This is a genomic window from Ruminococcus sp. (assembly GCF_016283395.1).
This window is the reverse complement of record NZ_JAEEMU010000057.1, coordinates 1-46,912: the sequence shown is the minus strand read 5'-3', so window position 1 is coordinate 46,912 and position 46,912 is coordinate 1. Positions and strand designations below refer to the sequence as shown.

40 protein-coding genes, 1 rRNA gene and 1 pseudogene are annotated in these 46,912 nt (G+C 43.3%); 32 read left to right on the top strand and 10 right to left on the bottom strand.

The window, feature by feature from the left end:
- The first annotated feature begins 84 nt into the window (after positions 1-84).
- Both rrf and QZZ41_RS14800 read left to right on the top strand, forming a co-directional pair.
- Positions 85-201: ribosomal RNA gene (gene rrf / locus QZZ41_RS14805) — 5S ribosomal RNA — on the top strand.
- A gap of 116 nt (positions 202-317) precedes the next feature.
- A complete protein-coding gene (locus tag QZZ41_RS14800; protein WP_295073870.1) occupies positions 318-1,877 on the top strand; it encodes a DUF6056 family protein in 1,560 nt (519 codons plus the stop codon).
- A gap of 36 nt (positions 1,878-1,913) precedes the next feature.
- Here QZZ41_RS14800 and QZZ41_RS14795 read toward each other — a convergent pair whose 3' ends face one another.
- The 7 genes from QZZ41_RS14795 to alr all read right to left on the bottom strand — a co-directional run bounded on the left by QZZ41_RS14795 (position 1,914) and on the right by alr (position 7,200).
- Positions 1,914-2,510 carry a dipicolinate synthase subunit B gene (locus tag QZZ41_RS14795; protein ID WP_295066542.1) on the bottom strand — a complete coding sequence of 199 codons (597 nt, stop codon included), beginning with the start codon at positions 2,508-2,510 and terminating at the stop codon, positions 1,914-1,916.
- A complete protein-coding gene (locus QZZ41_RS14790; RefSeq protein WP_295073867.1) occupies positions 2,503-3,366 on the bottom strand; it encodes a dipicolinate synthase subunit DpsA in 864 nt (287 codons plus the stop codon). The genes QZZ41_RS14795 and QZZ41_RS14790 overlap by 8 nt, the downstream gene beginning before the upstream one ends.
- A gap of 142 nt (positions 3,367-3,508) precedes the next feature.
- A complete protein-coding gene (locus QZZ41_RS14785) occupies positions 3,509-4,576 on the bottom strand; it encodes a branched-chain amino acid aminotransferase (protein ID WP_295073864.1) in 1,068 nt (355 codons plus the stop codon).
- 33 nt (positions 4,577-4,609) lie between these two features.
- Positions 4,610-4,741, bottom strand: a complete 132-nt coding sequence (locus QZZ41_RS14780) for a hypothetical protein (protein ID WP_295073861.1) — start codon at positions 4,739-4,741, stop codon at positions 4,610-4,612.
- Positions 4,742-4,871: 130 nt separating this feature from the next.
- The gene (locus QZZ41_RS14775) at positions 4,872-5,486 is read right to left on the bottom strand and encodes a TIGR04100 family radical SAM protein (RefSeq protein ID WP_295073858.1); all 615 of its coding nucleotides are present in this window, start codon (positions 5,484-5,486) and stop codon (positions 4,872-4,874) included.
- Position 5,487: 1 nt separating this feature from the next.
- The gene (locus tag QZZ41_RS14770; protein ID WP_295073855.1) at positions 5,488-6,006 is read right to left on the bottom strand and encodes a lipoprotein; all 519 of its coding nucleotides are present in this window, start codon (positions 6,004-6,006) and stop codon (positions 5,488-5,490) included.
- A 57-nt stretch (positions 6,007-6,063) separates the two neighbouring features.
- Positions 6,064-7,200: an alanine racemase gene (alr, locus tag QZZ41_RS14765; RefSeq protein WP_295073852.1), complete on the bottom strand. Its 1,137-nt coding sequence runs from the start codon at positions 7,198-7,200 to the stop codon at positions 6,064-6,066.
- A gap of 127 nt (positions 7,201-7,327) precedes the next feature.
- On the opposite strand from alr, the gene QZZ41_RS14760 reads away from it, so the two are divergent.
- The 7 genes from QZZ41_RS14760 (at position 7,328) to QZZ41_RS14730 (ending at position 14,257) form a co-directional block, all read left to right on the top strand.
- Positions 7,328-8,029, top strand: a complete 702-nt coding sequence (locus QZZ41_RS14760) for an SLOG family protein (protein ID WP_295073849.1) — start codon at positions 7,328-7,330, stop codon at positions 8,027-8,029.
- A gap of 332 nt (positions 8,030-8,361) precedes the next feature.
- Positions 8,362-9,240 (top strand): LCP family protein, encoded by an 879-nt coding sequence (locus QZZ41_RS14755; RefSeq protein WP_295073845.1) that lies wholly within the window; start codon positions 8,362-8,364, stop codon positions 9,238-9,240.
- A gap of 1 nt (position 9,241) precedes the next feature.
- Positions 9,242-10,006, top strand: a complete 765-nt coding sequence (locus QZZ41_RS14750) for a TatD family hydrolase (RefSeq protein WP_295073843.1) — start codon at positions 9,242-9,244, stop codon at positions 10,004-10,006.
- A 19-nt stretch (positions 10,007-10,025) separates the two neighbouring features.
- On the top strand, positions 10,026-10,775 hold the full coding sequence (locus QZZ41_RS14745) for a protein phosphatase 2C domain-containing protein (RefSeq protein WP_295073840.1): 750 nt from the start codon (positions 10,026-10,028) through the stop codon (positions 10,773-10,775).
- 203 nt (positions 10,776-10,978) lie between these two features.
- The gene (locus QZZ41_RS14740) at positions 10,979-11,587 is read left to right on the top strand and encodes a hypothetical protein (protein WP_295073837.1); all 609 of its coding nucleotides are present in this window, start codon (positions 10,979-10,981) and stop codon (positions 11,585-11,587) included.
- 283 nt (positions 11,588-11,870) lie between these two features.
- The gene (gene serC, locus QZZ41_RS14735) at positions 11,871-12,956 is read left to right on the top strand and encodes a 3-phosphoserine/phosphohydroxythreonine transaminase (RefSeq protein WP_295073834.1); all 1,086 of its coding nucleotides are present in this window, start codon (positions 11,871-11,873) and stop codon (positions 12,954-12,956) included.
- Positions 12,957-13,096: 140 nt separating this feature from the next.
- Positions 13,097-14,257, top strand: coding sequence for a phosphoglycerate dehydrogenase (locus tag QZZ41_RS14730; protein WP_295073831.1), 1,161 nt, complete (start codon positions 13,097-13,099; stop codon positions 14,255-14,257).
- Positions 14,258-14,306: 49 nt separating this feature from the next.
- On the opposite strand, the gene QZZ41_RS14725 is transcribed toward QZZ41_RS14730, so the two are convergent.
- Both QZZ41_RS14725 and QZZ41_RS14720 read right to left on the bottom strand, forming a co-directional pair.
- Complete coding sequence (locus QZZ41_RS14725) at positions 14,307-15,041, bottom strand: hypothetical protein (protein WP_295073828.1); 735 nt, start codon at positions 15,039-15,041, stop codon at positions 14,307-14,309.
- The gene (locus tag QZZ41_RS14720; RefSeq protein ID WP_295073826.1) at positions 15,041-16,636 is read right to left on the bottom strand and encodes an MBL fold metallo-hydrolase RNA specificity domain-containing protein; all 1,596 of its coding nucleotides are present in this window, start codon (positions 16,634-16,636) and stop codon (positions 15,041-15,043) included. The genes QZZ41_RS14725 and QZZ41_RS14720 overlap by 1 nt, the downstream gene beginning before the upstream one ends.
- A gap of 468 nt (positions 16,637-17,104) precedes the next feature.
- Between QZZ41_RS14720 and QZZ41_RS14715 the strand changes: the two genes are divergently transcribed.
- From QZZ41_RS14715 to QZZ41_RS14665, 11 genes are all read left to right on the top strand, one after another.
- Positions 17,105-17,563: a DUF2975 domain-containing protein gene (locus QZZ41_RS14715; RefSeq protein ID WP_295073823.1), complete on the top strand. Its 459-nt coding sequence runs from the start codon at positions 17,105-17,107 to the stop codon at positions 17,561-17,563.
- Positions 17,564-17,574: 11 nt separating this feature from the next.
- Positions 17,575-17,787: a helix-turn-helix transcriptional regulator gene (locus QZZ41_RS14710; protein WP_072952515.1), complete on the top strand. Its 213-nt coding sequence runs from the start codon at positions 17,575-17,577 to the stop codon at positions 17,785-17,787.
- Between the two features lie 70 nt (positions 17,788-17,857).
- The gene (locus tag QZZ41_RS14705) at positions 17,858-18,373 is read left to right on the top strand and encodes an RNA polymerase sigma factor (RefSeq protein WP_295073820.1); all 516 of its coding nucleotides are present in this window, start codon (positions 17,858-17,860) and stop codon (positions 18,371-18,373) included.
- Positions 18,343-20,166, top strand: coding sequence for a hypothetical protein (locus tag QZZ41_RS14700; protein ID WP_295073818.1), 1,824 nt, complete (start codon positions 18,343-18,345; stop codon positions 20,164-20,166). Before QZZ41_RS14705 ends, QZZ41_RS14700 begins: the two co-directional genes overlap by 31 nt.
- A 167-nt stretch (positions 20,167-20,333) precedes the next feature.
- A complete protein-coding gene (locus QZZ41_RS14695; protein WP_295073815.1) occupies positions 20,334-21,656 on the top strand; it encodes a triacylglycerol lipase in 1,323 nt (440 codons plus the stop codon).
- Positions 21,657-21,731: 75 nt separating this feature from the next.
- A complete protein-coding gene (locus tag QZZ41_RS14690) occupies positions 21,732-22,904 on the top strand; it encodes a dockerin type I domain-containing protein (RefSeq protein WP_295073812.1) in 1,173 nt (390 codons plus the stop codon).
- Positions 22,905-23,162: 258 nt separating this feature from the next.
- Positions 23,163-24,050 carry a dockerin type I domain-containing protein gene (locus tag QZZ41_RS14685; RefSeq protein ID WP_295073809.1) on the top strand — a complete coding sequence of 296 codons (888 nt, stop codon included), beginning with the start codon at positions 23,163-23,165 and terminating at the stop codon, positions 24,048-24,050.
- A gap of 170 nt (positions 24,051-24,220) precedes the next feature.
- Entirely contained in the window at positions 24,221-25,756 is a 1,536-nt protein-coding gene (locus QZZ41_RS14680; protein ID WP_295073806.1) for a zinc ribbon domain-containing protein, read from the top strand.
- 418 nt (positions 25,757-26,174) lie between these two features.
- Entirely contained in the window at positions 26,175-26,936 is a 762-nt protein-coding gene (locus QZZ41_RS14675) for a hypothetical protein (protein ID WP_295073803.1), read from the top strand.
- Between the two features lie 124 nt (positions 26,937-27,060).
- On the top strand, positions 27,061-27,693 hold the full coding sequence (locus QZZ41_RS14670) for a hypothetical protein (protein ID WP_295073800.1): 633 nt from the start codon (positions 27,061-27,063) through the stop codon (positions 27,691-27,693).
- Positions 27,694-27,712: 19 nt separating this feature from the next.
- Positions 27,713-28,402: a PepSY domain-containing protein gene (locus tag QZZ41_RS14665; RefSeq protein WP_295073797.1), complete on the top strand. Its 690-nt coding sequence runs from the start codon at positions 27,713-27,715 to the stop codon at positions 28,400-28,402.
- A gap of 69 nt (positions 28,403-28,471) precedes the next feature.
- On the opposite strand, the gene QZZ41_RS14660 is transcribed toward QZZ41_RS14665, so the two are convergent.
- Positions 28,472-28,702 carry an HPr family phosphocarrier protein gene (locus tag QZZ41_RS14660; protein ID WP_019680953.1) on the bottom strand — a complete coding sequence of 77 codons (231 nt, stop codon included), beginning with the start codon at positions 28,700-28,702 and terminating at the stop codon, positions 28,472-28,474.
- A gap of 277 nt (positions 28,703-28,979) precedes the next feature.
- Between QZZ41_RS14660 and mtaB the strand changes: the two genes are divergently transcribed.
- From mtaB to QZZ41_RS14600, 12 genes and pseudogenes are all read left to right on the top strand, one after another.
- Positions 28,980-30,290, top strand: a complete 1,311-nt coding sequence (gene mtaB, locus QZZ41_RS14655) for a tRNA (N(6)-L-threonylcarbamoyladenosine(37)-C(2))-methylthiotransferase MtaB (protein ID WP_295073792.1) — start codon at positions 28,980-28,982, stop codon at positions 30,288-30,290.
- Between the two features lie 212 nt (positions 30,291-30,502).
- Positions 30,503-34,207, top strand: coding sequence for a phosphoribosylformylglycinamidine synthase (locus QZZ41_RS14650; protein WP_295073789.1), 3,705 nt, complete (start codon positions 30,503-30,505; stop codon positions 34,205-34,207).
- A 746-nt stretch (positions 34,208-34,953) separates the two neighbouring features.
- Positions 34,954-36,408 carry a glycogen synthase GlgA gene (gene glgA, locus QZZ41_RS14645; protein ID WP_295073786.1) on the top strand — a complete coding sequence of 485 codons (1,455 nt, stop codon included), beginning with the start codon at positions 34,954-34,956 and terminating at the stop codon, positions 36,406-36,408.
- 134 nt (positions 36,409-36,542) lie between these two features.
- Entirely contained in the window at positions 36,543-37,202 is a 660-nt protein-coding gene (locus QZZ41_RS14640; protein ID WP_295073783.1) for an HAD family phosphatase, read from the top strand.
- Positions 37,199-37,441 (top strand): hypothetical protein, encoded by a 243-nt coding sequence (locus QZZ41_RS14635; RefSeq protein WP_074717119.1) that lies wholly within the window; start codon positions 37,199-37,201, stop codon positions 37,439-37,441. The genes QZZ41_RS14640 and QZZ41_RS14635 overlap by 4 nt, the downstream gene beginning before the upstream one ends.
- 136 nt (positions 37,442-37,577) lie before the next feature.
- Positions 37,578-38,162 carry a hypothetical protein gene (locus tag QZZ41_RS14630; RefSeq protein ID WP_295073780.1) on the top strand — a complete coding sequence of 195 codons (585 nt, stop codon included), beginning with the start codon at positions 37,578-37,580 and terminating at the stop codon, positions 38,160-38,162.
- 165 nt (positions 38,163-38,327) lie between these two features.
- Positions 38,328-39,686, top strand: a complete 1,359-nt coding sequence (trkA, locus tag QZZ41_RS14625; protein WP_295073777.1) for a Trk system potassium transporter TrkA — start codon at positions 38,328-38,330, stop codon at positions 39,684-39,686.
- A 19-nt stretch (positions 39,687-39,705) separates the two neighbouring features.
- The gene (locus QZZ41_RS14620; RefSeq protein WP_295073774.1) at positions 39,706-41,142 is read left to right on the top strand and encodes a TrkH family potassium uptake protein; all 1,437 of its coding nucleotides are present in this window, start codon (positions 39,706-39,708) and stop codon (positions 41,140-41,142) included.
- Positions 41,143-41,215: 73 nt separating this feature from the next.
- Positions 41,216-42,274, top strand: a complete 1,059-nt coding sequence (locus QZZ41_RS14615) for a leucine-rich repeat protein (RefSeq protein WP_295073771.1) — start codon at positions 41,216-41,218, stop codon at positions 42,272-42,274.
- Positions 42,275-42,363: 89 nt separating this feature from the next.
- Positions 42,364-45,795: a leucine-rich repeat protein gene (locus tag QZZ41_RS14610; protein WP_295073768.1), complete on the top strand. Its 3,432-nt coding sequence runs from the start codon at positions 42,364-42,366 to the stop codon at positions 45,793-45,795.
- A gap of 187 nt (positions 45,796-45,982) precedes the next feature.
- Positions 45,983-46,399 carry a 30S ribosomal protein S12 gene (gene rpsL / locus QZZ41_RS14605; RefSeq protein WP_028516762.1) on the top strand — a complete coding sequence of 139 codons (417 nt, stop codon included), beginning with the start codon at positions 45,983-45,985 and terminating at the stop codon, positions 46,397-46,399.
- 230 nt (positions 46,400-46,629) lie between these two features.
- Positions 46,630-46,912, top strand: a pseudogene (locus tag QZZ41_RS14600) (30S ribosomal protein S7); the annotation flags it as partial.

Sequence of the window (46,912 nt, the reverse complement as noted above, 5' to 3'; positions counted from 1 at the left end):
AGGGCTTTTCCTTTTTACTTCTGAACTTCTTTGTTCTTGCCTCGCATTACGCTTTATTCCTTCAAAAGTTTTCAAAAATATTTAGTCGGTGCTTATGGCAATGAGGTCACACCCGTTCCCATTCCGAACACGGAAGTTAAGCTCATTCGCGTTGACGATACTTGGCTGGTGACGGCCCGGGAAACTAAATCAGTGCCGACACTTCTAAAGGACTACTTCTTGTAGTCCTTTTTTATTTTCTTCTATTTGACTTATTCCTCGTTTTGTGATAAAATTAACTAATGAGATAATAATTTTTGAAGGGTGATGACGAGTTTATGAAAAAGGCATTTTCTCGGGAACAAATCATAATATATATTATTTTTGCTGTGTTTATCATAGTACACTGTTCATGTCTTATCAAGACCTGCGATGATCTTATGTGGGATAATATAGATTCGCTTTCACAGATGTTTAACAGCTGTAATCCGAATGGTCGGTATTTCACAAATATCCTGACATACTTTATCTGCAATTCTTCTGTGCTTTGTCTTATTGTCTACACTGCATTCATGGGGGCATTTTTATTTCTTATAGCTGAGCTTTTCAAGAGCAGATTAAAGCAAAAGTGGATAGCTGCATTGTTTATTGGAACGTTTTTTATGTTTTCGCCTCGTTTTTTTTACGTGCATATATTCAACTGGATATCGGGATTTACTAATTACGTGATATCACTTGTTTTTTTATTAATTTATATCCGCTATTGTTGCCCGATTTTTGAAAAAAAGCCTCTGAAATCGAGTAAGATAATGCCTGTTTTACTCTTGATCGTCGGATTTCTCGGTGCGCTTTGTATTGAGAACATTACGGCTTATAATCTGTTGTTTGGCGTATTTATCATTGTATTTGCTTATGTTACTCAGAAAAAAGTATATTTATCAAACGTTGCTTACCTTGCAGGAACTGCTGTCGGAGCGATAATCATGATGGCGGACAGCAATTATAAGCATATTGCTGATGAGGGCGATAGTTTCGCATTCAGAAGCTTTGTCACTTCACCGTCCGATATTTATATGAAGGTTTATCGAGAAATAATACCGAATTTCTCACGTCCATATTTTATCATTCACATTATTATTGCGTGCTGTATTCTGTACCTTTTTGTTAATAAGTACGGTAATTCAGAGAAAAAGCCAAAGTATGGGATAGTATCTGTTGTTATCATAGTTTTTTATGCTGTATTCAGCGTTGTAGTTTCAAATGGTGAGGAAATAGCTGTTCTTTCAAACGCTTATCGCAGCAGAGCAGTAGAAACTGCCCTCACTTTTGCATACATTACAGCTGTTATCTATATGTTGTATAATCTGTTGGAGAACGGTGATCGTGTAAGAGCAATAGTTTATTTATTGAGTACGATCCTTGCCACTGCACCGTTTTTAGTTGTAAATGCGATTACAGGCAGATGTTTCTTTGCTTCATATATATTCTGGTGTTTGTTTGCATTCGAGCTTTGTGTGCCTGTAGTGAATGATATCAAGTGTCTTGAAACGGCTTTAACAAAGACCTGTACGCTAATTATCGTTACATCGGTATTAGGCTTAAATCTGTTTATGGATATTTCCAATAAGGCGGTAGATGTCATTAGAATAAATTATATCCACCAACAGCTTGAAGATGACGAGCGGCAGATCAAACTCATAAAGCTGCCGTATCAGAAGAACTGTTTTGACCCGATAACGCTGTTTTCTGAAGATGATCTTTACCTTGTAAAGAACGGCAGGAAGTACTCATATACTGAATTGTACTGCATAAATAATGGTATTGATGAAAAAATATTTGAAAAGCAGACGTTGTATGTCGACATGATCGATTACAATATGTCAAAGGAAGAATACTGATGACTAAGCCCTCGTATAGATTATACGAGGGCTTTTTTATGGTCTTGAATGATAGATTATGGGGCGGAGCTGTACGCCGTTCAGAGCTGCTTCTATTGCTTGTGGGAGCATTGAAAATTCCGCAACAAGTGACGCAGGCTTGTTTATCCAGTCGTCCTGTATCATGGGAACGAAATAATAATTCTTGCGGTTGAAAAGCACTCCAAGATTTTTGGCTGAGCCCATAAGGGAGTCATTGGAAGCTATTGCAAGTACAACTGGCTTACCGCGGCGGAGATGAGATTTTACAGCCATTGTCACAGCGGTATCGGTAACAGATGAAGCCAGCTTTGCGGCAGTATTTGACGTACACGGTGCGACTACCATTATATCTGTCAGGTCTTTAGGACCTATAGGCTCAGCGTCCTCAATGGACATTATGATATCCTTTCCCGATATTTTTTTCAGCCTTTCCATATTTTCATGAGCAGTTCCGAACCGTGTCGATATAGAGGCTGAATGTTCAGACATTATCGGTATAAGCTCTGCACCGTACTCCGTCAGTATCTCAGCCTGTTCATAGCTCTGCTGAAAGGTGCAGAACGAGCCTGTCATGGCGTAGCCTATCTTTAGTCCTTTTAAGGCATTACTCAACGGCTTCACCTCTTTCCCATATCATAGAGCTAACAGTTTCTGCGATTATCTCTCCCGATGTGACGGGAGCAGTCTTTCCCGGGAGTCCAAGTGCCCATATAGCTCTGATACCGTGTTCGAGAGCGGCATCGAAATCAATTCCGCCCGGTTTTGAGGCAAGGTCGATGAAAAGAGTATCCTTATCAAATCTGCTGAGCATATCGTCATCGAAGATAAGCTTTGGTACTGTATTGAAAACTAGGTCATAGCTGCCTTTCAGGCGGCTTGTGGGGATAGCTTTTATGCCGTGCAGTCTTGCCTTTGCAGTACCGCGGGAGTTGTGTACAGCCGCAGTTATATCTGCACCGAAGCCTTTCAGTATCTCGGCAAGAGCTGTACCTATCCTGCCCATTCCTACGATGAGGACTTTCAGTCCGTTGAGAGTTACGGGAAGCTCTTCAAGGGCGAGTTGAACAGCACCCTCAGCGGTTGGAACTGCGTTTTTCAGACTCATCTCCTCACTCAGCAGGTAATCGTATATCGTATGTTGGGGGAGAGCTTTTATAAGCTTGTTGTCGACTCTTCCTGCGTATATAACAGCATCGGGAGCAAGCAGCTCCTCAACTGCGGCTATGGATATTACAGACGAACTGCACGGTGCAAAGAGGTTTCCCTCACTGTTGAGGGGCGGCACAGGCAGTACGGCGCAGTCGAATGAGCGGATTCCTGCACGGTCGGCAGTATCCAGTTCAAGGTCATCGGGGATACGTTCACGGTCAAATCCGAGAACACTTATTTCAAATTCGCGTGACAGTCTTGCAGCGCAGTAAAGCTGACGCATATCACCGCCTGCGATAAGTATTTCAGGTCTTTTCATATATTTCTCCAATCTGCCGTAAGGCAAAGAAGTGATTATCTCTAATCAACCTATTATATGAAAAAGCAGGCGGAAGTGACAATATATCAATACATAAAAAGGCGTTTCCATTGCGGAAACGCCTTTAACAATACTTTTATTATCAGTCGATAGGAAGGATCCAGTTGAATGTATCCTGTATCTTGCCCCACTGGATACCTGTCATTGTATCATAGAGCATCTGTGAGATCTTACCGATCTTGTTGTCGTTGATCTCCATAACCTTGTCGTTCCACTTGAGGTGGCCAACAGGTGAGATAACAGCAGCAGTACCTGTACCGAATACTTCGTCAAGCTTACCAGCATCGTAAGCATCAGCGATCTCCTGGATAGTGATACGTCTCTCCTCAACCTCGATACCCTTTGACTTGCAAACCTCGATTGCAGACTTTCTTGTGATACCCGGGAGGATAGAGCCCTGAAGCATAGGAGTTACTACCTTACCGTCGATAACAAAGAAGATGTTCATTGCGCCAACTTCTTCGATGTACTTCTGCTCAACACCGTCGAGCCAGAGAACCTGTGAGTAGTTCTGCTTGTGAGCCTCGTCCTGTCCGATAAGAGAAGCAGCGTAGTTACCGCCTGTCTTAGCGAAGCCCATACCGCCTCTTACAGCGCGGACATACTTGCTCTCAACGTAGATGTTTACAGGGTTAAGACCTGTTTCATAGTAAGCTCCCGAAGGTGAGAGGATAATGATGAAGAGGTACTGAGCACCTGGCTTAACGCCGAGGAATGGGTCAACAGCGATGATGAATGGTCTGATATAGAGTGACTCGCCTTCCTTTGAAGGAACCCAGTCCTTTTCAACCTTGATGAGCTCTGTAAGGCACTTCATGCCAAGCTCAACAGGAAGCTCAGGGATAACAAGTCTCTCGTTGGACTGATTGAGTCTCTTGAAGTTTTCCTCAGGACGGAAAAGCTGTACCTTGCCGTCAGCAGTTCTGTAAGCCTTTAAGCCTTCAAATACTTCCTGACCGTAGTGGAGACACATAGCGGCAGGTGAGAGCTCGAGAGGAGCATAAGGCTTGATCTCAGGATCATGCCAGCCCTGTCCCTCATCATAGGGCATAACGAGCATATAGTCTGTGAAGATGTGACCGAAGCCGAGCTTGTCGCCTGGCTGTGGCTTAGCCTTGAGGCTTGCTGCTTTTGTGAATTTGATTTCCATTTTATTCAACCTTCTTTTAATAATATTGACCTGTTAATCTGTGACCGAGAAGTAATTCTTCTCGTAAATGCGCTTGCAGACGAATATAGTTACAGCAGCGGCAGAAAATGCCAGAACTGTTGAAGTGATAGAAGCTGCAAGAATAACTTTACTTTTTTTGCTCATAAAAAACTACTCCTTATCTCAGATCAGAGAAATCTTTCAATAAATAATTATACCATATTTTTGCATGTTTTTCCATAGTCGAAATGCTAAAATACTGCATAAAATGAGGTGTTGAAATATGTGCAGTATATCAGTCGTCAAAGGTTCTGACGCGGAGCTTTGCACCCAGCTGAGCAGCAAGCTTCTTTGAAGCTTCTATCTGCTCGGGAGGGATAACGTCAACTACTGACATTACTATCTCAGCTCTGCCTATCTTTACGCAGTCCTTTGTGAATTTCTGGAGAGCCTCGAAAGCGTTGTCAAATCTTGGGCGTGTGACTCTCATGTATTCGTCCTCAGTACCTGCGTTGAGGCTTATAGAGATGATGTCAAGGGAATAGCAAAGAGCCTTGGAAATACTTCTGCCATGGATAAGATCGCCAAGACCGTTTGTGTTGAGTCTGAGCTTGGGACATCCTTCTCTGCTGCGGAGATAAGCAGCAGTTTCGAGTATCATGTCAAGACGCTCTGTAGGCTCGCCGTAGCCGCAGAAAACTATCTCTCTGTACTTTTTGAGGTCGCGCTTTCTCAGGTCCATGATTATCTCGTCCCATGAGGGTTCGTGTTCCAGCCAGAGCGGATCTGAACCGTATGCACCGTCAGCATGATTGCGTATGCAGAAAGTGCAGTTGCATGGACATTTATTTGTAAGGTTGAGGTAGAGGTTATTGCCTACCTCATAAGAAATAGTCATAGCTTTAGTCATATTATTCACCCTCGTTATCATTAGTTTCGGATTTTCCTATACACTCATATATCCAGCCTGCTATCTTTCCGGCTTCCCTGAAGTCTGTTCCCGATATAACCGCTGCACCGTTGGTGATTGGTTCTTCAACTGTAGCGCGGCTGATAAGATACTCGTTGTACCAAGTGGAGATGATACTTTTGTTTTCGGCAGCCTCAGTGGTAGCTTTTGCGAATATCTCTTTGCCCTCATCATCGAAAAAGATATCGACAACATATGTGGATTCGCCTGAGTCTCTGGGAATTATCTCCATTGAGCAGTCGGTGATATGGTCGCTGGTGAGGAATGGTTCTGTGCTTTCGTCCTCACCCATGCGGAAGAAGATCTGGCTTTTGGCTGCTGTAGTCGGTTCGGTAGTTTGCTCCTGAGCAGTCGTTTTCGGAGCGGTCGTTGTCTCAGTGCTGCTGTCTTTGGATAAAGGATTGCTGCAACCTGTTAATACTAAAAGAGCAGATGCCAATAATAAATACTTCTTTTTCATAATATTTCACCTTTTTGGGGCGCGTACAGCGCGTCCGTAATAAGCACTAAAAAACGATCATTCTATGTATATACGCGGTACACGCTTGGAGATGCCGCAGACTACTTCGTAGCCGATAGTTCCGTATATCTGAGCAAGATCATCGGCAGTTATGCGGTCGCCGTTTTCCTCACCGATAAGAATTACGATATCGCCCGACTTAGCTTCGGGCACGTCTGAAACGTCTATCATGAGCTGATCCATGCAGACTCTGCCGACTATCCTGCATCTCTTTCCGTGAACGAGCATTTCGCCCTTAGAGCTGAGAAGTCTTGAATAGCCGTCAGCGTATCCGATAGTAACGGTAGCGATACGCATTTCATGGTCAGCTACAAATGTGCGTCCATAGCTTATGCAGTCGCCCACATTTACAGTCTTGACATGAGAGATAACAGCTTTGAGCTCCATAAGCGGCTCAAGTCCCTCAGGGATATCAAGGCTGACATCGGGGTGCAGACCGTAAAGGATAATTCCTGCTCGTGAAAGAGTGCTGCGTGAGCTGTTTCTGTAGCAGGTAGCTGCACTGTTCATAAAGTGGAGATGTTTTAGCTTTATGCCGTGGCTCACAAGTACATCATATGTATCGGTTATGAACTTCTCCTGCTTGTCGGTGTAAGCGATATTGTCGGGATCGTCACTGTCCGCAACAGCAAAATGTGTATATATTCCCTCAACAGACAGCTTGTCGATCTTCATCATAGCTTCTATCTCGGCAGCACAGGCTTCGGGAGTATCATGCTTGAGACCTATTCTTCCCATACCTGTATCTATCTTTATATGACATCTTATGGGAGCAGGAGTGTTCTTCACAAGCTCCTGAGCATATTCAGTGGAAACAACGCCTTGAATAATGTTGTATGAAGCTATCTCGTGAGCGTACTCGGGGGGAGTATATCCGAGAATGAGTATATCTGCATCGGGAGCGAATTTCCTTACAGCTATAGCTTCATCAAGGTTTGAAACGGCGAAATACTTTATTCCGCACTGCTCTGCAAGACAGCGGACGATGTGCTCATCACCGTGACCGTAAGCGTCCGCCTTGACTACAGCCATTATTTCTGTACCTGCTGAGTTTAAGCCCCTGATTATTTCAACATTTTTTCTGAGCTTTGGGAGAGATATCTCAGCCCATGCTCTTTTGAGATACGGCTTCATTTCCGTTATCAATCCTTTCTTTATGTCAAAGTTAAAATTTAATTACAAGTTGAAAAACGCCTTGAAATAATGCATAATTTATGTTATACTTTTTAGTGTATGATTTTTCAGAGAAGCGAGGTGTGTCATGCTTTTCTCACTTGATTCGGGTATCGAAGTAATGCCTGCGGAGACTATTGAGACAGACGCAGGGCGCACTGTCTGCTTTACAGGTCACCGCGAAAGCAGCGTGATACCATATATGAAAGATCCTGTTTACAGCAGGATAACCCTGCGCACTGTTCAGCTCATGCTGTTCAGATACATAGACATGGCTGTTGAATACGGCTACAGAAGCTTTATAAGCGGACTTGCCGTTGGTACAGACCTGTGGGCGGCAAAGTACATACTCAATAAAAAACGTGCTGACAGCAGCATACGCCTTATCGGTGTTATGCCGTATCTGCGCCATGCAGAGCGTTTCAGCAGCAGCTACAAGGATATACTTGTAGATGTGGAAAGAGGAGCTGATATGCTTCTTACCACAAATACTGATCCAACAGTAGTATATGGCAAAAGCCGCACAGGAGAGAACACCTCTCCCGATCTTTACCGTGTCAGGAATTATTTCATGGTAGATCATGCTTCTGCGGTAATATCCTATTTCAACGAAGGTTCATTCAAATCGGGAACATATCAGACGCTGAACTATGCAGTCCGTCAGGGACTGAAGATACGGCGTTTCGGTCTTGAAGACGCATATTCCGTCATTGACGAGTGCGGAGCTGATATAGAAAGCATACGCAGAAAGCTTGTTTTTATGGAAAATGTCTTTGATCTTCCCTATTAATTATATCACATAAAACTTTTTTTGCAAGTTTATTCAGATAATTTTTCCTCAAATAAAAACTGAGTTAATGAATGTCTGTTCTTTTTCAACAGACTGTTGAATTGTGTGTTTAAACATGGACAAGCAATTCATCCATGTTGAAAATGTGGAAAACTTTGTGGATAACCGTATCTGCGCCAAGAAGTTTTTAACTTTGTTTTTTGGAAAACTTTTTTATTCATTTCCCGATGTATATTTTTTAGAATATAACTTTATACGATCAGTTTATATCCTTTGTGATATTAATAACATATAAAACAAAACTGTAAAAATACATGAAAGGAGCCAATGAAATGGCAAAGAGAAAAAGCGGACATATAGCTGTCCCATTCCTTATCACTATCTTTATCGGACTTATCATCGTAGGAGGCGGTGCATACGGAGTTTACCGATATTTCGACTTGGGAAAGAAAGAGGAGATCAGTGAACCCATACCGCGAGAGGTCGATGAGATAACCTCTGAGGACAGTCACACTATGCTTCTGATACTTGACGTTCCCGAAAAAAATTGTCCTCCTACTTTTGTGCTTATGCGTTCAATGCCTGTAAAGAAAGAGGTAGTGTTCATAGGAATACCTTCAAATACTATCTACCTTTTAGACGGTGAGCAGAAGAGCATTAACGGAAGCTACGGAAGCGGCGGTGCTGATTCTGCTGTTGATTTTGTTTCAAAGGTGTTTGATCTGCAAATAGACAGATATATGAAGTTCAACGCAGATGCTGCAAAGAAGGTTTATGATATTTTCGGTGATGTTACCTATCCTGTCAACGCTGATATCGCAGGCTTCCAGAATGACGGTTCAAGCCAGCTCCTCAACGGCGATCAGGCTCTTACATTCGTTACATACAGAATGTTCAAGGACGGAGAGAGCGAGAGAGCTTTCACAGCGGCTACTTTCCTTTCATCAATGCTGAACCAGACAGACGGTGGTTACTTTGCAGATAATATGGATAACAATTTTGGCATCATCATCAACATGGTCGAATCAAATGTAACATCTAAGGATTATAAAGACCACAAGGCAGCTTTGAAGAATATGTTCAAAAACGGCAAATCTATCTCTTCCGCTATCTCACTTGACGGCACTATCTCAGGCGAGGACTTTATCCCAAGCGACAAATTCCTTGATGACATCAAAGAGAAGTTTTCAGAAGCAAAAGAAGTAAAGTAAGATGAAGATTTTTGATACCCATTCACACTATGCAGACCATGCCTTTGATGAGGACAGGGAGCAGGTGCTTGCCGAGCTTCCTGATAAGGGCGTAGAGCTTGTAATGCTTGCAGCTTCTGATATGAGAGACTGCGCTGCAAATTCCGAGCTTGCGGAAAAGTATGACTATGTTTATGCTGCCGCAGGCATACACCCCGAAAGCCTTGACGAAACACCTGAGGATTATCTTGATTTTCTCAGGAGCATCATTGCTTCAAATCCAAAGATAAAGGCTGTAGGCGAGATAGGTCTTGACTATCACTATGAGGGCTATGACCGCGAAAAGCAGATACGCTTTTTCCGCGAGCAGCTTGCACTTGCTGCTGAGCTTGATATGCCTGTCATAGTTCACAGCCGCGATGCCACCGAGGACACAGTGGAGATACTCAAAGAGTTCCGTCCGAGGGGAGTAGTCCATTGCTTCAGCGGATCTGCTGAAACAGCAAAGGAGATACTAAAGCTTGGAATGTATATCGGCTTTACGGGAGTCCTTACGTTCAAAAATTCAAAGAAAGCACTGAAAGCACTGGAGGCTGTTCCGCTGGACAGACTTCTCATGGAGACTGATTGCCCGTATATGGCACCCGAGCCTTTCAGAGGCAGACGCAGCGACAGCTCGATGATAGCTTTCACGGCTGCAAAGGCTGCCGAGATAAAAGGAGTTCCCACAGAGGAACTTATTGATATTACCTGCCGCAACGGAATGAAGATGTACGGCATAGAATAAAAGTAAAGGAGGAGACTTGATGTATTACTGCTGCGGAGTTACAGACAAGGGTATAATGCCCCATAATGAAGATGCTCTGCTTATAAATAAAAGCGTTATTGATTCAGGCTCTTCCGAACAGAATGTATCGGTCCCGTTTATTGCAGCTGTATCTGACGGAGTATCGGGCGAGCGTTCAGGCGAGCTTGCTTCAAAGATGTGTCTTGAGCTTGTACGCGATATTGATTACAGCAGAGAGGTAAAGCTTGACGATGAGCTTCTCGGCATACATCAGAAGCTTGCGGATTACAGCAGGTCTGATCCCGAAATGCACAATATGCAGGCTACTCTGTGCGGAATTGCAGTAGATGAGACTGATAATATCCTCACATTCAACGTTGGCGACTCAAGGCTTTATCGTTACCGCAGCGGACGTATCAAGCAGATATCCCGTGACCAGTCACTTGTGCAGCTGCTCATTGACGAGGGAGCTATTACCAGTGAGGAGCGCAAGAACCATGTCCACCGCAATATCATTTTCCCTGTTTTCGGTAATCAGAAGTCGGCACCGCAGATAGATACTGTAGTGCTTGAGGGCGGAATGGAGTACGGCGACCTGCTGCTGCTGTGTACGGACGGACTTTCGGATTATGTTTCGGTGCTCGATATCGAGGAGATAATAGAAATGCCGAAAAGTCTGGATACTCGGCTTCATATGCTGGTGAAAAAGGCTCTTGATAACGGCAGCAAGGACAATATATCAATTATTGCAGTTGCATATTATGAATGATACCGCACACGAAGAACTGTGCGGTATTTTTGTTTTGAAATAATGCACTAAAATATATGGAGTTATAACGACAAAAGCAAGTTATTAACAATATTTATTTGAATTTTTTTAAAATAAAAATTAAATGTATTGAAATAGTTGAAAATATACTGTATAATATAATTGCTCGGGCAAAAATATTAATAATTATGGAGGCTTTTATTATGTCAAACATCAAAAGAAGAATCGCATCATTCGTCGCTTCATTTGCTATGCTCGGAACAGTAACAGTTCCTTCGATAGCTGAATATGTATCAAATGATACCGTTGCTGTAGCTGCCGAGGTAGAACCTGGATATGAAGGTGGTATTTATGTAAAATACAATAAAGAAGTATACTTGCTCTTAAATACAACTGTTTACAAATGTCCAAATGGAAAAACTGAGAAAATAGCAGTTATCAGCGATCTTGGAAAGAGCTTTTTGGCTACAAAGGTAGTAATTAAAAATAAAGAACATGGTGTTCAGGAAAAATGGTATTGGATAAAGTGGTATGACGGTAAAAAGGAGTATGATGGTTTTGTTTATGAGAGTTATGTGCGTTTAAAATTGGAAGATGTAAATGTAAAGGTAATGTTTAATTCTCAAGCCAAAATGTATCAAAGTCCTAACACAAATTCAAAAGTAATAAATACGCAAAGTATTGCTTATAAAGTAGGTACTTACAAGATAAGTAAAACTGCTAAGGATCATAATAAAGTAACATGGTTTTATTTTAAAGGTTTAAATGGTTGGGTTTGTTCAAAGGACTTTTTAGTACTCAAAAGTTATTAAACCGCTGAAAGGCTGCTGTATAAACAGCAGCCTTTTATATCAGGCACAGGAGAGTATCTGCGGTAATAAAGTGCTTTAATACTGAAAAAATGCCTTGAAATGCGGCACTGTGCGGACAAGCTCATAATGAGCAGCAAATTTGCCCTACCATTTTTTGTGGAATATTACCTTTATAGAAAAATTTCGATTTTATGTCTTGACTTATAAGGTCGAAAAGAGTATAATTTATATTGTATGGCGAATACTGCTTTTTATTTTATATATTAACTTGGAGGTATTTACAATGAGCAGAGTTTATAACTTCAGCGCAGGTCCTGCAGTTCTTCCTGAGGAAGTCCTCAAGGAGTGCGCAGAGGAAATGATGGATTACAAGGGTTGCGGAATGTCCGTAATGGAAATGTCTCACCGTTCAAAGGTATATGATGAGATAATCAAGGAAGCAGAAAAGGATCTCCGTGATCTTATGAATATCCCTGACAACTACAAGGTTATCTTTGTACAGGGCGGTGCTTCACTTGTATTTGCAGGCGTACCTATGAACCTTATGAAGAAGGGCAAGGCTGCTTATATCATCACAGGTCAGTGGGCAAAGAAGGCTGCTCAGGAAGCTGAGAAGTACGGCGACGTAGTAAGAGTTGCTTCATCTGCTGACAAGACATTCTCTTATATCCCTGACTGCTCTGATCTCGACATCCCTGACGATGTTGACTATGTATATATATGCGAGAATAATACTATCTACGGAACAAAGTTCTGGGAGCTCCCTAACACAAAGGGTCACGAGCTCGTTGCTGACGTAAGCTCATGCTTCCTTTCAGAGCCTGTTGACGTAACAAAGTACGGCGTTATCTACGGCGGCGTTCAGAAGAACGTTGGTCCTTCAGGCGTACAGATCATCATCGTTCGTGAAGATCTTATCGCTGACGGTCCTGCACTCAAGTGCACACCTACAATGATGGACTGGAAGATCCAGGCTGATAACGAGTCACTCTACAATACACCTCCATGCTACGGCATCTACGTATGCGGCAAGGTATTCAAGTGGATCAAGAAGATGGGCGGACTCGAGGCTATGAAGGCTCATAACGAGAAGAAGGCTAAGATCCTTTACGATTTCCTCGACAGCAGCAAGATGTTCAAGGGCACAGTTGAGAAGAAGGATCGTTCACTCATGAACGTACCTTTCATCACAGGCAATGAAGAGCTCGACAAGAAGTTCGTTGCTGAGTCAAAGGCAGCAGGCTTTGAGAACCTCAAGGGTCACAGATCAGTTGGCGGTATGAGAGCTTCTATCTACAATGCTATGCCTGTCGAGGGCGTTGAGAAGCTCGTTGCTTTCATGAAAAAGTTCGAGGAAGAAAACTCGTAATAATTCATAATGCATAATGCATAATGCATAATTACAGTGATGTGTTATACTTGAGATATCGAGCGTAGCGAGCTCCGCAATTATGAATTATGAATTCTTAATTATGCATTTCAAAATCAAACAGAAAGAGGTTTACTGAAATGTACAAGATTCAGACATTAAATAAGATATCAGAAGTCGGAACAGATGTATTTGACAAGAGCAAGTATGCTATATCTGAGGATTGCGCTAATCCAGATGCTATAATGGTTCGTTCGGCAAAGATGCACGATATGCAGTTCGGCGACAACCTTCTTGCTATCGCTCGTGCAGGTGCAGGCGTAAACAATATCCCTGTTGAACGCTGCGCACAGGAGGGTATCTGTGTATTCAATACTCCCGGTGCTAACTCAAACGCTGTTAAGGAGCTTGCTATCTGCGCACTTCTTCTTTCTTCAAGAAAGATCGTTGAGGCTGCTGAGTGGGCTGCTTCACTGAAGGGCACACCTGATGCTCCTAAGACAGTTGAAGGCGGCAAGTCAAAGTTTGCAGGTCCTGAGATCGCAGGCAAAACTCTCGGTATCATCGGTCTTGGTGCTATCGGCGGTAAGATCGCAAACGCTGCTGAGGCACTCGGCATGAAGGTAATCGGTTTCGATCCATACCTTTCAGTAGGTGCAGCTCTTCACCTTGAGCCTTCTGTAAAGATCGTTGCAGATATCAACGATATCTACAAGAACAGTGATTATATCACAATACATATGCCATATACACCACAGACAAAGAACACTATCGACGCTGAGCAGATCGAAATGATGAAGGACGGCGTTCGTCTTATCAACCTTGCAAGAGGCGAGCTTATCAACAGCGAGGCTGTAGTTAAGGCACTTGCAGACGGTAAGGTAGCTAAGTATGTAACAGACTTTGCTGATGATGTAGTTCTTGGCGTTGAGAACGTTATCGTTCTCCCACACCTCGGTGCTTCAACACCTGAGAGTGAGGACAACTGCGCTATCATGGCAGCAGAAGAGCTTATCGAGTACATCGAGAACGGTAATATCAAGAACAGCGTAAATCTTCCTAACGCTTCTATGAATGCTGTAGGCACAAAGATCTGCATCATTCACAAGAACGTACCTACAACTATTGCTTCTATCACATCAGTAGTAGGTAACGAGGGAATAAACATTGAGAACATGGTAAACGCAAGTAAGAAAGACTTCGCTTACACAATGCTCGATGTAACAAGTGATGTACCTCCAACAGTTGAAGGCAAGATCAACGCAGTTGACGGTGTTATCAAGGTAAGAGTTATCAAGTAAGATAATGATAATAATCAAGCCCCGAAGCGATAGCTTCGGGGCTATAATTTTATAAAGATTTGCTTGTGATGTAGCGTTTTTTCACGTTCAGCAATGTAGCCGAGAAAAGGAGATATCCTTTTAATTCTCTGAAATAGGGGATAAGCTCGTCATCGTCATATAATGTTAGTTTTATGATGAGACGCGAGAATACGAAGAAAAAACCTGCTACTATCAGCCATCTGCTCTGTGATATGGAATACCCGTTGAGTATCATTCTTATCATAACGATGAAGAATACAGTGATAAGCAGAGCTGAGAGGATATCCATACCTATTACACTGTAAAGGTAAGAAAGGTTTCTTTTTACAACAGCAGCATAGTTGTGGAACTGCTGTGCAAGCTGAGCAGCTTCTGTCGCTATACCTGCCACGGGAAATATTATCAGCAGGCGATAATGCTTTTTCATATTTACAAGTATCGTGAATACCAGAAAAGCAGCAGGAAGTATGCAGTACATTATCACCACTGTGATATAATTCAGCGGCAGTTCATTTCGTGCAAGGTTTATGAAGTCAGTAGGCGGTTTGTAGTCTGAACCAAGGTCGTTAAGTCTGATAAGCTCTTTTGGGCCGTTATAAATGTAATAAACAGCGTGAAAAGCGGATATGATGAAAACGAATAAATAAATTATAGTACTTGAAAAAATGAATTTTTTTCTGTCAGTGTCGCTCATATTTCTGCATATGGGACAGAGATAGGAATTGTCGTGTATTTTTGCGCCGCACTTGTTACAGCACCGCATTACAGCTTCCAGCTGTCACAGAGTTTATGGATAGCTTCTGTGAGCTGGCGCATATCAGCATTTGTTCTTCCTTCCGAGTCTTTGATAAGAGCTGAAAGTCTGTCCGAAGCGGCAATGAGGTCGCTGTAGGCAATACTGAAGTTTGCGGTGTTTTTCTTCTTTGGTACTGGTATAGGCTCAGCGTCAATGGTTATGACATTTTCGGCAATGTCGAATTCAGCACCGCTGTACGGTACATAAACATCTTTGCCCAGCTCATCTCTCAGACGCTGTGCAAAGCTTTCAGCAGAGCTTGCTTCACCGTGGTTGATGAAAAATCTCTGAACTCCCGAAACTGACTTAGCCCATTCGAGAAGTCCGTTCACATCAGCGTGACCGCTTATACCCGGGAGCTGAGTTATACGGGCAGCGACCTTGACTGTCTCGCCGAAGAGCTTGACGCGCTTTGCGCCTTCCACAAGGCTTCGACCGAGGGTGTTGCTTGCCTGATAGCCGACAAAGAGGATAGTATTCTGCTTTTTCCAGAGGTTATGCTTGAGGTGGTGCTTGATACGTCCTGCTTCACACATACCGCTGGCAGAAATGATGACCTTCGGGCGTTCATCGCTGTTTATTGCGATAGAGTCGTTGCTTGTAACTGTGCGGATAAGGTCCTCGAAGCCTATAGGATTGATGCCCTGACGAACGAATGAAAGAGCTTCTTCGTCATAGCAGCTTTCACGGTTGTTTACGAAAATGTCGGTAGCTTCGTTTGCGAGAGGGCTGTCCACATAAACAGGGAAGCCGTCGTGACCTTTTACAAGTCCCTCAGACTTGATATGTCTTATAAAGTAGAGCATTTCCTGAGTTCTTCCGACTGCAAATGACGGTATGATAACGCTTCCTCCGCGGTCAAATGTCTCTTGCAGCACCTTTGCCAGCGATGTGGTATAATCGGTAGGGCGGTCGTGGACACGATTGCCGTATGTGGACTCCATTACAACGTAGTCAGCCTCAGCGAAATGCTGTGGGTCGCGTATAAGGGGCTGGTGGATATTGCCGATATCGCCTGAGAAAGCGATAGTCTTTGAAACTCCGTCTTCAGTAAGAGTGAGGAGGATACTTGAAGAGCCGAGGAGATGACCTGCGTCACGGAAGAGGACTTTTATACCCTCGCATATCTCGACTTCCTTTTCGTACTGATGAGGTATAAAGAGTTCGATAGCACCGAGAGCGTCCTCCATAGTGTAGAGCGGCTCGTAGTTAGGCTCGCCGCGTCTTTCAGCCTTACGGCTGCGCCATTCTGCTTCAAATTCCTGAATGTGGGCACTGTCGCGGAGCATAACGCTGCAAAGGTTTGAAGTAGCTTCCGTAGCGTGTATCTCGCCCTGAAATCCGCCCGAGTAGAGCAAAGGCAGCAGACCTGAGTGGTCAATATGGGCGTGAGTCAGGAGAACGAAGTCGATATTTGAAGGTGAAACAGGTATCTGAACGTTCTCGAATATATCTTCTCCCTGCTGCATACCGAAGTCCACAAGGAACTTTTTGCCGCAGGCTTCTATATAAGTGCAGCTTCCTGTAACTTCGTGAGTTGCACCGATAAAAGTCATTTTCATTGAAAAACCTCCTTTAGTAAATCAAAATACAGCTTTGCTGAATTTTGATTTGAGTGGATAGTGAGTAGTGCAAAGTGCATAGAATTGTAGTTATCAATGGTACAAGAAAAAACTGATCACTAAGCACTAATAACTAATCACTATCATAATTTTGCTTTGCAAAATTATGATTTATCTCACTTATATTATACCATATTTTACGGCTTATGTCTATAATTAAACTGTGAAAAATGACTGAAAACTGAAAAACTTCTGAAGAGATTTAATGATAAACGATAAATAATTATCGTGCGAAATATACAATGAATTGCGTAAATAAGCTGTCGTTTTATGTTTAATCGTACAATATTTAATGATAAACGATAAAAAACTGTTGACAAACATTAATGACTGTGCTATCATTTAGTCACAGAAACGGAGTAACTCTATGTTCTGATAACGAACAAATACTTTTAAGGAGCGATCAATATGAATAAAACGAAAGTAGAAGCCATGATAAAGAGAAGCAGCCTCATTGTAATGATAATAGCTGCTATAGAGACAGTTCTTTCGGTGCTGATGGCGGTAATGGAATACAAAACCTCTAAAAAAATGTCTCCTGAAACCTTTAAGATGATGTTGCCAAACACTGTCAATATGCTTTTCAATGCGTCAACATTTATTATTGAGATGGTCATATTCTACAGGATATTCCGAAGCGGCAGACCGTTTACAAACGACAATATAACAGCAGTCAGAGTTATAGCCGCACTGTCACTTATCGGCAGTATCATCACTGCATTGATAAGGCACAGCACAGGTATGTCGTTCATATCGGCATTATTCTCTTCGATCTTTTCAGTATTCGGAGCTGTAGTTTTCCTGTTCTTTGCCGAGATAATGCGCTACGGCAAGCTTCTCCAGATCGAGTCTGACGAGACTTTATGAGGTGAGCGCATATGTCGATAATTTTAAGACTTGACCGCGTAATGGCGGACAGAAAGATAAGCCTTAACGAGCTCAGCGACCGTGTTGGGGTAAGCAATGTTAATTTGTCAAAGCTGAAAACAGGCAAGGTAAGTGCAATACGTTTCTCCACACTTAACGCCATATGCAAGGCACTGAAATGCCAGCCGGGTGATATACTGGAATTCACCGACGACGAAGAATAAAAATATTTTTAAACTCTCTGCACAATTACTCATTCCTCATGTGTGTTATATATGAAAGGAGGTCACAGCAATGAATAATGACAGTACTGCATTATATGCATTCAGAAAATACGGAAACACAGTTCTGCGCGCAGCCTTTGCGTTTTGCGGCAGCTATGCCGAGTCAGAGGACATAGTTCAGGACGTTTTCCTTTCATTACACACATCTCCCAAAACCTTTAATGACGATGAACACCTTAAAGCGTGGCTCCTTAGGGTAACGATAAACAAGTGCAAAAATCTCAGGAGAAGCTTTCGCTTCAGCCGTACCTGTTCTATCGACGAGCTGGAACAGTCCGAGGCTATATATGAGATAAGCACCGAAGGGCGCGAACTGCGCCGACAGATATCGGAGCTTCCGCGGAAGTATGCCGAGGTCATATTCCTTTACTATTATGAGGGCTACAGCATAAAAGAAATAGCCGAGATAACAGAAAAGAACGAGAACACGGTTGGTTCATTACTGAAAAGGGGACGGGAAAAGTTAAGAGCTGAACTTGAAAAGGAGGATGAGTCATGCGGAGAGACGATTATAAAGACGCTCTGAATGAGCTTCAGCTCAGCAGTAAATTCTGCGAAGAAATGGAGAAAAAGCTTGCAGGAATTGAGCAAAAAACAGAAGATGAGTACGAAGACGTCGTAACTCATGTTGACGTAATAAAGCCAAAGAGATTTCGCGGACTTGCAATAGCTGCGGCATTTGTTATATGTGCAGGAGCTATCGGCGGCGGAGCGTATTACAAATACAGTGAAAGAAGCGGTATAGAGCCTCATGGCGAGCAAAGGATATATAATGAACGTAACTGCCATTTCCCCTTTGCTACACTTCCGCTCCATGATGCAGTATTCAATGCAACCGACAGAGTCATTAATGCGACTGTTGTGGGTTATGACGATATAGCAAAGAAGCTTTGTGATTATTTTGAAAGTATTGAATGGAAAGAATTAGAAGTTGAAAAAGATACGGTGTATAAAGAGAGTTATATGTACTCTTATTCAGGAGTCAGCTTTTCGATCAATAATTATAAAGTCGTTATAAAGTCTGATGATAATGCATATGTGACACGAAGGATAATAAAAGACACCAGCGGAAAAGAACTGGAAGAAGAAAAGGATTTTATCCCTGAAGTGATCTTTAATTCTTACGATTATTATACGTATTCTCTGCCTGAGGGAACATATTATGAGCTTCTCAGTATGCTTCTTGCGGAAAGAACAGGCGGAAATGCTGATTTCTGCGGTATAAAGGCAAGCTTTGCAGGCGCAGAATACCATACTCTGAGAAGTGGTGGAAATGTATCGGATATACAGGCGTTTTCTCTTTCACTGGTCTTTAATGAGCCTTTGTGGAGCGAGTGTACGGAAGAACCTGATGAAGATCCCGATGAAGAGCCGATCACACTCAAACTGCAAAACGGCAGAGAGCATTATCTGATAAGCGTGTACAGAGACGCTTTTGTATATATCAGTAAGACTACAGACGGCGTAGATGGAGAAGAGATAAGTAAGTATCGCTGTAAAGATCATCCGCGCATATATGACGAGGTAAAGGCTGCACTTAGCGAAAACGACAGCTATTTGTGGCTTGAAAAGTGTCCGATAGAGCTTGAACATGAAGAAGCTGTTATTATCAGGAAAGAAAAGGGCATAGAAAAAGCATATTGTGTTGCTTCTACGTGGTATACTAAACTTGCCGACATACTTGATACCTGTGACTGGACTTACTATGATGATCTCTTCTATATGGAAAATCTTCCTGACGGTTCGGTTCAATATTCGATATCTGATGAAAAATTAGCAGAAAACGAGAATACTTTCAAAATAGCTATCGGTGATCAGGTCATTATAGTAAATGACAATGATCTTGTCACTTTGCAGGGAGGCAACAGATTTAGTATAAGCAATAGAGATTATGAAGCTTTAAAAGCTTATGTGGATGATATTGACGGACAGTCTATGAGAGATTTCGAGATATCGGACTGGTTCATTGAAAATATGCTGGTACTTGGCGATCAGTCGTGTTATAACGTATACCGTAATGATCCTGATGATGGTATAGATGTTTATAGTGCCGGAACTTTATCATTAAACAAAAAAGAATTGGCAGAAATGAGTTCAAACTTGAGATCATTCATGTGGGAAAGACAGGACGTTTCAGAATTTGATGAGAAAAGTGATATTAACTTTGGCGATGATCTAATGTATTCTGATCATATCTCCATAGATAAAAACGGCAATATGGAGATCAATCTCATTAACTCTACTTATTATTTCCACACCGATGATCCAAGATATACACTTTTTTATAACAGCATAAAGTCAAAAAGTAAGGAATCATAAGATATATTCAAAAAACAACATGATATAAGGGATTTTTCAAAGCATTTCTGCCTTTTCGGTCGGGCAGAAATGCTTTGGCTGTTTTATTGACAAAATATCCCCTTAGATGTATAATCTTAGTGTGATACGATAATGTATCGGATAAGAATTGTATGAGAGGGGAATATATGGAAATACTGGCTCTTTTAACAAAAATGATGCTTGCCTTTTGTGCAGTTAATATATATGCAGTCTCACTTATGTATCTTCACGGAGCAGTGAAAGTCCTTGCCATAATCGCAGGTATAGCCTTTGTACTTGTGCTGTGTGTATTCCCATGCAAGTCAAGGGAGGGCGGCAGGCTTGGTCGTATGCACCGTGGCAGCCACCTGATGAAGATATTCCTTGTTGATGTGACAGCTGAGATAGCAGGCTGCATATATTATGCAGTAAGCGGAAAATGGGGACTTACCCTCACCATAAACTGCATCATAGCGTTTATCCTGCTTGCACTTATGTTTCTGGTATCGGCTTTAAGGATATATACAAGCTCTGTGCAGATAGGCGTAAAATGGAGAGTATTAGGCATGATATTTGCTTTTATCCCCGTGATAAACGTTATTATCCTTTTAAAGATGATAAAGCTCACTGACGCTGAATACAGGACGGAATGTGACAGGCTTGCTCTTGATCGTTCCCGTGAACAGGAAAGAGTATGCGCTACGAAATATCCCATACTCATGGTACACGGGGTATTCTTCCGCGACGTGAGAGCTTTCAATTACTGGGGAAGGATACCCCAGGCACTGGAAAAGAACGGCGCAAAGATATACTACGGCTGTCAGCAGTCAGCGGACTCTGTTGCAGGCTGCGCCGTTGAGCTTAAAGCGAAGATAGACGAGATAGTTGCAAAGGAAAAGTGCGGCAAGGTAAATATCATTGCACATTCCAAGGGCGGACTCGATTCGAGATATGCCATATCCATGCTCGGAGCAGGCGATAAGGTGGCAAGCCTTACAACTATAAATACTCCTCACAGAGGCTGCCAGTTCGCAGATTATCTGCTGTCGAAAGTGCCTGAGAGCTTCAAGAACGGACTTGCCGACAAATACAATGCTGCTCTTAAAAAGCTTGGCGACACCAAGCCCGACTTCATTGCGGCAGTTACCGACCTTACTGCTTCGGCGTGTGAACGGATGAACAGCATATGCGAGGACGTTAAGGGCGTGTATTACCAGAGCGTAGGCTCACGTTCGGTATCGGCTATGGGCGGACGTTTTCCCTTAAATCTGACCTATAGTTTCGTGAAGTATTTCGACGGACCTAATGACGGACTTGTTTCCGTAGAGTCAATGAAATGGGGCGAGAAATTTATTTTTGCCGAGTCACACGGTAAAAGGGGAATAACTCACGGCGACATCATAGACCTTAACCGCGAGAACATAAAGGATTTTGATGTAAGAGAGTTTTATGTGGGAATAGTAAAGGAACTTAAAGAAAAAGGCTTCTGAGCTATTGACATAATAAGTGTTTTTTTCTATAATATAAGTATCAGGTATAGGACAATTCATAAAGGAGGATTTTTTATGAAAAAAACAAAACTTCTGGCAGGGGCAATGTCAGGAATAATGGCAGCGGCTATGACTGTTTCGGCTATGACCGCATCAGCTGACGTATTATCAAAGCTGGGCGACCCTACAGGCGACGGTATTATTGATTCAATAGACGCTTCATATATACTCAGCTTATACGCTGATCTTTCCGTGAACGGTGAAGAGATAACAGATGAGATACTTGAGATCTGCGACGTTGACAAGGACGGCAAGGTGAATTCACTTGATGCTTCGCTTATCCTTTCTTACTATGCAAATCAGTCTATAGCCGATACAGAGGTATCACTGGAGGCTTTCATCGAGGAGATATGCAATAAGGCTGTTTCATGGTGGGACGAAAACGCAAAAGATCTTGGATTTGATCCTTCATATCCATTGAGTTGGAACGATCAATTTAGTGAGGATATTCCGTGGGGAAAATGGGATCCTGATTCGAATACATGGAGTGAAAGTGGGCTTTGGGATAATGAAGTCCTGTGGGGGCCGTGGCAATTGTGGTATACTAACCCATCTGCAGTTATTGACGGTGAGTTTTCGGATACAGAAATTACAGATGCTCCCGGATCTGCTTCTTCATCTCCATGGATCTGGGGATCTTCATACAATCCGTGGGGCAGCTTGTGGTCATTAAGTGGCGAAAACGGACAAGCCGTTACAACAGAAGAAACGACTTCTGATGACGGCTATGCAAGCAACATAGACAGCAGATACTGCTTCTGGATAGACATTGCAGAGAATAAGGACTATGTATTCAACGATGATTTCATAGAGGTAAACTTCAGACTCAAGGATAATATCCCCGAGAAAGACTATGCTGTAAGATTTATCCCTGATTTCTCAACTATCAATGGTGATTCTCTCGTGCCTGATAAGGTAATGCAGGGTAATATCAGAGTTGGCGGCAGCATCGAGGCTCAGGACGTTTCATCAGAAACAGGCTTTGTTGCTTACGGTGACAATGTTTCCGCAAAGCCGGGGGATAAAGTATGCTACCGCATAAACCTCAAGAACAATCCGGGTATGGCTGGTATGCTCGTATGGGTATACTATGATTCAAATGCTATGGAAGTTGAGGGAATTGCACCGTCAGGTGAATTTGCCGAACTCGCTGATACTGTTGTTACAGGCGAAAAGCCAAAGAACTAAAGCTCTGTTAAAGCACCCGATAACCGTGGTGCTGATATAGAAGTTTATATTGATCTATCTGGGAGCCCTTTCTGAGGAAAGGGCTCCATTTTTCATAAGGGGACTCTCAAAAAATAGCATAAATTATTATATAATTATTGCGATAATAGGGCTTTTTTAATTTTTTTAGTTATTTAATATATAATCTATTGACATTGTGATATGCGATTTATATAATGTAGTTAGAAAGATATTGATAAATCATAAGGGGGTATGATTATGAATATTAAAAAGATTATAACAGGTGCAGTTGCAGGAGTAAGCGCACTGGCGGTATGTATGCCGCTGAATATAAGTGCAGCAGCTCCCGAAGAAGAATATGTTGAGTGTGATGATTTTCCCCTCATCTCATACCACATATTGAACGATCATGTCGAAGTTGTAAAAAATCCGATAATAAAAAAACTCGAAGCTCTTATCGCTGAGGGGGCAGATAAGGCAAAAGAGGCTGAAAGCGAGCTGGCGAGCCTGCTTGCAAAGGTGATGACCGATGAGATCGTAATAAAAGACACAGTAAACGGTCTGCCTGTAACAGAGATAGCTTACCAGTGCTTTTACGGCGATGACAGGATAAAATCCATTATCCTGCCCGATACCATTGTTGCAATAGAAGGAAGTGCTTTTGAAAAGTGCTCGGGATTGCTGTCCATAACCATAAAAAATCCTGACTGCAATTTAGTATCGGGAGTCTACTATTCCATATCCAATGACACTGAAAGAGTGGAATGGAAGGAAGGCAAAAAGCGTTATTCAAAGTATGTTCCTAAGTATAGCGGTACGATATACGGCTATGAGGACTCTACAGCGCAGGCGTATGCGGATAAATACAATTTTAATTTTGAACTTCTCAGTGACGGAACACACGTTACAAAACTTGGCGATGTTAATGGTGACGGCAGGATAGATTCTGTAGACGCATCGAATATTCTTGCTTCATATGCAGTCTTTTCAACAGGACAGGCTTCACCTACATCGACTGAGGTCGCTGCAAGCGATGTAAACAGTGACGGCAAGATAGACTCTATCGACGCATCAAAGGTACTTTCGTTCTATGCTTACAGTTCTTCAAGCGGAACTCTGAGTTTTACTGATTATCTGAAGAAATAACAAGAAAAGCCCTCATTCGAGGGCTTTTTCTCATAATATCCGAATTTTTGCCAAAATCGCCGATATGTAATCTTATGTAACAGTTTTTTTACTTGACATATTTAATGGTATGACTTATAATGATAACAGTATTACTTTTGACCATTTGACCTATTTACAGGAGGGATATTATGATATGCAAAAAATGCGGAAGTGAGCTTCCCGAGGACGCTCTGTTCTGTACAGAGTGCGGAGCTTCGCTTGCAGAAGAAAAAAACGAAGACATAAACGATGTATCATCTGTTGATACGGATACGGACAATGAAAAGACTTCTATTTTACCACATCTTGAAAAAGTAATAGCTGACAATGAGGAGACGCTCAGTCTCACACAGGAGCAGGTAAATCTTCTCAATGATGAGCCAACGGAGATACTCAGCACTACCGAGAAGATAGATATACCTGAGCCGTCACCAATTCCCGAGCCTTCACCGATACCGCCTGCCGAGACAAGCTTTGAGAAGCCTGCGGAGTTCCCGAAGCAGGAAGCTCCTGCACCTGAGATAAGTGCTCCCGAGAGCTTCAATGACAACAGCGATACCATGAAGATACCCGTACAGCCTGAGTACGGCTCGGAAAATGCAAATAAAGACCAGTATACAAATGAGCCTAAGTACAGCATCAATGACAGTGTACAGCCGCCTGTGAACGATACACCTCAGTATCAGCCGCAGCCTCAGGAACAGCCTGTAGAGCCTGTGCCTGCACCAATGCCTGTTCAGGAGGACAAGCCAAAGGCTCGCAAAAAAGTCGGCGGCGGACGTATCTTCGGAGCATCTATCGTATCAATATTTACTATACTTTTCCTCATGCTTTGCAGCTTCCTCCTTGCAGTAAAGCTCGGAGCTAACGGAAATGTCATAAGAAAGAGAGCCGCAAAGCTTGACGGTGAGACAGTTCTTTCTGCTCAGTATGACGGCAAGGAGCTTTCAAAGACCTTCTATGATTCTATGGGATTCAGAACAGCAACAAGAGGAAATGCCGATGAAGCAGGCTTCAAGAGATATATGCTCAACACTGATTTCCGTGAGTATATGGGCAGAATTGCTGACAATTACCTCGATTTCATCATAGACGGCGAGGGAAGTGATCCTTCAATTACTTCCGAGGACTTTGTAAACGATTTCATTAAGGCTAATAAGGGCGCAGCAGTCAAGGAGTTCAACTATGACTTCGATGATGATGATTATGAACTCATAGCAAAGAACCTTGATAAAGACAATTTCACTGATTCCCTCAGCATAAGAAAGTGGAACAGAAAAGTGGGATTCCCTGTAGACAGGCTCAGCTTCGTATTCTCCTACATAACAATAGGAATAATCGTTGCATTCTTCCTGCTTTTCCTCATCTGGATAGCAGCTATAGTTGACAAGCGCGCAAAGCACGTTACAGGATTTTTCGGCTTTATATTCACATTTACAGGAGCACTTTTCACTCTCGGCGGACTTGCGATACTTATCGGTTCGGCAATGGGCTTCACATTCACACATAAGGTGGGATATTACCTTGCTGAAAACCTGCTCCTGCCGTTTACACTGCTTATCATCGCAATAGGAGTAGCTGAGCTGTTCATCGGATTTGTATTCAGAAAGACATACCTCGGTATAAGAAGAAAAGCAAAGAAAGCCGCAGCAGCTGCCGCTGCCGCAGAAAACGCTGCTAACTGATATAAACAGCATTTCACAAGTATGATACACATATAAAAGTTTATAGTTTTTTATTGGGGAAAACCTTTCTGAAGAAAGGCTTTTCCCCAAACCCTTTTCCAAAGACTTTTTATCTGATTTTTTCTCGGATATGGCACTCCCTGCATTATTGCAGGGCTTTTTTATTTTGGGTGTGCCCTATCTGAGAAAAAATAAAACAGGAAGTTTTAGGGGAGGAGTTTGAGGAGAGACCCTTTTTCAAAAGGGTCCTCCTCAATAGATGACCATCAAGCTTCTGTATGCGCAGCAAACTTATAAAACGCTGTTTTTGTCATTTATAGCATAAAAAAACAATGAAAATTTGTGTTAAACGATAGTTGATACTTAAAATGAAATATGTTATAATACGGTATGAACGAATTATTAACGGAGGAATATTATGAAAGCAGGTATCATAGACAGTCCGAACAAATTCGGATTCTGGGAATTTTCCATAGGCGAAACAATGGATTTTATAGTTGCTGCTGATATCAGTGAGCTTTCAGACTGTGATGTGCTGCTTGTTTCTGAGGAGTACTGCGGTGGAGCGATAGGTACGTTAATGGAGAATATCAGTGCTTCGGAAAAGCTTTGCAGGATACCTGCGGCTGCGGTCACATCTGAGAGAAGCTGCGAAGATCAGGAGATACTTTTCACACTCGGCTTTGATGATATAATACTTCTTCCAGCTTGCCCTCAGCTTATACAGCGCAGGGTCGTATCGCTTTTGAAAACGGCATCTAACTGCTGCTCGGAGAGAATAATAAACCTCGACAGCCTTATGAGAATGAAGGACGCAGAATGTGGAGCGTTTTACGTATGCACAGATGATTTTGAAAATATATACAAGTTCGTTCGCAGGATACTTGAGCGCACTAAAAAGAACGCACAGGTACTTGTACTCACTATCGAGGACAGTAAAAACTGTGATGCAATGTCTTGCAGGAATGAGATAAGTACACTGTCCCATGCGGTAAAGCTTTGCCTCAGACGCGGAGATATGGCAACAGTCTGCGGAGACAATAAGATGCTCGTTCTGCTCATAGGTGCTGATGATGAGGGCGGACACCTTGTTGCAAACCGTATCGTCAGCAGCTTTTACAGCGAATGTGAAGATCAGGACCTTGAGCTGACTTACGATATACGCGCAGTCAGAGCATAATGAAAAAACAGAAGCTTCCTTGAACGGAAGCTTTTCTGATGTTAAGATTTCTCTTGCTATTTTTGACGTATTGCTGTATAATTGTAATGTAGAATTATTCTGAACTGAAGTCAGGAGGAATGATATGAATAAACTAAAGATATTTGCCGTATTATCTACAGCAGTTTTATCGGCTTCACTTTTCGGCGGCTGCGGTGACAATAACGAGGCAAAATATATCGACGGACCTGTTGTCACTATAGTAACAACAGAAAACAAAAACGTTAAAACGACCACAACAGCTCCTGCGACTACGACTGCTACAACAAAAAAGCAGAAAGACAAAAAGAACGTCACAACTGAGGCAGAGACCACCGAAACTGTCACTACTAAAAATAAAAAGAACAACAAGTCAAATAAAAAGACTACCTCTGCCGAAACTGAAAATGTTACTACCGCGACAGAGTCTGTATTCCAGAGCGATGACGGTACATATGTTGAGTATCATTTCCGTAATGCCAAGCTTCTGAACCAGCATTTCGAGAAGCACGGTGCGGAGTTCTACGATGATTTCGGCTATGAGACCGCAAAGGAATACGAAAAGGGAGCAAGCGATGTTATCAATAACTCGGAAGCTCTTCATAAGACCGAAGCCGAGGACGGTGACGGCGTTTACTATATAGAAGATACGAATGAATTTGTTATCCTTTCCACAGACGGATATATAAGAACGTATTTCCGTCCGAACGGCGGGATAGATTATTATAACAGGCAATAAGCGAAGGGAGCGGCTTTAAATGAAAAAAGCGGCAGCAGCAGTAATTTCAGTACTGACAGCGGCAGCTATGTGCGGATGTTCAGCGAAAGGTTCAAAGAGCAAAAGAGCTGATGCAAAGGAAAAGCCTACATCATGGGCAGTAGAACAGCGTACACTTGACGATGTGACACCCCGCAGCGGCGAAACACAGATATTCGTTAAGCGTGACGAGGAAGACGATGATATCATTTATCTGATACAGGGCGTACTTAGTCCCGATTCCGTAAACGACAAGGATGAAGCCCTTGACGTTATAGCTTCATACTCCGAGGTAATGGGCTTTAACGATGTATATTCAGAGTTGCAGTTCAGCAAAACGATAGAATACGCCAGCAAGGTGGATTATGTATTCGACCAGTACTGCGATAACTTGAAAGCAGGCTCGGTTGAGCTTACTGTAGATCATATCAGCGGCAATAAGCCCGAGATACTCATCAGCAATTACATGGATCTCTGGGACTTCAATACCAAGCCGAAGGTAAGCGAAGCCGAAGCCATAAAGTGTGCCGAAGCCAAATACAAGGTCGATAAAGGCACTAAAGCTGAACTGAAAATACTCAGCGGACCTTTGCTTGCGTGGTGTGTTCCTGTGACAAATGATGATGTATGCGAGGTATACATAGACGCAAGAAACGGCGATATAGTACAGAAAACCAGATCATATGCCTGAAATATAAAGAAAAAGGGGATACATTCCTTACGGAACATATCCCTTTTACTTTGTTATTAACTTTTTATCTTACTTAACAATGAACTTGTCGATCTCTTTAAGGAACTTATCAGCATCATCTGTGTGCGCATTAAGCTGGATTGGCTTTGAGAGGTCGAGGCTGAAGATACCCATGATAGACTTAGCGTCTATAGCGTATCTACCGGAAACGAGGTCAATATCGAAATCATACTTCATAACGATGTTGACGAATTCCTTTACGTCGTTGATTGCCTGAAGATTAACAGTTGTTTTAGTCATACTATACCTCCTGTTTTCAGATGTCTGGGTTGTGTTTTTTTCTTGTTTATTTCTTTTTCTGCGGCTTTTCCCTTCCGCAACTATATAATAGCACTATTAAAGCGCGGTGTCAAGCCATTTTCTGAATTTTCGTCATAATAGTGCAATAGATTGACACAGGAATAGCAATTTTTATTGATAGCAGATAACTATTAACAGTGCATAAAAACACAAAGTAATAATTGTGCAAACTATACACACAGCAGAATGTGCATATTTTATAAACTATGGGTGAATTATGTATAAAGTATATTTTATAACCTTTGGCTGCAAGGTCAATCACTATGAAACTGAATGTATGAAGTCGCTTTTTCGTGAGGCAGACTTTGAGATCGCGGAAGAATCGGCAGACGCGGACGCAGTTGTCATAAATTCCTGTACGGTCACTTCCTCGGGGGACAGCCGTGCCCTTACGGCTCTGAGAAAGACCCGTGCCGAACTTCCTGATGCGGTCATAGCTCTAACGGGCTGCTATCCGCAGGCAAACAGGGAGGAAGCCGAAAAGCTTTCCGAAGCGGATATTATCGCAGGAACAAAGTTCCGCAGCCATATAGTGGGAATGGTGAAGAACTGCCTTGAAACGCGCTCGCACATGGTGGAGATAGAGGACTACGGCTCTGACGATGTGTTTGAGCCGCTGAAATGTACCCGTTTCGACAATAATACCCGTGCATTCGTGAAGATACAGGACGGCTGCAACCAGTTCTGCTCATACTGCATGATACCCTATGCAAGGGGACGCTGCCGTTCAAAACAGCCCGAAGTACTGCAGGATGAGGTGAGAGCCATAGCGGAGAGCGGCAAGAAGGAGATAGTCCTTTCTGGTATAAACCTTGCATTTTACGGCAGAGAATGGGGACTTGACCTTGCTGATGCAGCGGAAATATGCGCTGCCGAGAAAGGCATAGAGCGTATAAGACTTGGCTCGTTGGAGCCTGAGATGATGTCCGAGGAGCTGCTCATGCGTCTGAAAGCCCTGCCACAGTTCTGTCCCCAGTTCCATTTGTCCCTGCAAAGCGGCTGCGAGCGCACTCTTAAAGCCATGAACCGCAAATATACCGCTGCGGAGTATCTTGCTCTTACGGAGCGTATCCGCAGTATCTTCCCCGACTGCTCATTCACAACGGACGTAATGGTTGGATTTCCGCAGGAAACGGACGAGGACCATGCAGAGTCCGTGGAGTTCATACGCAGGGTAGGCTTTGCGAAAGTCCATGTGTTCAGATATTCGCGGAGAAAGGGTACAAGAGCCGACAAAATGAGCGGACAGGTACCCGAGAGCGTCAAGACGGTGAGGTGGCAGGAAATGACTGCCGCAGCAGATGAAACCAGGGAAAAATACCTCAGCTCACTGGTAGGCAAAACAGTGCCTGTGCTGTTCGAGCGTGAAAATTCTACAGAATTTCACCGCGGATATGCACCTGATTATACACAAATAAAGATTTCACGAAAAAATCCCGAAAAAAGTTTGCGTAATCAGATAATTAGTGTTATAATAGAAGAGTATGGTCACGACTTCTGCTTTGGCAGACCAGTCGACCTGTATTAATGCGTAATTCATAATGAATAATGTTTTTTAATGCATAATGCATAATGCATAATTCATAATTGTGGTGTCGCCTTACGGCGACGGATTTTAAGAACTATTCTGATATTATCGGCGAAGCCGATACATTAATTATGCATTATGAATTATGAATTATGAATTAGTTCAGCATTATGAATTAAGAATTATGAATTGTTTGAAAGGAGAACTGAATTATGTCCGTATTCAGAATTTACGTTGAAAAGAAGCCTGAATTTGCTGTAGAAGCTCAGTCTGTGCTCAGCGATATAAAAACTGCACTCAGACTAAACATTTCAGGAGTACGTATCCTTAACAGATACGACGCAGATAAACTCAGTGAGGAGGATTTCAAGGCAGCTATAAGCACTGTATTCTCAGAGCCTGCCGTTGACGTTGTATATGACGAGCTCCCACAGATATCAGAGACTGACAGGATATTCGCTGTAGAGTATCTTCCTGGACAGTTCGACCAGAGAGCTGACAGCTGCGAGCAGTGTATACAGATACTCCGTCAGGGAGAACGCTGCCGTGTAAGAAATGCCCGTGTATATATCATCTCAGGCATTATCAGCGATGATGATTTCGCAAAGCTCAAGGCTTATATCATCAACCCTGTCGAGAGCCGTGAGGCTTCACTGGAAACAGTAAAGACTCTCGATACAAATTACGATATCCCTACAACAGTTGAGGAGCTTGAAGGATTTATCAACCTCAATGCACTGGGACTCCATGCATTTGTTGACAAGTTCGGTCTTGCTATGGACTATGACGATATCAAGTTCTGTCAGGATTATTTCCGCAACGAGGAAAAGCGTAATCCTACTATCACAGAAATTCGTATGATAGATACTTACTGGTCTGACCACTGCCGTCATACCACATTCCTCACAAATGTTGAGAACGTAAAGATAAATACTCCTTATATAAAAGATACATATGATATGTACATCAATGTACGTGAAGAGCTGGGCAGAACGGACAAGCCCATTACTCTTATGGATCTCGGCACTATCGCTGCAAAGAAGCTGAAGGCTGACGGAAAGCTCCCCGACCTTGACGAGAGTGAAGAGATAAACGCCTGCTCTGTAAAGATAAAGGTAGACATCGACGGCGAGCTCGAGGACTGGATACTCATGTTCAAGAACGAGACCCACAACCACCCTACAGAGATAGAGCCTTTCGGCGGCGCAGCTACCTGCCTCGGCGGTGCTATCCGTGACCCGCTTTCGGGACGTTCATATGTATATCAGGCTATGCGTGTAACAGGTGCGGCAAATCCGCTCGTTCCTGTTGAAGATACTATCGCAGGCAAGCTCCCACAGAGAAAGATAACTCTCGGAGCTGCAAACGGTTACAGTTCATACGGCAACCAGATCGGTCTTGCAACTGGTCATGTTGCTGAGGTATACCACCCGGGCTATGTTGCAAAGCGTATGGAGATAGGCGCAGTCCTCGGTGCTGCTCCTGCTGAGAATATCCGCAGAGAAAGACCTGTACCGGGAGATATCGTTATCCTCCTCGGCGGCAAGACAGGCCGTGACGGCTGCGGCGGTGCAACAGGTTCATCAAAGTCACATACTTTAGAGTCACTTGAACACTGCGGTGCTGAGGTACAGAAGGGTAATCCTCCTGAGGAGAGAAAGCTCCAGAGACTGTTCCGCAATCCTGAGGTAACAAAGATGATAAAACGCTGCAACGACTTCGGTGCAGGCGGCGTTTCAGTTGCTATCGGTGAGCTCACAGACGGACTTATCATCAACCTTAATGCAGTACCAAAGAAGTACGATGGTCTTGACGGTACTGAAATAGCTATTTCCGAGTCACAGGAGAGAATGGCAGTTGTCATAGCTCCCGAGGACCTTGATAAATTCCTTGAAGAGGCTGCAAAGGAAAACCTTGAAGCTACTCTCGTAGCAGACGTTGTTGAAGAGCCTCGTCTTAAAATGGTATGGAACGGCAACACTATCGTTGACCTGTCACGTGAGTTCCTCAACTCAAACGGTGCTCCGAAGTTCACAGATATCGAAGTTGAAGCTCCTCTCCCACGCGCTGAGGAAGAGATCGCAGACAAGGCTGAGTCATGGACACAGCTCATGTCAAACCTCAATGTATGCTCACAGAAGGGACTTATCGAAAAGTTCGACTCTACTATCGGTGCAGGCACAGTCCTCATGCCTTTCGGCGGTGTATATCAGATGACACCTTCACAGGCTATGGCTGCAAAGATACCTGTACTCAAGGGCGAGACAAATACCTGCTCACTTATGGGCTGGGGCTATAACCCTGATATATCGGAAAAGTCACCTTATCACGGTGCAATGCTTGCAGTTATCGAGTCTGTTGCAAAGGTAGTTGCAGCAGGCGGTACATATAAGAAGTGCTGGCTCACATTCCAGGAATACTTCGAGAGAACACAGAACGATCCTCTCCGCTGGGGCAAGCCTATGGCAGCTCTTCTCGGTGCATTCAAGGCACAGCTCGAGCTCTCATGCGGTTCTATCGGCGGTAAGGACTCAATGTCAGGTACTTTTGAGAATATCGACGTACCTCCTACACTTGTTTCATTCGCAGTATCAACTGCAATGGCAGACAAGATAGTTTCAACTGAATTCAAGAGCGCAGGAAATACAGTTATATCTATCGTTCCCGAGTATGACGAGAACGGACTTCCTAAGTTCGACAGCATAAAGGCTTGCTTCGACAAGGTAGAGAAGATAATCGCCGATGACCGTGCAAATGCAATATGGACAAACGGCTACGGCGGATTTGCAGAGGGTATCGCAAAGATGTGCTTCGGTAACAAGATAGGTTTCGAGTTTACTTCGTATCTCAGCAGCAATGAGCTCTTCAAGCCTTGCTACGGCGCATTCATCATCGAGCTCAAGGGCGATGCAAAGAGCGATGAGAACGTTATCGGTAAGACTATTTCCGATTACAAGATCATCTGCCGTGATTATACTCTCAGCCTTGACAATCTCCAGAGAATATGGGAAGCAAAGCTTGAGCCTGTATTCCCATGCCGCATAAAGACTACAGATACAACTCCTCAGACATATTCTTCACCTAACCGTATCCAGCTTTCAGCTTCTACAAAGATAGCTAAGCCGAGAGTTCTTATTCCTGTATTCCCGGGAACTAACTGCGAATACGATACTGCAAGAGCTTTCGAGAAGGCAGGTGCAAAGCCTGAGGTAGTAGTTATCCGCAACCTTTCAGCAGGTGATATCGAGGAAAGTGTAAGATACTTTGAGAACGCTGTAAGACGTTCAGAGATCATTATGATCCCAGGCGGATTCAGCGGCGGTGACGAGCCTGAGGGAAGCGGTAAGTTCATTACTGCATTCTTCCGCAATCCTAAGATAAAGGACGCTGTTCACGATCTCTTAAAGAATCGTGACGGACTTATGCTGGGTATCTGCAACGGCTTCCAGGCACTTATCAAGCTTGGACTTGTTCCATACGGCGAGATAATCGATATGGCAGACGATGCTCCTACACTTACATTCAATACTATCAACCGCCACCAGTCCATGATGGTAAATACACGTATCGCTTCCAACAAGAGCCCTTGGCTCTATGGCTGTGAGGTAGGCGATATACATACAGTTGCTATCTCACACGGTGAGGGACGCTTCGTAGCACCTGCAAGTCTTATACAGCAGCTTGCTAAGAACGGTCAGATAGCTACACAGTACGTTGACCTTGACGGCAATCCTACTATGGATATCCGTTACAATCCGAATACTTCTATCGAAGCTATCGAGGGTATCACTTCTCCCGACGGACGAGTATTCGGTAAAATGGGACACTCCGAGCGTAAGGGCAGCTACATCTGCAAGAACGTTGAGGGTGAAAAAGACCAGAAGATATTCGAGAGCGGCGTTAAATACTTTAGTTAAGCAGCTTGACGCTGCACCCTTGCTCCGCATGATAACTGTTGTGAAAGACAGAATATCACTGCGAGGGATAATAAACAAAAAGGTATATATCATCGCGTGATTAAAAAGGGACGGATTTTTCCGTCCCTTTTTAGTTTTTAGTGGTTAGTACATAGTGATTAGTTATTAATGCGTAATTCGTAATGCATAATTAAAAGCCTTTAGCCGTTAGCCTGTAGGGGCGCGTTCCGCGCGCCCGTGTATGCCTTACATATAAATAACAAGACACCATGTGTAGGGGCGAATTCCGTTCGCTCGTTAATCCCGATGCAAACATGATGAACGCATTGTAGGGACGACTATTGGGTGTCCGCAAGCTGCGATGATAAGCTGCTCACCCATACATATAATAAATACGGAATACATAATCGTTTTATATTGCTTTCATAAAGGGGCTGAAAAACACGTTTTTTCAATGGAAAACCATTGAATATCAAAAAAATTTTTAGTTATCAGTTGTTAGTGCATAGTGATAATTGTGTAAAGCTTTTCCTGTACTGCGTACTTATCGCTAAATACCGAAAGCTAACAATTATTTTTTGAATTTCCGTACAAATTTAGGTGAATACTATTGTTGATTATCACGGAGTTTCTGCTCGCTGTGCAATGTTCATATTTTTGTGTTGACTAATGGCAGGAATTAGTATATAATATTTATTAAGGTTACAGGTGTTTGCTGTAACAAATAACGAAAAAGGAGATATGCTATGAACAATATTCTATTCGCCGCTTCTGAGTGCGTTCCATTTATAAAGACAGGCGGTCTTGCTGACGTTGTTGGAGCACTTCCGCAGTATATCGACAAAAATCAGTTTGATGTAAGAGTTATTATGCCTTATTACACCTGTATCCCCGAAAAGTACAGGAATGAATTCAAATATGTTCACCACTTCTATATGGACTACGGTATGAGAAGTGAGGGTGTTCATGTCGGTATAATGGAGTATGAATATAACGGTATCAAGTTCTATTTCGTTGACAACGAGTATTACTTCAAGTGCGATACGCCATATTCTCCCGATCTGAAATGGGATATCGAAAGGTTCACTTTCTTCTGTAAGGCTGTACTGGCTATCATGCCTGTTATAGGCTTCCGTCCCGATATTATCCATTGTCACGACTGGCAGGCTTCACTTATACCTGTTTTCCTTCATTCTGCCTTTGCTACAAATCCGTTTTTCAGCTCAACAAAGAGCATTATGACTATCCATAACCTGAAATTCCAGGGAGTATGGGATATAGATACATTCAAGTTCAATACAGCTCTGCCCGATTATATGTTTACCTCGGACAAGCTGGAATTCCACAAGGACGCCAATATGCTAAAGGGTGGTCTGGTGTATGCAGACTATATAACCACAGTTTCCGAGACATACGCTCAGGAGATAAAGTATCCTTTCTACGGCGAGCAGCTTGACGGACTTCTCCGTGCGCGTTCGGCTTCACTGAGAGGTATCCTCAACGGTATCGACTATAAGGTATTCGATCCTGCAAACGATGAAAAGATACCTGTTAAGTTCACTTCCAAGAACTTCAAGACTAAGAAAGCCGAGAACAAGGAGAAATTGCAGGCTCAGCTGGGACTCCCCGTTGATAAGAACAAGTATATGATAGGTATTATCTCCCGTCTTACCGATCAGAAGGGACTTGACCTCGTAAATTACGCTATGGAGCGTATCTGCGATAAGAATACACAGTTCGTGATTATCGGTACAGGCGACCCGAGATATGAGAATATGTTCAGACATTATCAGTGGAAGTACCCTGAGAGAGTTTCGGCTAATATCCTCTATGATGATAATCTGGCTCATAAGCTATATGCGGCTGCTGATACTATCCTTATGCCTTCGCTTTTCGAGCCATGCGGACTTACTCAGCTCATCGCGCTGAGATACGGTACTTTGCCTATAGTCCGTGAAACAGGCGGTCTTAAAGACACAGTACAGCCTTATAACGAGTTTGAGGGCACAGGAAACGGCTTCTCATTTGCCAACTATAACGGTGACGAGATGCTGTCAACTATCAATTACTCCAAGAGAGTGTATTTCGATAACCGCAAGCAGTGGGACGAAATGGTAAAACGTGCTATGGAGCAGGATTTCTCATGGAACAGCTCCGCCCGTCAGTACGAGGGTATGTACAGCTGGATGATAAACTGGTAAAATAATGTATGAGGGCGGACTCGTTCCGCCCTTACTGGTTTAATTCATAATTGCAGGGGCGAGTTCCGCTCGCCCGTGTATGCTTTATATGAGCAGACTGCGACTGAGCAATATTACATAACAAGGAGCAAATAATGTTAAAAGGCGCGATTTTTGATATGGACGGTCTTATGATAGACACCGAAAAGCTCTATCTCAAATTCTGGATACTGGCGGCTAAGGATTACGGCTACGATATGAAGCCCGAGCACGTTTACGCTATCCGCAGTATGGCGAGAAAATTCTCCATTCCAAAGATAAAGAGCTTTCTGGGCGAGGACTGTCCCACAGAGGAGATACGTGCGCACAGAACTGTGCTTATGAACGAGTACATAAAGGAAAACGGTCTTGAAGTGAAAAAGGGACTGTTCACTCTTCTGGACTATCTCCGCGACCACGGCATAAAAATGGCTGTGGCAACGGCTACACCAAGTAACAGGACTAACGAATATCTGCGTACTATAGGTGCTTATGACTATTTTTCGGCTATGGTCTGCGGAGACATGATAACAAACGGCAAGCCTGCTCCCGATATATACCTTACGGCAGCTAAAGAGCTGGGACTTCCGCCTCAGGAGTGCGCTGCTTTTGAGGACTCGCCCAACGGTATCACAGCTGCTCATGCAGCAGGCTGTCACGCCATAATGATACCCGATATGACCCAGCCCGATGATGAGATAAAGCCGCTTCTGTCGGCAGTATATAACAGCCTTGACGAAGCAATAGAGTATTTTGAGAGGAGCATGAAAGAATGAGTGTTTCGGAGATATTTGAGATACCTAAGTTCTACTACTTCGAGAGCGGCAACGACTTCTCGGGAAGCAAGGGCGATTTCGCATATAAGATACTGAACGGCGATGTGCTTAAATGTATGACATGGCACGGCAGACTCTGTTCCATGAAGGCTGAGATAGAGCATGAGGCGGAGTTTGAACGTACACAGGAAGGCTTCGACAATATGATAAAATGGCTGGAAGAGCAGTATAAATCATAATTCAGCTTTGCTGAATTATGATTTTAGCCCTTAGCTCTTAGGCGTTAGCCATTAGCCTGTAGGGGCGGATATTATCCGCCCGTCAATCACGATGCAGGCAACAGTATCATTCGTATAGGCAGGTGAAGCATAGAAAATGGGAAAACTCGAATGTGCCGATGAAGTATCGGCATCAATTCATCTTGATATGCTTATAAATGAAAAGAAAATACTGACAGAGATATGTACTATAAGAAAAAGACAGCATCTGAACAGTGTAAGATCGCAGCTGGAAAATTATAAGTTCATTGATGTCAGTGAAAATGACAGACTTCAGAATGGTCAGCTCTGGCTGCTTACAGGCAGAAACGAAAATGAGCTTAAAGCTCTTAATGCAGGGCAGAGCCGTGATATACGAAATGAGATAGAATATGATGTTGGTATAATGTATGGCAGCGTGAGCGGTAAAAGGGTCAGCTGTCCATACAAACAGCTCAAAAAGGACTATGACGAGCTTACGTTTTATGAGGTCGATATTGACAGCTATATTAAAATGTTGTTCGGCAGTATATGTGAATGTGACGGCATTGTAAAGATTATGTTTGAGATGTCAAAGGAATATATGGCGGAAGCCGCTATAGCTTACAGGACTGCGGCTGAATACTGGAATTTCAACAGATCCGGCATGGATAAGAAAGCATATTACCGTATACTTGATATGCCGGAAATACTTGGAAAGTAAAACAGCCGTATTTTATCGGCTCAGCAACTCTCGGCTCTTAGTTCTAAGTTCTGAGGTCTTAGCTCTAATTTTGTGTTGACAAACGTGTACAGTGGGATTATAATTATATTGAGTAAATATATCTGCTCACCCATAGTTTTGTAGTAATTATTTTATGGAGGAAATATGGACATTATAATTGTAGGATGCGGCAAGGTAGGAAGTGCTCTTGCGCAAGTCCTCAGCGATGAACACAACATCACTATTATAGATAAGAAAGAGACGCTGGTAGAAACTGCAATAAACGATTTCGATGTAATGGGAATATGCGGTAACTGTCTACAGACCAATATCCTTGAAGAAGCTAATGTTTCCAAGGCTAATATCTTTATCGCTGTTACCACTTCCGATGAAGTAAACGTGTTATCATGCCTTATTGCAAGAAAAATGGGTGCGCGTCATTGTATCGCGCGTGTTCGCAGCCCCGAATTCGACAAGCAGTTGGTATTCATGCGTGAGGAGCTGGGTATCAGCATGATGGTCAACCCCGATTACAATGCAGCCAACGAAATAGCCAAGGTACTGCGTTACCCTGATGCTATAAATATAGAATCCTTTGCCAAGGGCAGAGTTGACCTGGCGGAAATACGTGTCACAAGCGGAAGTATACTTGACGGTGTGGCACTCAGTCAGCTTTCAAGAAGAATGAGGCTCGATGTGCTTATATGTGCTGTACAGCGCGGTGAGGAGCTCACTATACCTAACGGTAATTACGTGCTCCGCGCAGGTGATAAGATACACATGACTGCTTCACACAGCAACATGGTAAAATTCTTCAAGAGCATAAGTGCGGCTTACCGCGAAAAGCGTGTAAAATCGGCTGTACTCATAGGCGGCGGAAGAATTGCTTATCATCTTTCCAAACAGCTTATAGAAATGGGCGTCAAAGTAAAGATAATCGAGATAGACCGTGAACGCTGCCTTGAACTGTCTGACAGGCTCAACAAGGTGGATATCTCATGTGCTGACGGTACAGACCATGATATCCTTGAAGAAGAGCGTGTTTACGATGCCGATGCAGTTGTTACCCTTACGGGAATTGATGAGGAGAATATACTTCTCTCACTTCTGGCAAAGAACAACGGCGTTGAAAAGGTAGTAACAAAGGTAAACAGAATGTCTCTCATGCAGCTTTCCGATACTCTCGACCTTGACAGTATCATATCGCCAAAGACTATCACAGTCAATCAGATACTCCAGTATGTGCGTGCAAAGCAGAATTCTCTCGGAAACAGTGTAACTACACTGTACAGACTGGTCAATGACCGTCTTGAAGCTATAGAGTTCGTTGTCCGCGACAAGAAGGAATATGTGGATGTTCCGCTTAAAAAGCTGAAGCTTCGCAGCGGTATCCTTATTGCAAGTATCGCAAGAGGAAATGAACTTATTATACCAAAGGGTGATGACTGTCTCCAGGTTAACGACAGCGTTGTTGTCGTTACTACTACAAAGGGTATGCACGACCTCAGTAATATCTTTGACTAAGGAGTTCGCCTGACTTTTTATGAACTATAGAATGGTATCTTACATTATGGGACAGATACTGAAAGTCGTTGGACTTTGTATGCTTCTGCCCATAATAGTAGGCTTTATTTATGAGGAAGACCATGTTGTGGCTTCCTTCGGCATACCTTTTCTGATAACTATGGCAATAGCTGTTATCTTCACTATAAGTAAGCCGAAAAACAATTCAGTATATTCCACGGAAGGCTTTGTTAGCGTTGCAGCTTCATGGATAATGATGTCGTGTATCGGAGCCCTGCCTTTCATTATCTCGGGAGAGATAGACAATTACCCGAGTGCTCTCTTTGAGACTGTCTCGGGATTTACGACCACGGGTGCGACTATCCTTGATGATGTCGAGGCAATGTCCAGAGCGTGCCTTTTCTGGCGAGCCTTTACTCACTGGCTGGGCGGTATGGGAGTGCTTATGTTTGTAATTGCCATTATGTCCAGCAACGACTCGCGTACAATGCATATGATGCGAGCTGAGTGTGCAGGTCCGAAGGTGGGACGACTTGTATCAAAGTCGCGCTTTTCCGCACGTATACTCTACGGCATATACATAACACTTACGGTCTCTGAGGCTGTACTGCTGCTTTTCGGCGGTATGCCGCTTTATGATGCTATTATCCACGCCTGCTCGTCGGCAGGTACGGGAGGCTTCTCCATATGGGGAGACAGCATCGGTCACTATGACAGCGTTTACATCGAAATGGTAGTGGCAGCTTTCATTATCCTTTTCGGTGTCAACTTCAACCTTTACTACTACCTTATAATAAGAAAGTATTCGCTTGCTTACAAGAATGAAGAGGTAAGGACTTATTTCGGCGTTATCATAGCTGCAACAGCTATTATCGCTTGTAATGTCCACAAACTCTATGACGGCGTAGGCGATACTCTCAGACATACATTCTTTATGGTAGCTTCTACCATAACCTCGGCAGGCTTTTCAACTACGGATACTGCCAAGTGGCCTGTATTCTCGCAGACGCTGCTGCTGATGCTCATGTTCGTGGGTTCGTGCGCAGGCTCTACAGGCGGCGGTATGAAGGTATCGAGAATAATCATACTTATAAAGACAGGTATCAAGGAACTCAAATATATCGCAAATCCGCGTGCTGTATCGACTGTCAAGATGGACGGAAAGCCCGTTGAGAAAGACGTTGTCCGCGGTGTAAGCAATTATCTTATACTGTTTTTGATGCTTTTTTGTATATCTGTACTGCTGGTGACTCTTAACGGCTTTACCATAGAAGAGTCAGCTTCGGCAGTAATAAACTGTATCAATAATATCGGCTTCGGTGTGGGACGTTTTGGTCCTGCCGGCAATCTAAGCGGACTCAATTCGTTTTCCAAGATAGTGCTTTGTTTCGATATGCTTCTGGGAAGACTTGAGATATATCCGCTCATAATGCTTTTTATACCGAGAAGAAGATAAGCTTTTAAGACCTGCATATGCTTGGGGTGATGTGCGGGTCTGAAATATGATATTAAAATGGGAGGAATAAAAAATGAAGAAGGTCGTATCAGCTGTCGTATCGGCAGCAATATGCTTTACGTCTATGGCATCATTCCCTGTACTGGCAGCGGGCGTTCCGCAGGAATATATGGTTACAGGTGAAAACGTAGGCGAATCGGGCAAATGCGGTTCAGATGCTTACTGGAGCTTAGAAGGCGGAAAGCTTTCTATTACAGGCTCGGGAGCAATGGCAAACTGGACATCAAGTACGAAAGTGCCTTGGAAGTCTCTTGCACAGCAGATCAATACTGTTGAGATTGAAAAAGGTATAACGTCTATCGGTCAGTATGCTTTTCTCGGCTGCTCAAGCCTCGGCTCTATAACCATTCCCGACAGCGTGACTGAGATAGGAATGAGCGCATTTACTTCATGCAAATCGCTTGTTTCTGTTGATATCCCCGAAAGCGTTACAGCTGTAAGCAGAGAAGCATTCAAAAACTGTTCTTCACTCAGCACTGTGATAATCCGCAACAGACTTTGCAAGGTAGTAGGCGATTCACTTACTATATGTAATTCAGTCGCTAACGATAAAGGCGTTTTCAGCGGTACTATCATTAGCGTTGATAAATCGTGGGCTCAGTCTTATGCGGATTCTTTCGGATACAGCTTCAAGCTGCTGGGCGATCAGCCAATAACCACTACGACCACTTCAGCAACAACGACTACAACTACAACCACAACCACAACCACAACTACATCAACCACAACAACAACTACTACAACAGCTAAACCAACCACTACCTCTACAACTTCTACTACTGTTCCGGTAACTACTACAACACCTGTTCCTCATAGTGAAGACTATATGCTTGGCGATGTAAACGGAGACAAGCTTATAGATTCTGTTGACGCAAGCAAGGTGCTTGCAGAATATGCTGCTGTTTCATCAGGAAAGGCTTCAAAGCTCAGCGAAACAGCATTCAAGGCTGCCGATGTTGACAAAAACAACATGGCAGACTCAGTTGACGCTTCAAAGATACTGGCATACTACGCTTATACATCTTCTGAAAACGGAAACGTAAAATCATTATCGGAATTCTTAGAGAAATAAAAGCAAAAGCATAGATAGGGAGTGCATAGGGGAAATCAAAATAACACTTTCCGGAGGGGCGGATGGTGCTTGAGAATGGAGAAATATGCATGAAAAAAATTGCTGCCGCAGCTATTGCGGCGATAATGAGCGTTTCATCAGCTTTTTGCTGCCCTCAGACAATATCTGAGGCTGCTGTTCCTCAGATCATCTCTATTGAGGACAATACCGTACAGGAATCAGGCAAATGCGGAAACAGTGCATACTGGAGCCTTGACGGCGGAAAACTTTCTATCACGGGTACGGGAAATCTGGCAGACTGGCTGTCATCAGATAAGGTACCGTGGAGCTCTTACAGGAGTCGTATCTCTTCCGTTGATATAGCCAGCGGAATAACCAGCATAGGTTCATATGCTTTTATGAACTGTTCGAGCCTTTCATCGGTAAATATTCCGAATACAGTAAAGGAATTGGGAATCAGCGCATTCAATTCCTGTTCTTCACTTGGTTCTGTTGAACTGCCTGTAAGCGTTTCTGTTGTCGGCAGAGACTGCTTTAAGAACTGTTCTTCACTCAGAAGTATTACTTTTTACAATAAGAACTGTAAGATAGTAAGCTCTTCTGAGACTATATGCAACAGCAGTAACGGCACTACAGGTTCGTACAGCGGAGTCATAAGAGGATACAGCGGCTCATATGCCCAGTCTTATGCAAGCGGCTATAAATACCAGTTCCAGCTGCTCAGCGGTGATCCGCCTGCTGCTACTACGACTACTGCAAAGCCCACCACTACAACAACGACTACTACAACAAAGAAAACAACAACTACCACTACTACAACAACTACTACAACTACCACAACCACAACAACAGCTGCGTATGTTGTCAGTGTAAGTGCAAGTGTTGGTATAGGAAAAATGCCTAACAAGACCACTTATACAATGGGTGAGGCTCTTGACCTCAGCGGCGGTACAGTTCTGCGTTCGTACAGAGAATTCTACAGCGACGGTAATTACGAGGATCATATCCTTGATCCTATTGATATGAAAGATGCTGCTTACTGGAGAGACGGTATATATATAAATACCGAGAAATTCAACAGTAATGAAGCAGGAAAGCATAAAATAGGCATAGGCTATACCTATTCTGATTCTACAGCTTTTGCAGAGTTTGAGGTGGAGGTCGAGCCGCCAAAGACTACAACTACCACAACTACGACCACCACCACAACAACTACTACTACCACCACAACGACTTCTACGACCACGACCGAAACTACTACATCTGTGTATGTTGTAAGTGTTGATCCGAAGATAGACATAGATAGTCTTCCGAATAAGACTACATATACTATAGGTGAAGATCTGGATTTCAGCGGCGGTTCTGTTATAAGATGGTATACGGAGTACTACAGTGACGGTACACACGCTGATATCTTCCTCGAAAGCCTGAAAATGGACGAGCTTTCGTTTTGGAGAGATGCTGTATATATCAATACCTCGGCTTATGATAAAAACCGTGAAGGAACATACACTATAAATGTGGGATATTCCGTTCAGGGAAGCGTTGTATATGCAGATTTCACGGTAGAAGTCGTAAAGCCTGCAACTACCACCACTACTACGACTACAACTACAACGACCACAGAGACCACAACGACTACAACAACTACATCGGTCTATGTTGAAAGAATAGATGCAGGGCTTGAGATAGGTCATATGCCGAATAAGACCACTTATACCGCAGGAGAAGAGCTTGACCTCAGAGGCGGTACGCTTATTCGCTCTTACAGAGAGATCTACAGTGACGGCACATATAAGGATACATTCCTTGATGCTGTTGATATGGATAAGGTAAGTCCGAGAAGAAACGGCATAAGACTTGATGATATTGAATTTGCAAATACAAAAGAAGGAACCTGCAATATAAGATTTACTTATATTTATAACGATTCCGAAGCATTTGTTGAGCTGCCTATAAATGTGGAAGCTCCCGTAACAACCACAACTACCACTACAACCACAACGACAACAACTGCGACCACTACAACGAGACCTGCGCCTAATGGTGTAAAGCCGTCCATACGTATAGAGACGCTTCCTGATAAGGTCGATTATGAAATGTTTGAGCCATATGACCTTGCAGGCGGTACGGTAAGGATAGGTCATACAGGTCCTGACGGCAAAGAAAGGTCAGAGGTCATTCCAATGAATGACAACAGAGTAGTTAAAAAGACCAATTACAGAGCATGGGAAAGAGGAGAATATACATTTATCCTCAGTTATACCGAAGGCGGTATTACCGTGACTGATTCGTTCACAATGACTGTTGGTGTTGTAAAGCAGCCTGTTACAACAGAAGTAATAACAACAACTACTACAACCACAACCACTACTACATCTGAAACCACCACTACCACCACAGCTCCGTATGTACAGAGCGTAGAGGCAAAGCTTGAAGTTGGCAAAAAACCAAACAAGACAAGATATGAATTACATGATGAGCTCAACCTGAGAGGCGGTACTCTTATAAGGTCATACACTGAGCAGCTCAGCGATGGTACTTCAAGGGAAGTCGTTCTTGATCCTGTTGATATGAGTGAAATTTCATTTGACAGAAATCAGCTTCGTATCATTGGCAATAATTTCAACAGTATGGCTGCCGGAATATATGAAATAGTATTTGGCTATGAGCATGGTGGTTCAGAGGCTACGGCTTCGATAAGAGTTGAACTGGTCACTTCAACAACTACATCTACAACGACCACTACAACAACTACAACGACCACAACGACAACTACAACTACAACTACTACCACAACTACCACTACCACAACAACAGAGACTGTAACTACTACTACAATTGATCCGCATTTTACGGCTTCTATTGAAATAACAAGAATGCCGCATCAGACAGAGTATGAGGTCGGCGAAGAATTAGACCTTTCAGGTCTGTATGTAGCTGTTTATCATACTCAGGGCGGCGTTACACAGCGTATCTACAGAAGTGACAGAGTTGCTTCAAGTCCTGACCGCTATGAAGTAAGCGGATTTGACAGCCTTACTCCGGGTGTAAAGAATATCACAGTAAAGTATAAGGTATTCAACGCAGATGCCAACGAGTGGGTATACGCAACCGTAGAGTTCGACGTTACGGTCAAGGAGAAGGAAACTACTACTACGACCACAACAACAACGACTACCACGACTACTACTACGACCACAACAACAACGACTACCACGACTACTACAGAGACCACCACGACAACAACCACTACTACAACTCCGCCTGAGCCTGAGATAGTACTCGGCGATGTAAACGGAGACGGCAAGGTGGACTCGGTCGATGCCAGCAAGATACTTAAAGAATATGCCCGCGTTTCTACGGGATACGGCTCTATACTGGATGAAAAGCAGAGGGCGGCAGCCGATGTTGACGAAAGCGGAAGAGTTGATTCCATTGACGCATCTAACGTATTGGCGTTCTATTCTTACATCTCGGGCGGCGGTACTATAACCGACATGAAAGAATGGCTGAAATAATAGCTAAGTATCTATGACAAAATCCCATGCAATAATGGGAAAAATCACAAAAAATAATGAAAACGGACGGCTTTTTGAGGATCACCCTTGACAAGCCGTCCTTTTTTGGGTATAATATATCAGTGCGCAGACTCTATACCTTTTTATGGAAGGTCTGACGCTTATATTATTGAAAAGGAGGAAAAATATGCCTACATTTAACCAGCTCGTTCGTAAGGGAAGAAAGGATCTTGAGACAAAGTCTACAGCTCCTGCACTTCAGAAGGGTTACAATGCAAAGAAGAAGACACAGATCAACCAGAGCTCACCTCAGAAGAGAGGCGTTTGCACTGCTGTAAGAACTGCTACTCCTAAGAAGCCTAACTCAGCTATGAGAAAGATCGCCAGAGTTAAGCTCACAAACGGTTATGAAGTAACATCTTACATTCCAGGTATCGGTCACAACCTTCAGGAGCACAGCGTTGTTCTCATCAGAGGCGGACGTGTTAAGGATCTCCCTGGTGTGCGTTACCACATCATCAGAGGTACTCTTGATGCACAGGGCGTTGCTAACCGTAATCAGGCTCGTTCCAAGTACGGTGCTAAGAAGCCTAAGCAGAAGTAAGATACTTCAGAGCAGTCAGCGGCAGGCTGCATGAATAAAGCCGCACATTATCAATTAAATAGGATAACTACTACCGCAGGGTAATGCGGAGATCATATAGATTTATTCGATAGATCCTCTGCATTGGCTCCTGACACACCGATCGGCGAAGCAATGCCGACGTACGGCAGTAACCGATCAGGTTTGAGTACCTATGAATTCATCAATCTATATGAAGGAGGGAAGCGAAAATGCCAAGAAGAGGTAAAATCGCAAAGCGTGATGTATTACAGGATCCTGTATACAATTCAAAGCTCGTTACACGTCTTATCAACAATATCATGTTAGACGGTAAGAAGGGCGTTGCGCAGAAAATAGTTTACGGTGCATTTGAGATCGTAGCTGAAAAGACAGGCAAGGATGCTCTTGAGGTGTTCGAGCAGGCTATGGAGAATATCATGCCTGAGCTCGAAGTAAAGGCTCGCCGTCTCGGTGGTGCTACTTATCAGGTTCCTATGGAGGTTCGCCCTGAGA

Coding starts and splice junctions, on each gene's coding strand:
- QZZ41_RS14800 (WP_295073870.1), top strand. CDS start 318: ATGAAAAAGGCATTTTCTCGGGAACAAATCATAATATATATTATTTTT.
- QZZ41_RS14790 (WP_295073867.1), bottom strand. CDS start 3,366: ATGAAAAGACCTGAAATACTTATCGCAGGCGGTGATATGCGTCAGCTT.
- QZZ41_RS14785 (WP_295073864.1), bottom strand. CDS start 4,576: ATGGAAATCAAATTCACAAAAGCAGCAAGCCTCAAGGCTAAGCCACAG.
- QZZ41_RS14780 (WP_295073861.1), bottom strand. CDS start 4,741: ATGAGCAAAAAAAGTAAAGTTATTCTTGCAGCTTCTATCACTTCAACA.
- QZZ41_RS14775 (WP_295073858.1), bottom strand. CDS start 5,486: ATGACTAAAGCTATGACTATTTCTTATGAGGTAGGCAATAACCTCTAC.
- QZZ41_RS14770 (WP_295073855.1), bottom strand. CDS start 6,006: ATGAAAAAGAAGTATTTATTATTGGCATCTGCTCTTTTAGTATTAACA.
- alr (WP_295073852.1), bottom strand. CDS start 7,200: ATGAAGCCGTATCTCAAAAGAGCATGGGCTGAGATATCTCTCCCAAAG.
- QZZ41_RS14760 (WP_295073849.1), top strand. CDS start 7,328: ATGCTTTTCTCACTTGATTCGGGTATCGAAGTAATGCCTGCGGAGACT.
- QZZ41_RS14755 (WP_295073845.1), top strand. CDS start 8,362: ATGGCAAAGAGAAAAAGCGGACATATAGCTGTCCCATTCCTTATCACT.
- QZZ41_RS14750 (WP_295073843.1), top strand. CDS start 9,242: ATGAAGATTTTTGATACCCATTCACACTATGCAGACCATGCCTTTGAT.
- QZZ41_RS14745 (WP_295073840.1), top strand. CDS start 10,026: ATGTATTACTGCTGCGGAGTTACAGACAAGGGTATAATGCCCCATAAT.
- QZZ41_RS14740 (WP_295073837.1), top strand. CDS start 10,979: ATGTCAAACATCAAAAGAAGAATCGCATCATTCGTCGCTTCATTTGCT.
- serC (WP_295073834.1), top strand. CDS start 11,871: ATGAGCAGAGTTTATAACTTCAGCGCAGGTCCTGCAGTTCTTCCTGAG.
- QZZ41_RS14730 (WP_295073831.1), top strand. CDS start 13,097: ATGTACAAGATTCAGACATTAAATAAGATATCAGAAGTCGGAACAGAT.
- QZZ41_RS14725 (WP_295073828.1), bottom strand. CDS start 15,041: ATGCGGTGCTGTAACAAGTGCGGCGCAAAAATACACGACAATTCCTAT.
- QZZ41_RS14720 (WP_295073826.1), bottom strand. CDS start 16,636: ATGAAAATGACTTTTATCGGTGCAACTCACGAAGTTACAGGAAGCTGC.
- QZZ41_RS14715 (WP_295073823.1), top strand. CDS start 17,105: ATGAATAAAACGAAAGTAGAAGCCATGATAAAGAGAAGCAGCCTCATT.
- QZZ41_RS14710 (WP_072952515.1), top strand. CDS start 17,575: ATGTCGATAATTTTAAGACTTGACCGCGTAATGGCGGACAGAAAGATA.
- QZZ41_RS14705 (WP_295073820.1), top strand. CDS start 17,858: ATGAATAATGACAGTACTGCATTATATGCATTCAGAAAATACGGAAAC.
- QZZ41_RS14700 (WP_295073818.1), top strand. CDS start 18,343: ATGCGGAGAGACGATTATAAAGACGCTCTGAATGAGCTTCAGCTCAGC.
- QZZ41_RS14695 (WP_295073815.1), top strand. CDS start 20,334: ATGGAAATACTGGCTCTTTTAACAAAAATGATGCTTGCCTTTTGTGCA.
- QZZ41_RS14690 (WP_295073812.1), top strand. CDS start 21,732: ATGAAAAAAACAAAACTTCTGGCAGGGGCAATGTCAGGAATAATGGCA.
- QZZ41_RS14685 (WP_295073809.1), top strand. CDS start 23,163: ATGAATATTAAAAAGATTATAACAGGTGCAGTTGCAGGAGTAAGCGCA.
- QZZ41_RS14680 (WP_295073806.1), top strand. CDS start 24,221: ATGATATGCAAAAAATGCGGAAGTGAGCTTCCCGAGGACGCTCTGTTC.
- QZZ41_RS14675 (WP_295073803.1), top strand. CDS start 26,175: ATGAAAGCAGGTATCATAGACAGTCCGAACAAATTCGGATTCTGGGAA.
- QZZ41_RS14670 (WP_295073800.1), top strand. CDS start 27,061: ATGAATAAACTAAAGATATTTGCCGTATTATCTACAGCAGTTTTATCG.
- QZZ41_RS14665 (WP_295073797.1), top strand. CDS start 27,713: ATGAAAAAAGCGGCAGCAGCAGTAATTTCAGTACTGACAGCGGCAGCT.
- QZZ41_RS14660 (WP_019680953.1), bottom strand. CDS start 28,702: ATGACTAAAACAACTGTTAATCTTCAGGCAATCAACGACGTAAAGGAA.
- mtaB (WP_295073792.1), top strand. CDS start 28,980: ATGTATAAAGTATATTTTATAACCTTTGGCTGCAAGGTCAATCACTAT.
- QZZ41_RS14650 (WP_295073789.1), top strand. CDS start 30,503: ATGTCCGTATTCAGAATTTACGTTGAAAAGAAGCCTGAATTTGCTGTA.
- glgA (WP_295073786.1), top strand. CDS start 34,954: ATGAACAATATTCTATTCGCCGCTTCTGAGTGCGTTCCATTTATAAAG.
- QZZ41_RS14640 (WP_295073783.1), top strand. CDS start 36,543: ATGTTAAAAGGCGCGATTTTTGATATGGACGGTCTTATGATAGACACC.
- QZZ41_RS14635 (WP_074717119.1), top strand. CDS start 37,199: ATGAGTGTTTCGGAGATATTTGAGATACCTAAGTTCTACTACTTCGAG.
- QZZ41_RS14630 (WP_295073780.1), top strand. CDS start 37,578: ATGGGAAAACTCGAATGTGCCGATGAAGTATCGGCATCAATTCATCTT.
- trkA (WP_295073777.1), top strand. CDS start 38,328: ATGGACATTATAATTGTAGGATGCGGCAAGGTAGGAAGTGCTCTTGCG.
- QZZ41_RS14620 (WP_295073774.1), top strand. CDS start 39,706: ATGAACTATAGAATGGTATCTTACATTATGGGACAGATACTGAAAGTC.
- QZZ41_RS14615 (WP_295073771.1), top strand. CDS start 41,216: ATGAAGAAGGTCGTATCAGCTGTCGTATCGGCAGCAATATGCTTTACG.
- QZZ41_RS14610 (WP_295073768.1), top strand. CDS start 42,364: ATGAAAAAAATTGCTGCCGCAGCTATTGCGGCGATAATGAGCGTTTCA.
- rpsL (WP_028516762.1), top strand. CDS start 45,983: ATGCCTACATTTAACCAGCTCGTTCGTAAGGGAAGAAAGGATCTTGAG.